This is a genomic window from Nonomuraea sp. PA05 (genome assembly GCF_008086045.1).
Taxonomy (GTDB): domain Bacteria; phylum Actinomycetota; class Actinomycetes; order Streptosporangiales; family Streptosporangiaceae; genus Nonomuraea; species Nonomuraea monospora.
This window is the reverse complement of record NZ_VSEY01000027.1, coordinates 54793-112336: the sequence shown is the minus strand read 5'-3', so window position 1 is coordinate 112336 and position 57544 is coordinate 54793. Positions and strand designations below refer to the sequence as shown.

Sequence of the window (57544 nt, the reverse complement as noted above, 5' to 3'; positions counted from 1 at the left end):
GGCCTGACGCGCGACCTGGCTCAGCAGTGGACCGGCCGGCGCGGCATCCGGGTCAACTGCCTGGAGCCCGGCTTCTTCGCCTCGGAGATGACCGAGCAGTACAAGCCGGGCTACCTGGAGCAGATGATGGAGTCGCGGGTGGTCATGAAGCGGGCGGGCGATCCGGCCGAGCTGGTCGCGGCGGCGGTGTTCCTGGCGAGCGACGCGGCCTCGTACATCACCGGGGTGGCGCTGCCGGTGGACGGCGGGATCCTGATCACGTAGGCCGCCGGCCACCTCACTTGGGCAGCAGGTCGTTGTGGGCGGCCAGGAAGCCGGCGTGGAAGCGGGTCCTGGCGCCGAGCTGCTCGCACAGCACCTGCACCCGCCGCTGCACCGTGCGCGGGCTGAGCCCGAGCTGCCGCGCGATGGCGTCGTCCTTCATGCCGGCCGCGAGCAGCGCCAGCACCTCCTCGTCCGGCCCGTGCCGCTCCTGTTCCAGCCCGTCGGGGGTCAGGCGGAGCGGGACGGCGGCCCGCCACAGCGTCTCGAACAGCCCCACCAGGGCGTCCAGGAGCGCCGACGGGTGGACGACGAGGGCGCTCTCCACGGCGCTCTCCACGGCGCGGTCCTCGTCGGAGACCAGGGGGAGGATGGCGGTGCGGGCGTCGGCGATGGCGAGTTTGACGGGGACGGGGCCGAGCCTGGCGTGCTCGCCGTCGGCGATGGCGCGGCGGGTGTGGGCCAGCATGCCCGGTTGTTCGAAGGCGAGCGGGCTGTAGATGCCGCGGGTGACGAGGGCGCCCTGGCGGGCGGCGCGGCGGCGGTTCTCGCGGTCGTCGCTGATGTCCACCGCGTACGGCGGATGCACCAGCACCAGCATCTCCCGGGTGGCGTTGCGTTCGAGCTGGAGGTAGCGCCTGGCCACGGCGTCGCGGCCGGTCACCACTTCCAGGACCTCCTCCGGGTGTGGCCCGCCGCGGTCGGCGACCTCGGTGGCCAGGAGTGCGGCGGCGGCGCGGCTGTGGGTGAGCTCCTCCTGGCGGCGCGCGACGAGGATGTCGATGGCGATGTTCGGCGGTGTGGAGACGAGGCGGAGGGGGCGGCCGGCCACGCGGGAGATCAGCCCGAGGTCCTCCAGCCTGGGCAGCATGCGGCGGATGGCGGCGGCGGACGAGCCGGTCTCGGCGGCCAGCTCGCTCAGCGTCGCGGGGCCGTGCCTGAGCAGGGCACGGTAAGCGGTCTCCTCGGCGACGGTGACGCCGAGGCCTTCGAGTAAGCGCCGCTGTTGCGCCATGTGTCCCTTTCCCACGCCAGCTCAGCGTACTGGTACGTTGTCGCGAATGATCTCCCCTTATGTGCGTTCGTACCAGTCCCCGGATCTGGACGCCGTCTACGACATCTGCGTGCGCACCGCTGACGCAGGAGGCGACGCCCGCGGCCACTACGCCTCCGACCGGCTGATGGGCGACCTGTTCGCAGCCCCGTACGTGATCCTCGAGCCCGAGCACGCGCACGTGGTGGACGACGGTGAGGGCAACGCCGTCGGCTACATCGTAGGCACGGCCGACACGCAGCGGTTCGTACGGCGTTACCGGGAGGAGTGGATCCCGCGCGCGGCGCTGCCGGTGCCCGCCGACCCGCCTGTCACGCCCGACGACGACATGCTGGCCCTGCACTACCGGCCCGAGCGGATGATCCTGCCCGAGCTGGCCGGGCATCCGGCGCACCTGCACATCGACCTGCTGCCGGAGTGGCAGGGCAAGGGATGGGGGCGCAGGCTGATGGGCGCGTTCGTGGACGGGTTGCGCGAGGCCGGGGTCACGGGGCTGCATCTGAGCATGCTGACCAGCAACGTGGCGGCGCGGGCCTTCTACGACCGGCTGGGGTTCGAGGAACTGGCGGTGCCGGACGCGGGTGTGGTCACGTATCTCGTACGGGACACCTCGCCGGTGCGGTAGCTCTTGTTCCGGCGGGATCTGGAATCTATGGTCGTTGCGTAGTCCGGTGTGTGTTGCGCATTAAGGAACAACCGGAGGCGCCATGAGCCGACCCCGTCTGGTGATCGTGGGAGCCGGGATCGTGGGCTGTGCCCTCGCCGACGAGCTCACCGAGCGGGGGTGGACGGACGTCACGGTCGTGGACCAGGGCCCGCTCTTCGCCGCCGGAGGATCCAGCTCTCACGCCCCCGGCCTGGTCTTCCAGACCAACCCGTCCAGGACCATGACCGAGTTCGCCGCCTACACCGTGGCCAAGTACACGGCGCTGGGCGGCGACTGCTTCAGGCAGGTCGGCGGGCTGGAGGTGGCCACCACCCCGCAGCGCTGGGCCGACCTGCACCGCAAGCTCGGCTGGGCCGAGTCGTGGGGCGTCGAGGCGCGGCTGCTCGACGCCGGCGAGTGCGCCGGGTTGTGGCCGATGCTCGACAGGGGCCGGGTGCTCGGCGGGTTCCACGTGCCGAGTGACGGGCTGGCGGCGGCGGTGGCGTGCGGCCGGGCGCAGGCGGAGCGGGCCATCGAGCGCGGGGCCAGGTTCCTGCCGGGGCACACCGTGGTCGGCGTCGAGCAGAGCGGCGGGCGGGTCACGGGCGTCTCGGTGGTGGTGTCGGGGGAGTACCGGACGATTCCGGCGGACGTGGTGGTGTGCGCGGCCGGGTTCTGGGGGCCGTCGATCGGGAAGCTGGCCGGGCTGACGGTGCCGCTGCTGCCCCTGGCCCACCAGTACGCCAAGTCCGGGCCGCTGGGTGAGCTGAGGCCTGGCCCGATCCTCCGCCACCAGGACCGCGACCTGTACTTCAGACAGCACGGCGACCGCATCGGCATCGGCTCCTACTCCCACCGCCCCATGCCGGTCGCCCAGGACGAGATCGGCCCCAGGTCCACCACGATGCCGTCGGTGCAGGCGTTCACCGAGGACGACTTCGACCCCGCCTGGCGCGACGCGGTCGAGCTGCTGCCCGCCCTGGCCGAGTCCAAGTACGAGGACGGCATCAACGGGATCTTCTCCTTCACCCCCGACGGCTTCCCGCTGATCGGCGAGGCCCCGCACCTGGACGGGTTCTGGCTGGCGGAGGCCGTGTGGGTGACGCATTCGGCCGGGGTGGCTCGGGCGCTGGCCGAGGTGCTGGTGGACGGGCGTTCGACGATCGACCTGCACGAGTGCGAGCTGAACCGCTTCGAGCGCACGCAGCTCTCGCCCGCCTTCGTCGAGGAGCGCGGCAAGCAGAACTTCGTCGAGGTCTACGACGTCATCCACCCGCTGCAGCCGATGGAGTCGCCGCGGCCGTTGCGCACCAGCCCGTTCCACCCCCGGCAGCGGGAGCTGGGCGCGTTCTTCCTGGAGGCGGCGGGGTGGGAGCGGCCGCACTGGTTCGAGGCGAACGCGCCGCTGCTGGAGGAGCTGCCACGGGACGCGGCGGGCGCGGAGCGGCGGGACGAGTGGGCGAGCCGCTACTGGTCGCCGATCGCCGCCGCCGAGTCGCACGCCGCCAGGGAGGGGGTGGCGCTGTTCGACATGACCCCGTTGAAGCGGATCGAGGTCAGCGGGCCGGGCGCGGCGGCGTTCCTGCAGCGGATGACCACCAACAACGTGGACAAGAAGCCGGGCTCCGTGACGTACACGCTGCTGCTGGACGTCAGGGGCGGCATCCGCTCGGATCTCACCGTGGCGCGGCTGGACGAGGAGACCTTCCAGGTCGGCGCGAACGGCAACCTCGACCTCGACTGGCTTGCCCGGCACGCCCCCGGCGGGGTGCGAGTGCGCGACCTGACGCCGGGGACGTGCTGCGTCGGCGTGTGGGGCCCGCGGGCCAGGGAGCTGGTGCAGGGGCTGACCGACCTGGACCTGTCGCACGAGAACTTCCGCTACTTCGGCTGCAAGTCCGGATATGTCGGGCACGTGCCGGTGCTCGCGATGCGGGTCTCGTACGTGGGCGAGCTGGGCTGGGAGCTGTACACCACGGCCGACCTGGGACTCAAGCTCTGGGACACGCTGTGGGCGCCGGGGCTGGCGGTCGCCGGGGGCCGGGCCGCCTTCAACAGCCTGCGGCTGGAGAAGGGCTACCGGCTCTGGGGCGTGGACATGACGACCGAGCACACCCCGTACGAGGCGGGGCTGGGCTTCGCCGTCAGGGACGACAAGGACTTCATCGGCCGTGACGCGCTCACCAAGGACGTCACGCGCAAGCTGGTGCCGCTGCTCAGCGCCGAGGTCGTGATGGGCAAGGAGCCGGTCGGGCACGACGGCCGGACGGTCGGGTACGTCACCAGCGCCGCCTACGGGCACACCATCGGCGCCCCCATCGCCTACGCCTGGCTCCCGGCCGAGCTGACCGAGCCCGGAACGAAAGTCGATATTTCCTACTTTGGCCGCCGGGTGCCCGCGGAGGTCGCCGCCGAGCCGCTGTTCGACCCAGGGATGGAGAAGATCAGGCGTTGACCCACCCCGGCTTCCTCTGGCGCAACCCCGACCCCAGGCCCGCCTACGACGTCGTCATCGTGGGCGGCGGCGGGCACGGCCTGGCCACCGCCTACTACCTGGCGAAGAATCACGGCATCACGAACGTGGCCGTCCTGGAGCGCGGCTGGCTGGCCGGCGGCAACATGGCCCGCAACACCACGGTCATCCGCTCCAACTACCTGTGGGACGAGAGCGCCGCGATCTACGAGCACTCGCTCAAGCTGTGGGAGGGGCTCAGCGCGGAGCTGGACTACGACCTGCAGTTCAGCCAGCGCGGGGTGCTCAACCTGGCGCACAACCTGGGCGACGTGCGCGAGGGCAGGCGCCGGGTCAACGCCAACCGGCTCAACGGCGTGGACGCCGAGTGGCTCGACCTGGACGAGGTCGGCAAGTTCTGCCCGATCATCAACGTGTCGGGCCGGGCCCGCTATCCGGTGATGGGCGCCACGCTGCAGCGGCGCGGCGGCATCGCCAAGCACGACCACGTGGCGTGGGCGCTGGCGCGCGGGGCCGACGCGTACGGGGTGGACCTGATCCAGGGGTGCGAGGTCACGGGGTTCGAGATCACGAACAACCGGGTCGTCGCCGTGGAGACCTCGCGCGGCCGGATCGCCGCCGGGAAGGTGGCGCTCGCGGCGGCCGGGCACACCTCGGTGCTGGCGGCGCAGGCCGGGATCCGGCTGCCGTTGCAGTCGCACCCGCTCCAGGCGCTGGTGTCGGAGCTGCTGGAGCCGGTGCTCGGCTGCGTGGTCATGTCGAACGCCGTGCACGTGTACGTCAGCCAGGCCCACAAGGGCGAGCTGGTCATGGGGGCGGGCATCGACGCGTACAACTCCTACGGCCAGCGGGGCGGCGTCCAGGTGATCGAGGCGCAGATGGCGGCGGCGCTGGAGCTGTTCCCGATCTTCAGCCGGGTCCGTGTGGTGCGGACGTGGGCGGGCATCGTGGACGTCTCGCCCGACGCCTCGCCGATCATCGGCCGCACGCCGGTGGACGGTTTGTACATCAACGCCGGCTGGGGCACCGGCGGCTTCAAGGCCACCCCCGGCTCCGGCTGGGTGTACGCCGACACGATCGCCCACGGTCGGCCGCACCCGCTGGCAGAGCCGTTCGCGCTGGAGAGGTTCAGCACGGGGGCGCTCATCGACGAGCACGGCGCGGCGGCGGTGGCGCACTGATGATGCTGCTCGACTGCCCGCACTGCGGCCCCCGCGACGAGAACGAGTTCCACTACGGCGGCCAGGCCGGGATCTCCTACCCGGACGGCGAGACCACCGACGCCCAGTGGGCCGCCTACGTCTTCCTGCGCGACAACCCCAAGGGCTGGTTCCACGAGCGCTGGTTCCACGTGCACGGCTGCCGGGCCTGGTTCACCGTCGAGCGGCACACGGTCACCCACGAGGTCAGGAAACCCGGATGAGATTCACGTTCGACGGCCGTGAGCTGCGCGGCGAGCCGGGTGACACGCTGGCCGCCGCGCTGCTGCGCAACGGCGTCATGGTGGTGGGCCGCAGCGTGGAGCTGGGCCGGCCGCGCGGCGTCTTCACCGCCGGGCCCGAGGAGCCGAACGCGCTGGTCAGGGTGGGCGCGGACCCGATGCTGGCGGCCACTGTGGTGGAGCTGTACGACGGGCTGGAGGCGTGGAGCCTGCGCGGCAAGGGGCGGGTGGACCTCGACGCCGCCGACGAGCGCCGCTGCGACAAGGGGTACCTGCACTGCGACGTGCTGGTGGTCGGCGGCGGGCCCGCCGGGCTGGCCGCCGCGGTGGCCGCGGGCCGCGCGGGCGCGCGGGTGATCCTCGTGGACGAGCAGCCCCGGCTGGGCGGCGACCTGCTGAACTCGCGGCTGCTGCTCGACGGCGCGCCCGCGCTCGACTGGGTGGCGGGCCTCGACCTGCCGGGACGGGTGCTCACCCGGACCACCGCCGTCGGCTACTACGACCACAACTACGTGGTGGCCGTGCAGCGGCGGGCGCGCGGGGAGCGGCTGTGGCACATCAGGGCGCGCGAGGTGGTGCTGGCGACGGGGGCGCACGAGCGCTCGCTCGCCTTCCCCGGCAACGACCGGCCCGGCGTGATGCTGGCCTCCGCCGCCCGCGCCTACGCCAACCGGTACGGGGTCGCGCCGTGGCGGCGGGCCGTCGTCCTCGCCTGCGCCGACTCCGGGTACGAGGCGGCCAGGGACCTGGCGGCGGCCGGCGTGGAGATCGCCGCCGTGGTGGACCCGCGCGTCGCGGGCGAGGTCGTCACCGGCACGACGGGCGACGCGGACGGGGTGCTGAACGGCGTCCAGGTGGGCGCGCGGCACGTCGAGGCCGGCCTGCTGGCCGTCGCGGGCGGCTGGAACCCGGCCGTGCACCTGTTCAGCCAGTCGCAGGGCCGGGTGCGCTTCGACGACACGTCGCAGGCGTTCGTCCCGGGGGCCTCGGCCCAGGCCGAGCGGTCGGCCGGGGCCTGCCGGGGCCTGTACGGCACCCGCGAGGCCATCGCCGACGGCTACACGGCCGGAGCGGAGGCCGCCGGGGGCAGCGCGTACGGGCTGCGCGTCCCTGAGTGCGACGAGCAGCCCCTGCGCCCGCCCGCCGCCCTGTGGCTGGTCGAGGGGGAGCACGCGTTCGCGGACCTGCACCGGGACGTGACCGTGGCCGACCTGGCCAGGGCCACGGGCACCGGAATGCGCTCGGTCGAGCACGTCAAGCGCTACACCACCGCCGGGACCGGCGCCGACCAGGGCAAGACCTCGGGCGCCTTGGTCGCCGGCGTCATGTCCGCCCTGCTCGGCGCGGCCCCGGGCCAGGTCGGCACGACCACGTTCCGGCCACCGTACGTGCCGGTGTCGTTCGCCACGATGGCCGGGCGCGACAGGGGCGAGCTGTCCGACCCCGTCAGAACCACCGCCATGCACGACGCCCACGTGGCCGGAGGCGCGGTGTTCGAGGACGTCGGCCAGTGGAAACGCCCCTGGTACTTCCCGCGGGACGGCGAGCCGATGGAGGAGGCCGTGCTGCGCGAGTGCCGCGCGGCCCGTACCGGCGTGGCCGCCATGGACGCCTCCACCCTCGGCAAGCTCGACATCAGGGGCGCGGACGCCGGCGCGTTCCTCGACCGCGTCTGCACGAACCTGTACTCCACGCTCGCCGTCGGCGCCTGCCGCTACGGCCTGATGTGCGGCGCCGACGGGATGGTGCTCGACGACGGGACCACGGCCAGGCTCGCCGAGGACCACTTCCTGATGACCACGACCACGGGCAACGCCGCCAAGGTGCTCGACTGGCTGGAGGAGTGGCACCAGACGGAGTGGCCCGGCCTGGACGTGTCGTTCACGTCGGTCACCGACCACTGGGCGACCGTGGTGGTCGCGGGGCCGCACGCCAGGCGGGTTCTCGCGGCCGTCGCGCCCGGGGCGCTCGATCTGCCGTTCATGCGGTACGCCGCCACTGACGTGATGGGCGTGGCCGGAAGGGTGTTCAGGATCAGCTTCTCCGGCGAGCTGGCCTACGAGGTGAACGTCCCATGGGCGTACGGGCGGGCGCTGTGGGAGGCGGTGCTGGAGCTGGGGGCGGTGCCGTACGGGACGGAGACCATGCACGTGCTGCGGGCCGAGAAGGGGTTCGCGATCGTCGGCCAGGAGACCGACGGGACCGTCACCCCGCAGGACCTGGGCATGTCGTGGATCGTCTCCCGGCGCAAGCCCGACTACGTCGGCAAGCGCTCGCACGCCAGGCCCGACACCGCCAGGAGCGATCGCAAGCGCCTGGTCGGGCTGCTGCCGGACGATCCGGCGGCGCTGGTGGAGGAGGGGGCGCAGCTCGTTGCCCCGGACGGTGCCGCGCCGATGCTGGGTCACGTGACCTCCAGCTATCGCAGCGCCGCGCTCGGCCGCACGTTCTGCCTGGCTCTGGCCAAGGAAGTCGGGCCCGGTGACCGGCTGAGCGCCGTGTCCGGGGGCGTGACGCGGCCGGTGACCGTCGTGGAGCCCGTCTTCTACGACCCGGACAACGCCCGGCGCGACGGCGAGCCGCTGACCGGAGCGCCTGTCACCCCGGTCTGCGAGGCGTACGCCGAGAGCCCCGCCGCCGCGTTCGCGGGCCGGTTCGCGGCGGTGAGCGGTGGGCGGGTGCGGCTGCGTGAGGTGCCGTTCGAGCCGATGTGGGAGGTGCGGGGCGCGGATCCGGGCGCGGGGCTGCGGCTGGGCCCGTCCTGGTGGCTTGTATCCGGAAATATCGGGACAGTGCCGCCGGGTTGGGTGGACGTCTCGGGGCAGCGGACGATCCTGGAGCTGTCCGGCCCGGGAGCCGAGGACGTACTGATCACCGGCTGCCCCCTCGACCTGCACCCGGACGTTTTCCCAGGCCACGCCCAGACGCTGCTCGGCAAGACCGGGGTCATCATGGAACGCCGCGCCCCCGACCTGTACCGCATCTATGTACGCTCATCTTTCACCCGATACCTCGCCGAGTGGTTGATCGACGCAATATAGATCCATATTTGGGCATTACTTAGACTTTACGAACCTACGGAAGTCTGAGGAGCGGGCGTGCGGGTGCGGGCGTTCATAGCGGGTCTGGCCACGGCGACGATGCTGACCGGCTGCGGCGGGCTCGACGCCGTGCAGTCGTCGGACGGCGGTGGCAAGGCCGCCAAGGCCGACCCGGCGTCGGTCTCCGACGCCAAGAAGAAGCTGGCGAAGCTGGCGGTCAAGGGCCGCGCCCCGCGCACCGGCTTCGAGCGCGAGAAGTTCGGCCCGGCGTGGGCGGACGTGGACCGCAACGGCTGCGACACCCGCAACGACATACTCAAGCGCGACCTGGAGGACGAGACGTTCAAGTCCGGCACGCACGACTGCATCGTCCTCACCGGCACCCTGCACGACCCGTACAGCGGCAAGACCATCAAGTTCAGGCGCGGCCAGGACACCAGCACCGAGGTGCAGATCGACCACGTCATCCCGCTCTCGGACGCCTGGCAGAAGGGCGCCCAGCAGTGGCCGGCCACCAAGCGCAAGGAGTTCGCCAACGACCCGATGAACCTCATGGCCGTGGACGGGCCGCTGAACGGCCAGAAGAGCGACTCCGACGCCGCCACCTGGCTGCCGCCCCGCAAGTCCTACCGCTGCACCTACATCGCCAAGCAGGTGGACGTGAAGGCCAAGTACGAGCTCTGGGTCACCTCGGCGGAGAAGGACGCCATGAAGGGCATCCTGGACAACTGCTGACGATCACAGGTTCATAACGTAAGATCACGAGTCATGCGTTGTCATGTGATTGCGGGCTGCGTCCTGTTAACCGTCATGGCGGCACCCGCGGCGAACGCCGCGGCGGCCAACGTCGTCGTGCTCGACTGGAACATTCACGGCGAAGACGCCGACATCAAGGCCATGGCCAAGGTGATCCGCGACAGCGGCGCCAACGTGGTCACGCTGCAGGAGATCCACCGCCGTCCGGACGCTGACCAGGTCCGCCTGCTCGCCGACGAGCTGGGCTGGGACATCACGGACAACGCGCACTTCGGCGCGGGCGACGACGTGGGGCCCTGCGACGATCCGCAGCCCGGCAAGGCAGGCAACGCGATCCTGTCCTCCTACAAGATCGTCGAGCGGGTGACGATCAAGCTCAGCGACTTCGCGACCTGCCCCGTCAACCGGTCCATGGCCGGGGTCAGGCTCGACCTCGGCGGCGGCGCGCAGATCCGGGTGTTCACCACGCACCTGTCGCCCGGCCTGTCGGCGACCTCGGTCAGCCGCCGCGAGGCGCAGGCCGCCAAGGTGCTCGGCTACTTCGGCACCAGGACGGGGATCGTCCTCACCGGCGACTTCAACGCGCCGCCGACGGACGCGCTGTCCAAGCGGTTCGTCAGCGCGGGCTGGATGGACACCGGCGCCCGCTACGCCAACAAGCCCACCCACGGCGACGCCCGCATCGACTACGTCTACACCCGTGGCATCACCACGACCAGCGGGTCCGTGCTCACCAGCACGCTGTCCGACCACCGGCCGCTCGTCATGAGGATGGTGCGCTGACGGCGCCGGCCCGCGGGCCGGCGCCGTCATGGGAGATCAGTCGTCGTCACCGTCGTCGTTCTGGTCGTCGTCGTCCTGGTCGGCCTGCTGCTTGGTGACCTTGCCCGAGGCGGCGTCCACGTCCACCTCGTGGCGCTCGGCGCCCTTGGTCAGCTCCAGCTCCCAGACGTCGGCCTGCTGGCCGCGGGCGTCGAAGTCCAGCTCGCTCACCCAGGAGCCCGGCACCTGCTTGAGGGCGATCCCGATGGCCTGCTCGGCCGTGACCTTGGGGGCGACGGCGGGAGCGGCGGCCTCGGAGGCGTAGGCAGCGGTGGCGTAGACCGCACCGCCGGTGGCGGCGATGGAGACGATTCCGGCAACAAGGAGCTTCTTCGTGATTCGCATGGCCCTACGTAATCGCGATCTGCGGTAACCGGGCGCTAAAGGCCGGTTAAGGCGACGAGAAGGTGAGCTCCACCCGGGCCCCGCCCTCCGCCGACCTGGAGACGGCCAGCCCGCCGCCCGAGGACTCGGCGGTCCGCCGGGCGATGTCGAGCCCGAGCCCCGTCGAGCCGCCGCCGCTGTTCCCGCGCTCCAGCAGGGCGGGCTCGAACCCTGGCCCCGCGTCCTCCACGGTCAGCAGGGCTCCCTTGGGGCGGGGCCGGAGCCGTACCGTCATGGACACCCCCTCGGGGGTGTGCGCGAAGACGTTGCCGAGCAGCGCGTCCACGCACGCCGCCAGCTCCTGCGCCCCCACCGCGACCGGCAGCTCCTCCTCCGGCACCGAGACCGACACCTCCCGCCCCTGGTCCTCGGCCAGCACCGACCAGAACCGCACCCGCTCGCGCACCACGGCCGCCGCGTCGCACGAGTCGCGCCCGGCCGAGCGCCGCCGCGCCTCGGTGATGACCGCGCTCACGGCCCGCTCCAGCGCGTCCACCCTGGCCTGCACGCGGGCCGCCTCCTCTGGGTCGCGCAGCGACTCCACGTCCAGCCGCAGGCCCGTCAGGGGCGTGCGCAGCCGGTGCGAGAGGTCGGCCACCGACTCCCGCTCGGCCGCCAGCAGCTCGTCGATCCGCCCGGCCAGGTGGTTGAGCGCCAGCGCCACGGAACGCACCTCGGGCGGCCCGCCAGGCTCGGCCCTGGCCGTCAGGTCGCCTCCGGCCAGCCGGTGCGAGACCCGGGCCAGCCCGTCCACCGGCCGCGTCACGGCCAGCGCCAGCCGGTCGGCCAGCACGATGCCCAGCGCCACCAGCCCGAACCCGAGCAGCGCCAGCGCCAGCCACGCCTCCCGCACGCCGCGCATCAGCTCGGCGTCCGGCACGAACACCCTGATCACGGCCGTCCCGCCGGCCGACTGCGCCGAGACGAGCACCTCCCTGCCGCCGGGCGTCTCGGCGGTGACGCTGCGCCCGGTCGCCGACAGGCGCACGGCGTCGGAGCGGGCGGCTCGCGTGCCCACCGTGGAGCCGTCCGGCAGGAACACCGTCACGGGCCGCGACACCTGCTCCACCGCCAGCGCCAGGTCAGGCGTGCCGACCGTGACCGCGACCGACTCGGCGGCGGCCGTGGCCCGGCTCATCGCCCCGTTCTCGGCCACCGCGCGGATCAGCAGCGCCATCGGCACCAGCAACGCGATCAGCACCAGCGACGTCGTGGCCGCGACGAGCAGCGCCAGCCACCGCCTCACGACGGCTCCACCAGTTTCACCCCGACCCCGCGCACCGTGTGCAGGTAACGCGGCTCGGCGGCCGTCTCGCCCAGCTTCCTGCGCAGCCACGACAGGTGCACGTCCACGGTCTTGTCGGCGCCGCCGTAGGGAAGCTGCCACACCTCGGTCAGCAGCTCCCGCTTGGTGACGACCTCGCCCGGCCGCGCCGCCAGATAGTTCAGCACGTCGAACTCGCGCGGCGTCAGGTCCAGCGCCGCCCCGTCCAGCGTCGCCGTCCGCGCACGCGGATCCACCCGCAGCGCCCCCACCCGCAGCGGCTCCTCGGGCGCCGCCCCGCCGGCCCGCCGCAGCACGGCCCGCACCCGCGCGTCGAGCTGCGCCGCGCTGTACGGCTTGACCACGTAGTCGTCGGCCCCGGCGTCCAGCACGGGCACCATCTCGGCGTCCCCGTCGCGGGCCGTGGCCACGATGACCGGCACCCGGCTGACCGCCCGCAACATCCGCAGCAGCTCCACCCCGTCCAGATCCGGCAGCCCCAGGTCGAGCACGATCAGGTCGGGCCGGTCCTGCACGGCCAGTCGCAGGCCCTCCAGCGCCGTGGGGGAGGAGGAGACGGCGTGGCCCAGGTCCCACAGCCCCCGGCTGAGCGCCGTACGGATCGCCACGTCGTCCTCGATGAGCAGGATGTCCGCCATATACAAGAACGTAGACGGTCATCGGCGATGCCCCGGGCAGCCTTAGCGTCGCCTTAACCTGGCCTTAGCCGTACGTGGGGAAACCTGAGTGGCATGAAGAAGCTCGTCGTCGCGTGGGTGGTCACCGCGCTCGCCGCCACCGGCGCCGCCGTGGCGGTGCTCGGCCTGCTCGGCAACGGCCTGACGGGCACCGACAGCCACGTGCTCAGCCGCGAGGACGTCCGTGAGGCCCTCGCCACCGCCACCACCCGCGCCGCCGTCACGGCCGGCGCCACCCCGTCGCAGACGGCGCAGCAGGGCAAGCTGATCCGCAGCGCGGGCGGCACGGTGATCGCCTCCTGCGACGGCGACCTGGTCACGCTGCGCTCGTGGAGCCCCGCCCAGGGGTACTCGGTGGACGAGGTCGGGCGGGGGCCGGCGCGGGAGGCGAAGGTCGAGTTCGAGCCCGAGGAGGGCGAGGAACTCGAACTCAAGATCACTTGTGTTGGCGGCGCGCCGGTCTCCCGCGTCGGCGGTTAGGGCCGCAGGTCCAGCAGCAGCGCCCGGTGGTCGGAGACCTCCGGCGTCGCCACGATCTCGAAGTGCTTGACGGCGGCGGGGTCGGAGACGAGCAGGTAGCTCGCGTGCCGGACTGGCTTGGGGTAGCGGGACGTCCTGGTGTCGGCGTCCAGCACCAGGTCGGTCAGCCCGAGCCCGGCGAGGACCCGGAACGTCTCGCTGCCGGGCAGCACGTTGAAGTCGCCGCACACCACGGTCAGGTCGCCCTCCTCGCGCACGCTCGCGACGAGCTCCGCGAGCCGTTCCGCCTGCGCGAGGCGATCGGGAGTGTCGGCCTTCCCCGCCGGGTCCCGCAGGCCGTGCAGGTTGACGACGGTGACGAACCGCCGTGCCGCCGGGTCGAAGACCCGCACGGCCAGCGCGGCGCGCGGCCGGCCGCCGCTCGGGTAGCGGTCGTGCTCGACGTACGCGCCGTGCACGAACGCCGACCGCACGCCGACGAGCGGCAGCGCCGTGGCGGCGAACGTGGCGAGCCCGAAGTCCTCCCGATGGGTACGCCCCTCCTGATCCTGGACCGGGCCGGAGTCGCTCACCGCGAACAGGCCGTGGTGGTGGAGGAGCAGGGAACGCACGTCGCCCAGGAGGTCGGCCCGCTGCGGCAGCGACCGCTCGTCGTCCTCGAACCGGGTCCAGCCCGTGACCGCCGGGGTGTGGGTCACCTCCTGAAGGCACAGGACGTCGGCGTCACAGGTGTCGAGCCAGCGGGCGAGGTCGTCGAACATCGCGCCGCCCCACGCGTTGAGAGAGATGATCCGCACGCCTACGAAAATAGAGCGTGGGATCCAGTGGCGCTCACGACATCTCGGCCCCCAGCGCGGCCTTCGTCAGCTCCGCCTGCCGCCGGATCTGACCCAGGATGATGTCGTTGACCCCCTTGGCCTCGAACGTGGCGACCATCTGGTCCATGACCGCGTTGGCCCGCACCATGTCGCCCTGCCGCGCCTCCGCCCTGGCCAGCCGCCGCATCGCCAGGTTCAGCGTGATGTTGTCGATGCTCGCGTCCCGCGCCACGGCCGTCAGGTGCTCGATGCTCTGCTTCGGGTCCGGCGGGCGGATGCGCAGCCGGTTGCCCGGCGTCAGCTCCTTGAACTCCCGCTCGGCGTTGAGCCCCTTGACCAGGCGGGCGTGGACGGCCAGCGGGTGGTCGCCGTACCGGCTGATGACCTCGTCCAGCGCCTCGTTGCCCGAGCGCAGCGCAGGCGAGTCGGAGCCCATCAGCGAGAACAGCTTGCCCTGGTCCTCGCCCAGCATCAGCTCGGCCACCAGGTGGTCGTCGCGGCTGACGGGCAGGCGCACCCTGATCGGGCAGGCGGGGGAGACGATGCGGGAGCCGTCGGCGGCGATGTACTGGGCGCGGAGCTGGTACTCGCCGGGAAGCTGGAAGTAGTGGCCGTCCCGGCCGTGCCCGATGTACGCGCTGCGGTAGATGGCCGGGTTGCCCGGGTCGAGGCGGATCTCTGGGGAGGTGTCCACGCAGTGCCGCATCATCGGCCGGTACAGCACGGTCCTGCCGCCCGGCTGGGTGATCGAGACCTGGGTGAACTCGGTGTCGGGGTGCAGGTGGCCGTGCGTGGTGCGCGGCTCGGCCGTGTAGGCCAGCTTGAGCTCCACGACGACGGGCTCGCCCAGCTCGTACGACTCCTTGGCGCGCAGCTCCAGCCGCAGCCCTGAGCGGTCCTCGACGGGCTGCTCGAAGGCGTCGATCTCGGCGGCGCCGGTGCCGAAGGCGTTCGCGCCCATGGCGACGTCGCGGTAGAAGCCGTGACGCAGGTGGATCAGCTCGGCGTCGGTGAACTGGAAGGGGAAGGCGGCCCAGTAGCCCTGCTCGCCGCCGGGGCGGTAGTTCTGCACGTAGTTCATCCAGGACAGGTCGCCGAAGCCGCCGCTGGGGCCGAGAGGCTGGGGCGGGGTGGCCAGGTTCTTCTGCCAGGAGTGCAGCAGGTTGAAGGCGTGGCCGAGCTCGTGCACGTACGTGCGGAGCTGCGCCCGCTGCGCCTGCGGCGTGTCACCCTTGATCGCGTCGTAGAAGACGGCGGCCCCCTGCCGCTGGTGGGCGTCGTTGTAGTCGAACATGATGCCCCGGTAGCCGCCCACGTGCTTGCTGGCCACCAGCAGCCACAGCCGCCACGCCACGGCGTCGCCGAACGCGCTGAAGTGCCGCGTCATCGCGTGGTGCAGCTCGGCGTCGTCCCAGGCCAGGTCCATGCCCGAGCCCTCGACAGGGATCACGCCCGGCTCGGCCATGGTCAGCTCGATGCCCGCCTCCGCGTACGCCGACACCACCGTCAGCTCCCTGGCCGGCGACCCGCCGGGCCCCGGCAGCGACCCGGTGGGGTAGGCCGCGAACGGCACCGTCCCGACCACGGAGTCCACCTCCAGCAGCGCGCTGCGGAAGCGCGGCGAGACGAACGAGACCTGGTAGGTGCGCCCCGCGACGGCGGCCGTCGCGGACTCCTCGGTGATCGTGACGCTCACGTCGTGCACCGGCGTGCCGAACGTGAACTCCCCGGCCCCCTGGATCCGCCCGTCGCGCACGACGGCGTTGTGGACCACGAACGAGCCGACGTAGGAGGTGGTCGCCCCGGCCACGGTGAACAGGTCGCCGCTGACCCGCCCCATGGGCCTGGCGCCGTCGACGTCGACGCGCAGCGCCAGCCGGGAGTCGCCGTCCTGTCCCTGGTACAACCCGCTGATCATGACAGCTCCCTGGGGGCTCGCTGGGGGTTACACCGGGGAGACTTCTCCGACGGGCAGGCCCTGTCAACGACTCCCGCGAACTTGGAGCGCCCCCAGCAACTCCTCCGAGGCCTTGGTGATCGCCTCGACGGCCTTGTCGAACGCCTCGGCGTTGTGCGACGCGGGCGCGCGGAAGCCGGAGATCTTCCTGACGTACTGGAGGGCCGCTGCCCGCACGTCCTCCTCGGTCACGTCCTCGGTGTACGGCGGGCGGAGGGTCTTGATGCTTCTACACATGGCATCAACCGTAATATCCGATGCGCTGGCTTATCTCCTGTGCGCCGGAGATCAGCACGGCGCCGACCTCCGCCAGCCGGTCGGGCGTCAGCCGGTAGGACGGCCCCGAGGCGCTGACGGCGGCCACCACCGACCCGTCGGCGCCCCTGATGGGCGCCGCCACCGCGTTCAGCCCGACCTCCAGCTCCTCCACCGTGGCGGCCCAGCCGCGCTCCCTGATCTCCTCCAGGCGCAGCGCCTCCGGCGCGGTGATCGTGTGCGGTGTGTAACCCTCCAGCTCGGGGGCGAGCCGCAGCGCCCCGTAGGCGAGCAGCACCTTGCCGCTGGAGGTGGCGTGCGAGGGGGTGCGCTGGCCGACCCAGTTGTGGCCGCTGATCGCGGCGGGGCCGCGCACCTGGCTGACGTTGACCGCGTCGCCGCCCCGCCCCACCGCGATGTTGACGGTCTCGCCGATCTCCTCGGCCAGCCGCAGGCACACGGGACGGCTCTCGCGCGACAGGTCGAGCTGCGCGGTGGCGGCCCCGGCCAGCCGTACGACGCCGAACCCGAGCCGGTAGCGCCCGCGGTCACCGGTCTGCTCCACCAGCCCGCCCTGCTCCAGCGCCGCCAGCAGCCGGAACGCCGTGGACTTGTGCACGTCGAGCGCGGCGGCCAGGTCCGTCACCCGGGTGGCCCCGTCGCGGGCCAGGATCTCCAGGATCGCGATGGCACGATCGACCGACTGCACCGACGTGCTGTTGCCCATGGCGCAACTCTAGCCTCGTGGCCGAAATCCCGGGCTCTATCCGGGCGCTAGCTCGTGGCCGAAGTCCGTCGCGATCTTCCGCATGCGCTCGGCCAGGTGGTCGCGGTTCAGCGCGTCGATCCGCTCGGCGGGCCCCGACACCGACATCGCGGCGACCACGCGGTCGCCGTCCTGCACCGGCACGGCCAGGCAGTGCACGCCCAGCTCCTCCTCGCCCAGGTCCATGGCGTAGCCGCGGCTCCTGACCGCGCCCAGCTCGGTGAGCATGGCGGGCATGTCGGTGATCGTGTTGGGGGTGCGGCGGGGCATGCCGGTGCGCTCGAACACCGCGACCGCCTCCGAGGCGGGCCGCCCCGCCAGCAGCACCTTGCCCACCGCCGTGCTGTGCGGCAGCACCCGCCGCCCGACCTCGGCGAACATCCGCAGCCTGCGCGGCGAGGGCACCTGCGCCACGTAGACGACGAAGTCGCCTTCGAGCACCGCCAGGTTCGCGGTCTCGCCGGACAGCTCGACCATCCTGGTCAGGTACGGCTGCGCCCACACGCCGACCATGCTCTCCGCGATGCCGCCCAGCCGCACCAGGCCGCCGCCCAGGGCGTAGCGCCGGTCGGACTCCTGGCGTACGTAACCGCGCGCGAGCAGCGTCCGCAGCAGCCGGTGGATGGTCCCGTACGGCAGCCCGGTCCTGGCGGCGATCTCCGACAGCCCGGCCTCGCCGCCGTGCTCGGCCAGCGCTTCGAGCACGTCCAGGGCCCGCTCGACGGACTGGACGCTCACCGGCTCACCTCCGCCGCTCCGGCCGGCGGCCCCGTCACAGCAGCACCCCGCGCAGGGAGGCGTCCAGCACCTCGGCCGTGTGCGCGACCCTGATCGCGGCGCCGGCGCGCCGCATGGCGGCGGCGATCTGCATGGTGCAGCCGGGGTTGGCCGAGACCAGCAGCTCGGCGCCGGTCGTGCCGACCGCCTTGGCCTTCCTGTCGCCCAGGTCGCGCGCGGCGTCGGGCCGCAGCAGGTTGTACGTCCCCGCCGACCCGCAGCAGATCGCCGACTCGGGGATCTCGCGCAGCTCCAGCTCGGGGATCGCGCCCAGCAGCTCGCGCGGCTGCGCCCGCACCCCCTGGGCGTGCGCCAGGTGGCAGGCGTCGTGGTAGGCGACGGTGACCGGCAGCGGATGCCGCTTGGCGACGGGGCCCAGCTCGGCCAGGTACTCCGACAGGTCCACGACGCGGAACGCGGGCTCGTGCCCCAGCAGCTCGGCGTACTCCTTCATGGAGGAGCCGCATCCGGCGGCGTTCACCACGACGGTGTCCACCCCGGCCCGCTCGAACGCCCTGACCGTCCGGCTCGCCAGCCGCCTGGCCTGCTCGTCGCGCCCGGAGTGCACGCTGAGCGCCCCGCAGCAGCCCTGCTCGGGCGGGACGACCACGTCGCAGCCCTCCAGCGCGAGCACCCGCGCCGTGGCCGCGTTGACCTGCGGGAAGAACTCCCGCTGCACGCAGCCGGTGAGCATGCCGACCGTGGCCCGCCGCTCGCCCCTGGCCCTGACCAGGCGCGGCAGGCGCTGACGGCGCTCCACGCGCGGAGCGAGCGCGGCCATGGCGCCCAGGCTCGGGTTCACGCGGGTGAGGAACGGCGCCATCCGCTCCGCCAGCCACATCGTCGGGCGCAGCAGCCGCAGCCGCCGTGGGTAGGGGAACAGGCTGAACACGATGCCGCGCACGGCCCTGTCCTCGGGCTCGCGCACGTGCTGCCGCTCCACCTCCACCCTGGTCAGCTCGATCAGGCGGTCGTACTTCACGCCCGACGGGCAGGCCGTCACGCACGCCATGCAGCCCAGGCAGGCGTCGAAGTGCCCGGCCATCTCGGGTGTGATGGGGGTGCCCTCGACGTGCTGCTTCATCAGGTGGATGCGGCCGCGCGGGGAGTCCATCTCCTCGCCCCACAGCGCGTACGTGGGGCAGGTCGGCAGGCAGAACCCGCAGTGCACGCAGTCGTTGATCAGCTTCGGGTCCATCAGATGCCTCCCACGAACCGTCCGGGAGACATCCTGCGCCCGGGGTCGAACCGTTCCTTGACCCGCCGCATCAGCGGCAGCCCGCTCACCTGCCCCCACCGGTCGAGCCCGTTGCCGGGGGCGGCGAGCACGCTCACCCGCGCCCGTTCGCGCAGCCGCGCCACGGCGGCGGCCAGCTCGTCCCCTGCCATCTCACGCCACGCCGCCAGGAGCACCCGCCCCGAGGCGAGCGAGCCGCGCAGCGCCAGCCCGGTCGTCGCCACCGCGTCGAGCACGGCAGCGGTGTCCTCCGGCAGGAACCGCGCCTCGACCAGCACCTCGTCGTTGTCGATCAGCCCCCACCAGGACGGCCGCTCCCAGGTGACGGCGCCTCCGGCCAGCTCGCGCAGCGCCTCGGCCCTGGCCTCGGCCGCCGCGCCCTCCACCAGCACCGCCAGCGTGAGCGGGCTTTCGGGGCCCGGCCAGTCGGCCTCGACGGCGCTCGGCTCGGCCTGCGAGGCCGCCAGCGCCGCCGTGAGCCGCGCCGCCTCGGCGGGATCGAGCTCCGCGACCACCCAGCGGCGGTCGGCGGGCAGGGGGTGCAGGCGGAACGTGGCCTCCGCGATGACGCCGAGCGTGCCGTACGAGCCGGTGAAGAGCTTGCCCAGGTCGTAACCCGCGACGTTCTTGACCACCTTGCCGCCGGAACGGGCGATCGTCCCGTCGGGGAGCACCACGGTGATGCCGATGAGCAGGTCGCGCGCGGCGCCGTACCGGAAGGCGCGCGGGCCCGGCAGCGCGGTGGCCAGCGTGCCGCCGACCGTCGTGCCCTCGCTGAACGGCACGTCCAGCGCCAGCTCCTGCCCCTTGTCCGCGAGCGTGCCCGCCAGCGCGTCCATGGTCACCCCGGCCTGCGCGCGCACCACCAGGTCGCCCGCGGCGTGCTCCAGGATCTCGTTCATGCAGCACAGGTCGAGCAGCACGTCGCAGCGCTCGGGCGGCGGGCCCCAGTGCAGCTTCGTGCCGCCGCCCACGGGCACCACCGCCAGGTCCCGCTCGGCGCAGGCCCGCAGCACGGCCGCGATCTCCTCGACGGTCTCCGGCAGCGCCACCCAGCGGGGCGGCACGCCGAGGACGGCGTCGTCCTCGCCCGCCTGCCTGACCGTCACCCCCTCGATCAAAACTGCTCCGCCTTCCCCGACTCCACCAGCGGGTGCACGCCCTTGCGCACGCCCGGCACCTCGCCGCACAGCCGCGGCGTGGGGAACACCTTGCCCGGGTTCGCCAGCCCCCGGGGGTCGAACGCGCACCGGACGAGCTGCATGGTGTCCAGGTCGTCCGCGCTGAACATCTTCGGCATGTATCGGGACTTGTCCACGCCGACCCCGTGCTCGCCCGTGATCGAGCCGCCGTGCTCGATGCACAGGTCGAGGATCGCGCCCGACACCACCTCGGCCCGCTCGCCCGCCCCCGGCTCCTCGTCGTCGAACAGCACCAGCGGATGCAGGTTGCCGTCACCGGCGTGGAAGACGTTGGCCACCCTGATGTCGTGCTCCGCAGACAGCCGGTCGATGGCGGCCAGCACGGCGGGCAGCGACGTGCGCGGGACCACGCCGTCCTGCACGATGTAGGCCGGGCTGATGCGCCCGACCGCCGCGAACGCCGACTTGCGGCCCTTCCAGATCGCCGCCCGCTCGGCCGCGTCGGCCGCCACGCGCAGCTCGAACGCGTTCGCGCAGAGCTCCTGGAGCTGGGCGAACTGGAGGTCCACCTCGGCGGCGGGCCCGTCCAGCTCCACGATCAGCACCGCGCCCGCGCCCGCCGGGTAGGAGCAGGCCACCGCCGCCTCGGCCGCCTCGATGGCCAGCGCGTCCATCATCTCGATCGCGGCCGGCACGATGCCCGCCCCGATGATCGCCGAGACGGCCAGCCCGCCCTGCTCGATGCTCTCGAACGCCGCCAGCACCGTGGTCACCGCCTCCGGCGCGCGGCTCAGCCGTACCGTGACCTTGGTGGCGATGCCCAGCGTGCCCTCCGAGCCGATGAACGCGCCCAGCAGGTCGTAGCCCGCGTCCAGGCGGTCGAGCGTGACCAGGTCGCCGTCCGGGGTGACGATCTCGCAGGCCTCCACGTGGTTGACGGTGAAGCCGTACTTCAGGCAGTGCGCGCCGCCGGAGTTCTCAGCGACGTTGCCGCCGATCGAGCAGACCTGCTGGCTAGACGGGTCGGGCGCGTAGTAGTAGCCGCGGTCGCGCACGGCCTCGGTGATGGCCAGGTTCGTCACGCCGGGCTCCACGACCGCGCGGCGGTTGGGCAGGTCGATCTCCAGGATCGCGCGCATCTTCGACGTGACGATCAGCACGCCGTCCTCGCGCGGGAGCGCGCCCCCCGACAGGCCGGTGCCCGACCCCCTGGCCACGAAGGGCACGCCGTGCTCGTCGCACAGCCGTACCACCTGGGCGACCTGCTCGGCCGTGGCGGGCAGCACGACCACGCCGGGGGTCGCCCGGTGGTAGGTGAGGCCGTCGCACTCGTACGTGCGCAACCGCACCGGATCGGTGATCACCGAGTCGCCGGGCAGAAGCGAACGCAGAGCCGCTACGAGCTTGTCCATCATCATCAGATTTTCTACGGCATCTGGGCGTACGCGGGAAGAGTCAGGAACTCGGCGAAGTCGTCGTCCAGCGCCACTTCCTTGAACAGCGCCGTCGCCTGCCCGAACAACTTCTCGTCGTAGCCGGGCTCCATCGCGATCTTCGCCACCTCCTCGGTGATGATCCGCTCCACCAGCTCCTTGGTCACCTGCTGGGCGGTGTCGGCCAGGGTGATGTCGTTGTGGATCCACTGCCAGATCTGCGAGCGGGAGATCTCCGCGGTGGCCGCGTCCTCCATGAGGTTGTGGATGGCGACCGCGCCCAGCCCGCCCATCCAGGCGGCCAGGTAACGCAGCGCCACGTCCACGTTGTTGCGCAGGCCCGCCTCGGTGATGTCGCCCGGCGTCTCGGAGACGGCCAGCAGCTCGGCGGCCGTCACGCTGACGTCCTCGCGCAGCCGGTCGAGCTGGTTCGGCCGCGAGCCGAGCACGCCGTCGAAGACCTCGCGGCAGATCGGCACCAGGTCGGGGTGCGCCACCCACGACCCGTCGAAACCGTCGCCCGACTCACGCGTCTTGTCCGCCCGCACCTTCTCCAGCGCCACCGCGTTGACCTCGGCGTCCCTGCGGGAGGGGATGAACGCGGCCATCCCGCCGATGGCGTGCGCGCCGCGCTTGTGGCAGGTGCGCACCAGCAGCTCCGTGTACGCGCGCATGAACGGCGCCGTCATCGTGACCGCGTTCCGCTCGGGCAGCAGGAACTCGCGGCCCCGCGTCCGGAACTTCTTGATCACGCTGAACAGGTAGTCCCAGCGGCCCGCGTTCAGCCCGGCCGAGTGGTCGCGCAGCTCGTAGAGGATCTCCTCCATCTCGAACGCCGCCGGGTACGTCTCGATCAGCACGGTCGCCCTGATCGTGCCGTGCGGGACGCCGAGGAGCTGCTGCGCCCTGGTGAACACGTCGTTCCAGAGCCGCGCCTCCAGGTACGACTCGATCTTGGGCAGGTAGAAGTACGGGCCCTTGCCCTTGTCGATCTGCCGCTGGGCGCAGTGGAAGAAGTAGAGGCCGAAGTCGAACAGCGACCCCGCGACCGGCCGCCCGTCGACCAGGGCGTGCTTCTCGTCCAGGTGCCAGCCGCGCGGGCGCACCACGACGGTGGCCAGTTCGCTGTCGGGCTTGAGCGCGTACGCCTTGCCGCCCGTCTCGAAGTCGATCGTGCGGTCGAGCGCGTCACGCAGGTTGAGGTGACCGGACACGCAGTTCTCCCACAGCGGCGAGTTGGCGTCCTCGAAGTCGGCCAGCCACACCTTGGCGCCGGAGTTGAGCGCGTTGATCGTCATCTTCTTGTCGACCGGGCCGGTGATCTCGACGCGCCTGTCCTCCAGGCCGGGCGCCGGGGGCGCGACCTGCCAGTCGCTCTCCCTGATCTCCTTCGTCTCCGGCAGGAAGTCGAGCATGCCGCCCGCCGACAGCTCCGCCTGGCGCGCCTGGCGGGCCTCCAGCAGCTCCAGCCGCCTGGCGCCGAACTCCCGCTGGAGAGCGGCCACGAAATCGCGCGCCTCCGGCGTGAGGATCTCGTCGAACCGGTCGTGCATCGGGCCGGTGATCTCCATGGGACCTCTTTCCATATTGTGGAAAACGAGTTCTGGATGGTGGAAGTGAAATTACTCCCCTGATGTTCGGGGGTCAAAGGCTGGGGTTCCCCTGGGGGCATCCCCGATGTCACCGGAGGGCATCCCACGACACGATTTCCGCATGAAGACGATTGCGATCGCGGGCGGACTGCTCGCCGCCGCGGCACTGCTGACGGGGTGCGGCCTCGGCGACATCGCGGGCCCCTCGAACGAGGACACGGTCTCGTACCAGGTGACGGACAAGGTCACCAAGCTCCAGCTCAAGAGCGACGCCGGTGAGGCCGTGATCACCGAGACCGACGGGACCGCCGTGCGCGTCGTCGAGACCCTGCACTGGCGCGGCGACTCCCACAAGCCCAAGCCGGAGCACAAGGTCGAGGGCGACGCGCTGTTCCTCACCTACGCGTGCCCCGCCAACTGGGGCAGCTGCAGCGTCGACTACAAGATCGAGATCCCCAAGGGGCTCCCGGTCGACCTGGAGGCCGGCTCCGGCAACCTCACCCTGCGCAACCTCACCGGCCAGATCGACCTGACCGCCGGATCCGGCGACGTGGACGCGGCCGGGCTGGCGGGCAAGAAGGTCTACGCCGACCTCGGCTCGGGCAACATCCAGCTGACCTACACCGCCGCGCCGGAGACCGCCGAGCTGAAGACCGGATCGGGGGACATCACGCTGAACGTCCCCGACGGCGCCTACGACGTCAAGACGGACGTGGGCTCCGGCGACGCCACCGTGACGGTCAAGAAGGACACCGCGTCGGCCCACAAGATCTCGCTGACCGCGGGCTCCGGCGACATCACGGTCAAGCCTGCTTGATTAACCAGGTGATTGCGAAACGGATGTCGTGCCACCATCGTGGGAAGACACCGAGGTGTCCAGACGTTCCCTAATAGAGATGACACGTATGCACGAATACTCCGAGCTCGACGCGTTCGAGACCGGCGACATGGACCTCGAGGATCGCCAGGCGCTCCGCCGCGTGGCGGGCCTCTCCACCGAACTCCAGGATGTCTCCGAGGTCGAGTACCGGCAGCTGCGGCTCGAACGGGTCGTTCTCGTCGGCGTCTGGACCTCCGGCACCGCGGAGGAGGCCGACAACTCCCTGCTCGAGCTCAAGCTCCTGGCCGAGACGGCCGGGTCCGAGGTGCTCGACGGGCTCATCCAGCGCCGCCAGAAGCCCGACCCGGCCACCTACATCGGCTCGGGCAAGGCTCTGGAGCTGCGCGACATCGTCGAGTCCAGCGGCGCCGACACCGTGATCTGCGACGGCGAGCTGACCCCCGGCCAGCTCCGCCAGCTCGAGGACATCGTCAAGGTCAAGGTCATCGACCGGACCGCGCTGATCCTCGACATCTTCGCCCAGCACGCCAAGAGCCGCGAGGGCAAGGCCCAGGTCGAGCTGGCGCAGCTGTCGTACCTGCTGCCGCGCCTGCGCGGCTGGGGCGGCAACCTGTCCCGGCAGGTCGGCGGTCGCGCCGCCGGCGGTGTCGGCATCGGTGGCCGCGGCCCCGGTGAGACGAAGATCGAGCTGGACCGTCGGCGCATCCGCGAGCGCATGTCGAAGCTGCGCCGCCAGATCAGCGGCATGTCCACCTCGCGCGAGACCATGCGCCACCGGCGCCAGCGCCGCGAGGTGCCCGCCGTGGCCATCGCCGGCTACACCAACGCGGGCAAGTCCTCGCTGCTCAACCGCGTCACCGGCGCGGGCGTGCTGGTCGAGGACGCGCTGTTCGCCACCCTCGACCCGACCGTGCGCCGCGCGCGCACGCCGGAGGGCAGGCTGTTCACGATCGCCGACACCGTCGGGTTCGTCCGGCACCTGCCGCACCAGCTCGTCGAGGCGTTCAGGTCCACGCTGGAGGAGGTCGCCGACGCCGACCTGATCCTGCACGTGGTCGACGGCTCGCACCCGGACCCCGAGGGGCAGCTCGCGGCGGTGCGGGAGGTGTTCGCCGACATCGACGGCGCCGCCGACATCCCCGAGATCGTCGTGATCAACAAGGCCGACGCGGCCGACCAGGAGGTGCTGGACCGCATCGCCAGGCGCGAGCGCGACAGCATCGTGGTGTCCGCCCGCACCGGCAAGGGAATCCCGGCGCTGATGGACCTGATCGAGGAGCGGCTGCCGCGGCTGGATCACGAGGTTCATCTGCTGGTGCCGTACGAGCGGGGCGACCTCATCTCGCGGGCGCACAAGGAGGGCGAGGTGCTCTCGGTGGACCACGTGGGTGACGGGACGATCCTGCACGCCAGGGTGCTGCCCAGCCTGTCGCAGGAGCTGCTGCGGGTGGGCAAGCCGGTGGAGCGCGTAGCCTGACCTCTTTTCGGGATGGCCTGGTTTTCTAACCGGGCCATCCCGTCATCTTGTGGTACAAGCCCGCAAAGTGCACCACACTTGCCCAAAAGCGGCAGTGGTCCGCGAACCCTGGGATTGCTAGGATTGGCCAGACGTTGGTCTCGTTTTGGGTTTGGGTTCTGGGTTCGATGATGACTGTGAGTGTCGATGTCGTCAGCGGGAGCCGTGGGGACAAGGCAGGGCTGCGTGATGTTTGGGATGAATGGTCTTTCTTCCGAATAACCCTGTACAGCGGCCCAACATGTGAAATAACGTAACTGAACTGAAATCGCCGGATCATGGGTCCGGCGGTACGGTCACCGCACAACTCGATGCGGAAGAGCAGGAGACCCCCCATGTCGTCCGGACCCGGAGCGGACTCAGTGGGCGCGGCACAGGCCGTGCGCTGGGCTGCGCGCTCGTGCGGGGGGTCATGCTGGGTGGTGATGCGGTGACCGTCCGACTCCTGACCAACATCGGCCGCCTCTGGACCGGCAACGAGGTCCTCAGCAACGCCGCCATCCTCGTGCACAACGACCGCATCGCCTGGGTCGGCCGCGCGCCGGACCTGCCGCAGAGCGTGCCAGGCGTGGTCGATGACATCGTCGACGTCGACCACGTCGAGAACCTCGGCGGCGCCCTCGTCACGCCCGGTCTCATCGACGCCCACACCCACCCCGTCTACGCCGGCAACCGCTACGCCGAGCTGGCCATCCGCACCGGCGGCTCCACCTCCGCCTCGATCACCGCGGCGGGCGGCGGCGTGGGCTCCACCGTCACCGTGACGCGCGGCACCGACCCGTGGACCTTGTGCAACGGCGTGCGCGAGCGGCTGCGCAGCTGGCTGCTCAGCGGCACCACCACCGTCGAGGCCAAGACCGGCTACCACCTCACCCGCGACGGCGAGCTCGCCGACGTGCGGCTCCTGCGCGAGCTGGAGAAGGAGCCGATGATGCCGCGGGTGCACGTCACGTTCCTGGCCGCGCACGTGGTGCCGCCGGAGTACTTCGGCAGGCAGCGCGAGTACGTCGAGGCCGTGGGCGCCTGGTGCGCCGACGCGGCCGCCGCCGGCGCCGACAGCGTGGACGTCTACTGCGACGAGGGCTACTTCACCACCGAGGAGTCCCGCTGGGTCCTCGCCTCCGGTCGCAACGTGGGCCTGCTGCCGCGCATCCACGCCGGCATCTTCAGCCGGCGCGGCGCCGTCCAGCTCGCCGCCGAGCTCGGCTGCGCCTCCGCCGACGGCCTGCACCACATGTCCGACGAGGACATCGCCATCATGTCCCGCTACGGCGTCCCCGCCGTCGTCTGCCCGGCCACCGCCCTCCAGCGTGGCCACCTGCCGCCGGTCCGCCAGATGATCAAGCACGGCGTGCAGATCGCCCTCGGCAGCGACCACAACCCCGGCTACTGCGGCATCACCTCGATGTCCCTGGTCGTGGCCATGGCGGTGTCGGCGTTCGGCATGAGCGTCAACGACGCCCTGCGCGCGGCCACCCTCGGCGGCGCCACCGTCCTCGGCGCTCCCGACCGTGGGGTGCTGGCACCCGGACGGCTCGCGGACATCGTGCAGTGGGACGCCGACCACGAAGGCGCCTTCGCCTGGTCGTTCGGGTTGAAGCCGCGGCGGGTGTGGCGGGGTGGAACGCCCGTTCAGTAGTTAGTCTCGGGGTATGGCGGCCTTGGTTGCGGTTGTTACGGATTCGACTGCTTATTTGGGGGCTGTGGCTGGGGTGGCTGTGGTGCCCGTACAGGTGGTCGGGCACGACCTCACCTCCGGCGCCGAGGAGACCCGTCGCGGCGACTTCACCTCCGGCACCAGGGAATCTTCCCGCGGCGACTTCACCTCCGGCACCGAGGGGTCTTCCCGTGGCTCCTCCACCTCCGGCATCGAGGGGTCTTCCCGTGGCTCCTCCACCTCCGGCGGGCGCATCTCGCCCAGGGACCGCCTCTCGCGCTTCGGGCGCACACCACCTGGCAACCGCACCTCCCACCACCCCCCAGGCTCCTTCAGCAGCGACCTCGCCTTCGACGAAGACTCCTTCACCGGCGACCTCGCCTCCGCCACCACCTCCCGCCCCGCTCCCGCCCGCTTCGCCGCCTGCTACTCCGCCCTCGCCGCCGGCGGTGCCACCGCCATCGTCTCCATCCACGTCTCAGGCGAGCTGTCAGGCACCATCGAATCCGCCCTGACCGCCGCCCGGGACGCCCCCGTACCGGTGGAAGTCATCGACAGCCGCTCGATCGCGATGGGCCTGGGCTACCCCGTCCTCGCCGCCGCCCGAGCCGCCGCCACCGGAGCCTCCCTCGACGAGGTCGTGACCGCCGCCCGCGCCAGCATGCGCACCACCCGGACGTTCTTCTACGTCGACACCCTCGACTACCTCCACCGCAGCGGCCGCATCGGCACAGCCGCCTCCCTCCTCGGCTCCGCCCTCATGATCAAGCCTCTCCTCCACCTCGCCGACGGCCGCATCTGCCTCCTGGAGAAGGTCCGTACGTCGTCTCGCGCCATCGCCCGCCTGGAGGACCTGGCGGTGCAAGCGGCGGGGAAGGGGGCTGTGGAGGTGGCGGTGCAGCACCTGGCGGCAAGGGAGCGCGCCGAGGCGCTGGCGGAGCGGCTGCACAAGCGGGTGCCCGATCTGAGAGATCTGCGGGTGGTCGAGGTGGGGGCCGTGATCGGCGTACACGTGGGGCCCGGCATGCTCGGCCTGACGATCACCTCATCCGACGCCTGATCCCGCCTCTCAAGCACTTCACCTCCATACGCCACCCGCCCACCGCCCCGCCTTCCTCCATCCACAGCCGTCCCACCGCCCCGCCTTCCTCCATCCACAGCCGTCCCGCCGCCTCTTCCTCCATCCACAGCCGTCCCGCCGCCTCTTCCTCCATCCACAGCCATTCCGCCGCCTTTTCCTCCATCCACAGCCAGCCCGCCGGCGCTCCTCCTCCATCCACAGCAACCACGGCCCCCTCGCGCGCCCAAAGACAGGCCCGCACACCATCCCTCTGCTCCGCGCCTGCCAACCTCCACCCCATCCACAGAACCCCGCTCGGTCCCTTCGCCGCCCCCACTCAACCCGTACGTTCTTGGCCGTGCGAACCCCCGACCCCACGGCAGAACGCGCCATAGCCGAATCCCGGCTACGGTCGATCACCGCTCCTGCCCGCCGCCCCCGCCGCCTCCCCTGGGGCACGGGAACGGCCACATGGCGGAAAGCGCACCGCCACCTGCCCACACAGGAGCCGTCAGCCGAGCTGTCGCTGACCGGGGAAACCACGGACGGCTGGCCGCGAGCCGAGGTGGCAACGGTCGGGCGGTCAGCGGGCAAGCGGCCGTACGACCGGCAGTCGGTGGCCGGGCGGCCGGCGGATGACCGACCCGTGGATGAGCCGCGGTTGGACCCGCCGCAGCTGAACGAACCCCCGCCAACCCAGCAGCGTCCACCCGAACCCTGGCCCCCCGAGCACCTTCCACCCGAATCACGGCCCCCCGAGCACCTTTCACCCGAATCACGGCCACCTGAACAGCTTCCACTCGAACAGCGCCCATCCGGATCGTGGCCACCCGAACTGCGCTCACCCATGCCGTTTCCGCTCGAGCAGCGCCCGCTCGAGCAGCGCCCGTCCGAGCAGCGCCCATTCGAACCGTGGCCTCCCGAACCGTGGCCTCCAGATCTTCCCCCCAGGCCCGAACAACCTGCCCCTGCACTCCGAGCCCTCCAAGCCCTACGCGCCGCCGTCACCTCCCAGGGCCCGGCCACCCTCGACCCAGGCAAGCCAGGCCTACGCGTGCTCCTCGCCGTGGCACTACTCGCGACAGCCGTAGCGATCTTCTTCGTCTGGCAGTCGACCCCCTCCCCGCAACCCCTCCCACCCCCCACCCCGGCAACCCCGATCACACCCTCACCCTCACCGACGAGCACAGCCAAGGTCACCGTCCACATCACCGGCAAGATCCGCAAACCGGGCGTATACCTCCTCCCATCGGGCGCCCGGGTAACCGACGCGGTGGCAGCCGCAGGAGGAGTGTCCCGCAGCGCCTCCACAGGCTCACTCAACCTGGCCAGGCGCCTGATAGACGGCGAGCAGATAGTGGTGGGCTCCGGCAAAGGCCTGCCGATCTCTCCTGCCACGGACCCCAACGGCGCGATCTTGGACCCCAATGCCACCATCCTGGACCTCAACACCGCCACTCCCGACCAACTGGAGCAACTCCCGGGCGTGGGGGAGGTCTTGGCAGCACGCATAGCGGAGTTCCGTACCAGCCGCGGCGGCTTCACCAGCATCGACCAACTCCGCGAGGTCTCAGGCATAGGCCCAAGAAAGTTCGAGGAGATCAAGCCGAAGGTCCGGGTCTGACGATGCCCACCGAACGCCATCAAGCCTGGACCGACCTCGACCCCGACCAGCGCAGCAAGAGGGCTGACCCTGTTCAGGAAGACAACAGATGGGCTGGTGCTGCGGAGGGAAGCCGGAAGCGAGTCGGCGCCTACCAGGACAAGGCCTCAAGTATCGCCGCCACTCAAGCGGATCCAGATACCAACAACCGCGTGCACGCATGGCCCCTCGCCCTCCCCGCCCTCGCGGCCTGGGCCAGCGCCCTCGTTTTCCTGGCCTGCCCACCCCTCGCCGGGACGATCGTCGCCGCCTTCGCAACCCTGGGCGCCGCAGTCACGGCCTGGCTGACCCGCTCGACCTCATCCCCAGCACCACCCAGAGACACCAGCACCGCACCCAAGAATCAGCGAGAGCCCGGACAAGCCGGATGGCGCAACGTTCTCCTGGCCACCCTCATCTGCACGGCAGCGGCCTCAGCCTCAGCCGCCCTCCGCGTCCACACCCTGACCACAAGCCCAGCAGCAGAACTCGCCGGCCAGAACGCCTTCATCACCGCCGAGATCACCCTGACCAACGACCCAGAACGCAGATCAACCCGAACCGCACGCTTCGCCCAGGAGAGCTATGTAGTGTCCGCCGACCTCAAGGTCATCCGAACATCCATCACCAGACAAGCCGTCAACATCCCCATCACCGTCTTCGCCACCGGCCAAGCCTGGAGTTCGCTCCTGCCCACTCAAACCGTGGAAGTCGCAGGCCGCCTGGCGAGTCCAACCCCCGGCACCCTCGTAGCGGCCACTCTGCTGGCCCGAACGCCGCCGCGGGTCCTCACACCCCCGTCCACTGTCCAGACGGCAGCAGGCGCCCTCAGAGCAGGTCTCCGCGCCGCCGCCGACGTGCTGCCACCCGACCAACGTGGCCTCCTCCCGGGCCTGGTCGTCGGCGACGTCTCTCGCATGGACCCCCAGGTGACCGCAGACCTCAGAGAAGCCGGTCTGAGCCACCTGAACGCCGTCTCAGGCGCCAACCTGGCGATCGTCGCAGGCGCGACCCTCGCACTCTCCCGCCTGATCGGCCTCTCCCTCCCCATGAGGGCGCTCTTCGCCGCCGTGGCGATGCTCGCGTTCACGGTGGTCGCCCGCCCGTCCCCAAGCGTGCTGCGCGCCCTCCTCATGGGCCTGGCAGCGGCCATCGCGATGGGTACGGGCCGTTCCAAGGACGGCCTCGCAGCGCTGTCCGCCACGGTCCTCTTCCTGGTGCTGTTCACCCCGGAACTGGCCCGCTCCTACGGCTTCGCCCTCTCTGTCACGGCGACCGCCGGCATCCTCGTCCTCGCCCCACGCTGGCGAGACAAGCTGTCGGGCACAAAGGAGGAGAACACACCACCGGACGAGCCGAACCGCGCGCCCGGCGAGAAGAGGTACACATCGCCGGACGAGCCAGATCGCCCACCCGGCAGAAAGGAGTTCACATCGCCGGACGAGCCAGATGGCACTCCTGGCAGAGACGAGAGCACATCGCCGGATGAGCCGGATCGCCCTCCCCACAGAGACGAGAGCACACCCTCGAAAGAGTCAAACCGTATTCCCGACCCCATATCTCCCCGCGCCAATCTCAGAAAACCGCCGTATCGGCTTCCCCGCTTCCTGGCTGAGGCGGTGGCGGTGCCAGCGGCGGCTCAGTTGGCCGTGACACCCGTACTGGTGCTGATGTCGGGCCAGCTGACGCCCATCGCCGTGATTGCCAATATCTTCGTCGCACCAGCGGTGGCACCCGCGACCTTGCTCGGTTTCGGAGCCGCCTTGGTGGCCCCCGTCTGGCCCGATGGCGCGCGGCTCCTGGTGATTCCGGCGGGGTACGCGGTCGGCTGGATCGTCACGGTCGCCCGCTGGGCGGTGAACCTTCCCTTCGCGACCCTGCCATGGCCCGCAGGTCTCCCAGGGCTGGGCCTGCTCCTTCTCGCAGCCATCGCGTCGATCCCCGTCCTGAGACGCCGCGCCTGGCGCACCATCGCACTGACGGCGGCCGTCGCCGCCCTGGTGGCAGTCCTGGTGATCCGGCCCATCACCGCCCCGTGGCCGCCCAAGGGGTGGCTGATGGTGATGTGCGACGTGGGTCAGGGCGACGGACTCGTACTCGCGGCAGGGCAGGGGAGGGGAGTCGTGGTCGACACAGGACCAGACCCGGTCACCATGGACCGATGCCTACGCAGACTCGGCATCGACGACGTGCTCTTGATCGTTCTCACCCACCCGCACGCCGACCACACCGACGGCCTGCCGGGCGTACTCAGAAACCGGCGGGTAGGCGCCGTGCTCGTCAGCCCCCAGCGGACAGGCGCACACTCCAGCGCACGGATCTCCGCCCTCCTGGCCCGCGGCCGAATACCCGAATGGACGACCCCACCAGGGACACGCTGGCGCTTCGGCCCCTCCGAAGTGACCGTACTGGCTCCAGACCCATCTCACGCTGAGATGAGCGGGGCCGGCGAAGGCAGCGCGATCAACAACGCCAGCGTGGTCCTCCACGTACGCTGGCGCGCCGGCTCGATCCTGCTCAGCGGCGACCTGGAAACCGAAGCCCAGGAAGAGCTCCTGCACCGGCTCTCCATACGGGCTGACCTCCTCAAAACCCCGCACCATGGATCGAATCGGCAGTCGCCGGCCTTCCTGGCTTCGCTCGGCGCACGAGCGGCACTGATCAGCGTGGGAGCCCACAACGACTACGGCCATCCCGCCATGTCCACGCTGGGCCTGCTTCACCGTCTCGGACTCGCCGTGTACCGGACGGACCAGTCAGGGGATCTGGCAGTGGTCGAAGGAGAGGACGGAAGAGGACTGGCTGTGGTCCCACGCGGCCCCTGACCAGAGGGTGGGGAACCCTGCGAGAGAAGGACCGCACGGAGGAACTGGGCAGTACGAGCAGATGGCGACTGGCCCGGCTCCAGAGCACTCTTCGGCCGAGGTCGTCGAGATGGCCGTCGGCGACCAGCCAGCCTGGGACTGGTGGCCGGCGTCAGCGAGACGGCGCACCTGCTGAATGCCGTACTGCCGTACTGCCGTACTGCCGTACTGCCGTACGTCGATGACCGCGCCGATCAAGCCGCCGGTATGGGTCGCGCTGTAGGCGGCGGCGAACAGCTCCAGGTGGTGACGCCGGTCGATGGGCGTGGGGTAGCACAGCCAGCGCCCGCGTCCGGCGTCGTCGCGGAACGGCGTGACGTACTCCAGCGCGGAGGCGATGTCTTTCGGTGGGCTGAGCGACCGGTCATGGCTTGTAGAGCTGGGCCAGCGTAGCGACCTCGTCGCCGTCGGCGGGAGTGGCGAGGGCGGTCCTGAAGGTACGGAAGTAGGGGCCGAGCCCGCCACCCTCCGGACTCGCGCTGGGCTTGGCACGCAGCAGCGCCACGAACGCGTCGGCGCTGTAGCTCACGGGACGGGGGCCGTCGCTCATGTCGATCAGGACGACTGTGGCTCGCGGGGCCAGCCGGTAGGTTCTGGCGGGGCCGGAGGCAGGCACGTGATAGCCGTCGTTGGCCACCTGCGGGGCCGCAGACCAGAACGGACGGCCTGGCACTCAGCACCGGACGATCGCCGTCGAGACGGATGCGGCTGGTGCTCAGTGCTTCGGGCTGGGGGACCTGATGCTCGCCAGGCCGGGCGCGGGCCGCGGGACGGGGCGGGAGTTCGACCGCGGTGGTCTCCGTAGGCCGGGGAAAGGGTGATGGCGGGGAGGCCGACAGCGGCGCAACTGACGGCTGCGAGGCCGACACGGGCGCGGGGTGTGTGGTGGTGGGCTGCTGCGGCGGGGCGGGGTGTGCGGTGGTGGGCTGCGGCGGCGATGCGGACTGTGCGGAACAGCCGACGGCCGCAAGTGCGGTGGCCGACGTTACGATCATGCGCAGCGCACGCATGGTGCCCCGTTTTCGATGGTGCTGGTGCTGCCTGTTCGATGCTCGACGCCGATCGAAGTTCGTGCCGGATCAGAGTGAGGAGGGTCGGGGGAGAAGGTCCAGCGTGACGGGACGACGTGAGGGGAGCCACGTGTGGAGGTCCAGCACGGAAGTCCGGTGCGCGGGTCCGGTGCGCAAGTCCAGCGCGGAGGTCCAGCGCGGAGGTCCAGCGCGGAGGTCCAGCACGGAGGTCCAGCACGGAGGTCCAGCACGGAAGTCCGGTGCGCGGGTCCGGTGCGCAAGTCCAGCGCGGAGGTCCGTGGTGCACGTTGCAATGGCGCCGTTCGTCGTTCGCAGTCGCGGCAGTTCCAGGAGAAGAGGGCATCGAGTACCGGGTTGTCGGCGGCGCATGGCATGCTGCCTGACATGGCGGGAACCGATCCAGCACCTGTGACCTTGGTTGTCGGCGACGAGGAGTTGCTGGCTGAGCGGGCGGTGAGCGGCATCGTCGCGGCGGCGCGGGCGGCCGGCTCCGGCGCTGAGGTGCATGACCTGCTCGGCGGCAAGGTCACCACTGGTGAGCTGACGCAGCTGACCTCGCCCTCGCTGTTCGGGGATCGCTCGGTGGTGGTGATCAGGTCCGCTCAGGATCTGGCGAAAGAGGTCATCGCCGAGATCGTCGCTTACACCAAGCACCCTTCGGAAGACACCGTGATGGTCCTGTCGCATCCGGGCGGGGTCAAAGGCAAGGCGCTGGTCGATGGGGTGAAGAAGGCCGGCGCCAAGGTGATCACGGTCAACAAGGTCACCAAGGCGGGGGAGCGGCTGGAGTTCATCAAGGGAGAGTTCAAGCGGGCCGGGCGGAACGTCGCCGGCGACGCGGCGCAGGCGTTGCTCGACGCGGTGGGGAACGATCTGCGGGAGCTGGCCGCCGCCTGCAGCCAATTGGCCTTCGACACCGAGGACAAGACGATCGGCGCAGCCGCGGTGGCTCGGTATCACAAGGGGCGGGCGGAGGTCACCGGGTTCAACGTCGCTGACTCGGCCGTGGAGGGGCGGCTGGCGGAGGCGCTGGAGCAGCTGCGGTGGGCGCTCGGCACCGGGGTCGCGCCCGTGTTGCTGGTGAGTGCGCTGGCCGGTGGGTTGCGGTCGCTCGCCAAGGTCGGCAGTGCGCCTCGTAATTTGCGGGGTGGGCAACTGGCCAGCCATGTGGGCATGCCGCCGTGGAAGGTGGATCGGGTGAAGCGGCAGCTCAACGGGTGGGGGCCGGAAGGGTTGTCGCGGGCGATCCAGGCTGTGGCCAGTGCGGATGAGCAGGTCAAGGGCGGGGGAGCGGACCCGGCTTACGCGCTTGAGCACACGGTGCAGGTCATCGTGGCCAGCCGTACCGGGCGGTAGGGCGCGCCTTTCCATCGCACATGTGATCCTGGCGTGAGGGTGGCCAAGAGGTGAGCCTGGTACGGGCGTAGGGGCGGCCAAGAGGCGGGCCTGGCACGGGCGTGACGGCGGGCCTGGCACGGGCCGTGGGGTGGGCCTGGATGTGGGGTGGGCGTGTGCGGAGGGCGCTAGCGGGTGGTTTCCGCGTTCAGGAGGAGTTGCTTGAGCAGGGTGTCCAGTACGGCTTGCTCCGCCGGCGCCAGAGCGCTGACCATGGCCGCCTCCACCTCGGCGCGGACCGTCATCGCCTCCGTCCACAGTTCCTTGCCCTTGGCGCTGAGCTCCACGTCCACCCGTCGCCGGTCCTCGGCGCTGCGTACGCGGCGCACCAGCCCCGCGCGTTCGAGAGTGTCCAGCCGGCCGGTCATCCCCGCGGGTGAGAGCAGCAGGTCGGCGGCCAGTTCGGACGGCGTCGCCGAGCCGCCGCGGGCGACCAGGCGGTGCAGCGTCTCGAACTCGTAGTCCTGCATCCCCACCTCCGACAAGGCCGCTTCCTTGGTGTGGGACAGGTGTTTCACGAGGGACTGCATGCGCGTCACGATCGCCTCCACCCGCTCGTCGAAGGGCGCTTTGCCGCGCCAGCGGGCCAGGTGGCGATCGACTGAGTCCTCCATGGCAGGGATCATACGTCAGCGAGTATTTTGTTGACGAAACATTCGCTGGCGAAATATCGTCCCGGCCATGACATCTCGGCTCTTGATCGGGCGTTGCCTGTCCGCCCTGGCGACGGCGCTCATTCCGACGACGATCACCCTGGCGGTGTTGCGCGTCGGCGATGGCGGCGAGGCGCTGGGGATCGTGCTGGCGAGTGAGTTGGTGCCCTTGCTGGTGCTGCTGCCTGTGGGCGGGGTGGTGGCTGATCGGGTCAGGCCGGAACGGCTCGCGCTGGCCGCCGACCTGGTCCGTTGTCTGTCGCAGGCAGCCATCGCCGCGGAACTGCTGCTCGGGTTGTACCGGCTGGTCGACCTGGCCTTGCTGTCCGCGCTGGCGGGAGCGGCCATCGCATTCGGCAGCCCGGCCGTGCCCAGGCTGGTGATCGCGGTGGTGCCGGGGGCGGACAGGCTGCGGATGAACGCACGGATCGGCGTGGTGACGAGCCTGTCCGGTGTGGCGGCTCCGGCGCTGGTCGGGACGGTCACCGTGGCGGCCGGGCCGGGGTGGGCGGCGGCGCTTACGGCGGTGTTGTTCGCCTGCTCGGCGCTGACCCTCGGCGGGATCCGATCGGCGGCCGGTACTCGGTCGTTGGTCGCGGCCTCGGCGTCCCCTGGCGGAAGACGAACGTCCGGCGGTGGTGTGGAGCCGGTGCCGGGTGGTTCGGCAGGAGGACGCGCCCAGAGTCGCGATCGCAAGGTTCTGGCGGTTCGGTTGCGGCCTGGCCCTGGCCGAGCGTCGTTCAGGGACGATCTTGTGCATGGGTGGCGAGAGGTCAGGAAGCGTCCCTGGTTCCTGGCCTGTGTCCTCGGTCACGGTGTGTGGCATTTCGTAGCCGGATTGTTCCTTACGCTCGGGCCCGTGACCGTCGTGCACCAGCTGGGCGGCGAGACGGGCTGGATGGTGATCGTGCAGAGCGGGACCGTGGGGATGGTGCTGGGCGTGTTCGCCGCTCCCCGGCTGCCGGTCCGGCGGCCGCTGGTCATGGTGCAGGTGGGGGCGGCGGCCTACCTGTTGCCCATGCTGGCCCTGGCCGCTCCGGCGCCGCTCCCGGTGCTCGCGGGGGCGTACTTCGTGGCGATGTTCGGGTTGGGGCTGCTCAGCCCGTTGTGGGAGACGGTGGTGGCGGAGGAGGTTCCGGAAAGGGCGCTGGGGCGGGTGCGGTCGTTCGATCAGCTGATCTCGTTCGCGTCGCGGCCGTTCGGGCTGGCGGTGGCCGCGCCGCTGGCAGGGGTGACCGGGGCGGCGGCGCTGGCGGTGGTGGGCGGTGTGCTGGTCGCCGCCGCCAATCTTGTCGCGATCGCCTGGCGGCCCCGTGATCGGTGACCGGGCTTGGGGTCGGTGGCCGGCGCTCTGGTGGTGGTCGCGCAGGACGCTGCTGGGGTCGGGCCTGTGCAAGTACTCATGGACCGGCGGTGATCGCGCCGTCGAGGAACGGGTCTAGCGTGAGCGAACGGGTCCAGCGTGAGCGAACGGGTCCAGCCTGAGCGAACGCGTCCAACCTGAGCGAACGGGTCCAGCCCGAGCAGATCACGCAGCGAGGCCCCGAACCGCGCGGCGGGAACGCGCCGCACGCCGGTCGCGCCGCACGCCGGTCGCGCCGTACGCCGGTCGCGCCGCGCGCCGGTCGTGCCGTACGCCGGTCGTGCCGTACGCCGCCCTCAGGCGCGCGCCCCCTCCCGCACCACCCCATCGCTGATCTCCAGCACCCGATCCGCCAGCGTGATCAGGCTCGGATCGTGCGTGGCCACCAGCGCCGTGACCCCCTCACTCCGCACGACCGCCCGCAGCAACTCCATGATCTGCCGCCCCGTCTGCGAATCGAGCTGCCCCGTAGGCTCATCCGCCACCAGCAACCGAGGCCGGTTGGCCAGCGACCTGGCGATCGCCACCCGCTGCCGCTGCCCCCCGGACAACTCGTACGGCCGCTGGTTGACGTGCTGCTCCAGCCCCACGAGAGCGAGCAGCATCCGCACCCGCGCGTCGCGCTCCTCGACAGGCGTGCGCAGCAGCCGCATGGGGACGCCCACGTTCTCGGCCGCCGACAGCACGGGGATGAGCCCGAACGACTGGAACACGAACCCGACGACGTCCCTGCGCACGGCGAGCAGCTCGTCCTCGGACATGGACGTGATCTCGCGCCCGTCCACCACCACCCGCCCGGCGTCCGGTTTGTCCAGGCCGCCGATCTGGTTGAGCAGAGTCGTCTTCCCGGAGCCGGACCGGCCGCGGATCGCGACGAGTTCACCGGGCAGCACGGAGAAGGACACGTCCCGCAGGGCGACGACCTCCTTCGGCCCCGTCCGGTAGACCTTGCGCAGGCCCTCCACGATGACCAGCGGCGAGTCAGTCATTCGAGGGTTCCTCTCGGGCGGGCCACACGCCGATGTGGTCGGATTCGAGTTCGAGCCGCACCCGGCGTTCCATGTCGAGGGCGTTCATGAAGTCGCGGGGGAGCTGCAGGCGGCCGACCCGGTCGAGCACGGCGTACTCCTCGGCGATGATCTGCCCCTCGGCGCCCTCACGGCGCAGCGTCTCGCTGCTGGTGCGTCCGTCGCGGATGCCGACGGTCCGGTCCACCTGCTCCGACACGAGCGGGTCGTGCGTGACGATGACGACGGTGACGCCCAGCTCCCTGTTGGCCTTGCGCAGCGCGTCGAAGACCTGCTCGGACGTCTCGCTGTCGAGCTCGCCGGTCGGCTCGTCGGCCAGGATGAGCTGCGGGGAGTTGGCGAGGGCGACGGCGATGGCCACGCGCTGCTGCTCGCCGCCGGACATCTCGGGCGTCCTGCGATGGGCGCAGGAGGCGACGCCGAGCAACTCCAGCAGCTCCAGCGCCCGTTCCCCGCGCGACAAGCCTGCCTGGCCCCTGCGCGACAAACCTGCCCGGTCCCCGCGCGACAAGCCTGCCTGGCTCCCGCGTGAGGAGCCTGCCTGGCTCCGGCGCGAGGTGCCCGCCAGTTTCATCGGCAGCTCGACGTTCTCCCGCGCCGTCAGGTACGGCAGCAGGTTCCGCGCCGTCTGCTGCCAGATGAACCCCACCACCGACCGCCGGTACCGCAGCCGGTCCTTGGCGCTCATGGACAGCAGGTCCATCCCGGCGACCCTGGCCACCCCGGCCGTCGGCACGTCCAGCCCGGACAGCACGTTGAGCAGCGTCGACTTGCCGGACCCTGACGCCCCGACGATGGCCACCAGCTCACCCTTGTCGATCACCAGGTCCAGGCCCTGCAGCGCGACGACCTCGACGCCCTCGGTCTTGTAGATGCGCACGAGGTTGTCGCACACGATGTGCGCGTCGCCGCCGAACGCGGCGGCGGGCCGCCTGGCCTTGGCTTCCAGCTCTGACAGGGTCGGGTTCATGAGAGGTCCCCCACTCGGAGTACGGCGCCGAGGCTGCGGCGCCGGCTGATGGCGGTGTGGGCGTACGCGCCGAGCAGGGCGACGGCGGCCAGCCCGGCCGTCAGCGCGCTGGGCAGGAACAGGTCGAGCGAGTAGTCGCCGACGGGCAGGTCGCCGGCGTAGGAGGACAGGTCGACGCCGGGCCCGAGCGCGGCGGGCAGGGCGAGGCCCAGGCCGAGCCCGACCAGCGCGGTGACGAGGATCATGGGCAGGATCTCCAGCACGGTCAGTCGCTGCGCCTGCCGCTCCGACAGGCCGAGGGTGCGCAGGAACGACACCGCCCGCGCCCGTTCCGCGGCCCCGATGACCAGCGACAGGACGACGGCGATGAGCGCGTACGAGGCCAGCGCGACCGTCACGATCACCAGCGTCCAGCGCACCGTGCTCGTCAGCGGATCGTCCTGGATGGCTCGCAGAGCGCTCTCCTGGGAGGTGACGACGGCGGCCGGGACCATCCGCGCCAGCTCGGGCAGCGGGACGTCGCCGGCGATCAGCAGCGTGTTCACGGCGGGCCTGATCTGCACCCCGATGGGCACGACCATGAACTTGCCCTCGGTGAAGAAACCGGGCACCGATTCGACCACGCCGCGCGTGGCGAGCTTCACCCGCGACTGCCAGCCGATCTCGAACGTGCCCCGCCCGCGCAGCTCGGGCGAGACGAGCGCGCCGTCGGACAGCGGGGGCAGCGCGACGGGGGCGCTGTCGAGGAGCCGCCGCCACTGGGCCACGTCCACGGCGATGGCCTGAGCCTGCTCGGCGCCGTACCCGACCTGCACCCGTCCGGTCTGGGCGAGGACGACCCGCTCGACGCCGGGCAGGCGGCGCACCCGCTCGATCGCCTCGGCCGGGATCTCGCTCTCCGCGGTCACCCTGATCGGCGCGCCCACCTGCTGCCAGGACGCGGTGCGCTGCGTGGTGGCGATCCCGTCGGAGACGACGGCGGCGAACACGGACACGCCCAGCGCGGGCAGCAGGATCAGCACCGGCAGCAGGCTGCCGGAACGGGCCCTGGCCGCCCTGGTCAGCCCCAGGAACGGCACCGCGGCCCGGCCGCGCGAGGCCAGCCGGACGAGCAGCCGCAACGGGTACGGGTAGCACCGCAGCGTGATCAGCGCCGCCGCCACAGTCAGCGCGATCGGCACCACGAGCAGGAACGGGTCCTGCCCGCCCGACGCGTTCAGCCCGCGGGCCCGCAGCAGGTACGCCCCCGCCAGCGCGAGCCCCACGACCAGCACCTCCAGCGTGATCCGCCTGGCGGAGGGCCGGGCGGTGGCCACGTCGTCGCGCGAGCCGTGCAGCGGCGTACGGTGCGCGAGCGCCGTACGGACGGCGGCGAACCCGACGGCCACCACGACCACGATCGCCGGGCCGGCGTGCACGATCGGCAGCGCGGGCCCGGGCACCAGGAAGGACAGCGCGTACCCGATCAGCGCCGCGGGCAGCACGGCCAGCGCGGCGAGGGCCGCGGCCGTGCCCGCCACCTGCGGCAGCGATCCGCCGCGCGCCCGCGCGAGGGTCAGCGGGTGGTCCAGCTTGTCGGCCAGGAGCTGCACGGCCAGCACGATCACGCCGAGCGCGACGGCAAGCAGCCCGCCGAGCACCAGGTACATCACGGTCTGCGCGGTGGACAGCGCGGCCAGGAAGTCGCCGAGCAGCTTGGGCAGCGCGGTCTCGACGTGGTACGGGCTGCCGGTGGTCTGCAGTCCCACGACCCGGGCGAACTCGGCGACCGCCGCCCGCAGGCCGGGCACGTCCAGCGCGCCGGCCGCCCGCGGGTCCAGGGGCAGGATCCACCGGTAGGACAGGTTCCGTCCCTCGCCGCTGAGGGCCGTCAGCCCGGCGTCGGAGATGAGCGTGGTGATGTGGTTGACGTGATCCTTGCCGCCGGGCGGCTTCTGCTGGATGACGTGCAGGAGGTCGGAGTCGTGCGACCAGGCGCGGTCGCCGGGATCCCTGGCCCGGAAGACGCCGACGATCTTCACGGCGGCGTAGTCGTTCTCGCCGAGCATGATCGTCTGGCCGAGCCGCAGGCCCATCTCGGGCAGGGCCTCCCCGACGATCCCGACCTCGAAGACGGGGATCGTGTCGCCCTCGTAGCGCGTCGTGGCGGGCGCGCCGGGAGCGCGTCCCTCGACCCAGTCCACGCGCCGGTCGGCGTCGGAGAGCCAGCCCAGATTGACGTACATGCCGCCGCCCGTGCCGGTGACGGGCGTGAGCGAGGTCTTGGCGCTCATGTGCCCGGCGCCGGTGGTCAGCGGGCGCAACCCGGCGGGCGTGATCTCGCGCCAGAGGCGCTCGCGGGAGTCGAACTGGGCGCGTTCGCGCAGGTCCTCGCCCTGCCCGTGGGACTCCACCGTCACGGTCAGGTCGGTCTGCGCGGCGGGCGCGGCGTTCAGCGCGCGGCGCAGAGCCTCGTCGTACGAGCCCTGCGTCGTCCTCGGCAGGCCCGCGACCAGCAGACACGCGCTCAGCGTGAGCACGAACAGCACGGCCATCGTGCCCAGGTGCACCCGGGCGAGCAGCCGGATCCTCACTGTTCCTCCCGGAGGCCGTGACCCTGGCGGCGCAGGTTGCGCGCCAGCCCGGCGACGATCGCGAACAGCACCGCCGTCACCAGCGCCAGCATCAGCCCGGTGGCCGCCCACGGGATGTCGAGCAGCACGCCCGGCGTGACGGCCGCCGCCTGCCCGGTCAGCACCACGTGCGGCACCACCAGCACGCCGACGACGACCGCCAGCCCGGTGCCGGCGGCCAGCGACAGCCCCACGACGAACGTCTGCTCCACGGCCAGCATCCCGAGCATCTGCCGGGGGGCGACCCCGAGCGCCCGCAGGATCGCGAACTCGGCCAGCCGCTCCCGCGCCGCGACCGTCGCGTTGACCAGGAACCCGAGCACGGCGAACACCAGCGCCGCCGCGAACCCGAGCATCAGCGCCCCCTGCAGCCCGCTGGCCAGCGGGTCGTCGCGCAGGGTGGCGGCCAGCGCGCGCTGGTCGAGCGCGGTGACGTCCCACTCCGGACGGCCCGCGAGGGCGGCCACGGCGGCGGTGGTGTCGCCTGCGGCCAGCCACCACTCCGTGGCGGGGCGGGGGAGCCGCGCGGCGGCCAGCTCGCGCGCCTGCATCGTCGCCCAGTCGACGAGCACGGCCTGCTGCCCGGCCGCGGTCGTCGGCATCGTCTCCACCACGCCCACGACCTTGACCGGCATGACCCGGCGGTCGATGGAGGCGGGCCCGCTCTGCCCGATGCTCAGCTTGAGCGAGGCGGCCAGGTCGGCGGTGAGCACCACGGGCAGCGGTCCTGGCTCCGGCTGCTGGACGAAGGGGACCGTCGTGTCGCCGCCGACGCTCATCGTGAGCGGGCGCGCAGGGACTGGCTGCCCGTCGGCGGTGAGCGCCTGGAGCGTGAGGTTCGCGGGTGTGTCCTGCGCGCTCGCGACCAGGCCGAGCAGTGTGATCGGGTACGTGATCGCCCCGCTCCTGCCGGCCAGCGCACGCAGGTCCACCTCGACCTGGTTCGTGCCCTGTTTGAGCATGCCGAGCGACACGTCCCGCCAGACGCCGAGGCCGTCGGACAGCACCAGCCGCAGCGGGAGGTCCGCGCTCGCCTCGGCGGTCATGACCAGCTTGGCCGGCCGTCCGGGCAGGTCCAGGCCCTTCGCCCGGTCGCCGGCCAGCGCCCGTGACAGCTCGCCGACGCTCTGCGCCGACAGGTCGGGCCGCAGGTGGAACAGCTCGCTGAGCTTGCCCGCGTCGAGCGCGAGCAGCAGCGCGTTCTCGCCGCTCACGTCGCTCTGCCCGCGGAAGCCGGGCGAGGCCGCGGTGACGCCGGGCAACGCGGTGAACGCCGTGCCGCGCCCGAGCGCCCCCAGCTCGGGGCCGTCCGCGGGCCCGGACAGCCGCAGGTCGGCGCCCGCCTGGTGGCGGGCCTGGTCGAGCTGCGAGGAACGCCAGGTGGAGGCGGTCGCCAGGGAGACGATGCCGATCGCGATCGCCATGGTGAGCAGCAGCGCGGGCCCGGCGTACTTGAGCGGCCGCCTGCTCACCTGCCACGCGCCGAGCGCGGGAGCGAGCGTGGGCCGCCTGGAGGTCACCCGCTCGGCCAGCCGCGACAGGCGCGGCACCAGCCGCAGCCCCAGCATGCCGCCCGTGAGCAGGGCCAGCGCGGGGCCGGAGATGATCAGCGGGTCGATGCCCAGCCCGCCCGCCGCCGTCGTGGTCACGGGGGCGCCGTAACGCTGGAGCTGCCAGATCGCCAGCCCGGCCACGACCAGCAGCGCCAGGTCCGCGCCCGCCCGCTCGATGAGCCCGCGCCCGCCGCCGCGCCCGCGCGCCGACTGCTCCTCCACGTACGTGCGCCGCGCGCCCGCCAGCGCGGGCAGCACCAGCAGGACGGCCGCGGCCAGCGCCACCCCGAACGACACGAGGAACGTGCCCGCGTCCGCCACCGGCGCCAGCCGCACCCCCGAGGCCCTGATCCACGGGAGCCGGTTGACCAGCGCGAGCAGCGGCGGCCCGAGGAACGGCGCCACGACCGCGCACGGCAGCGCCACCAGCAGCGCCTCGCCGCCCGCCAGCGCTGCCAGCCGCACCGTGCCCGCGCCGCGCGAGCGCAGCAGCGCCACCTCCATGCGGCGGTGGTCGGCCAGCAGCCGCGCGGTCAGCATCAGCGCGTACGCGGCCAGCAGCAGCAACTGCAGCACCGGGATCAGCATGGTCGAGCGCGCCACCAGGGACGCGGTGTCGAGCTGGGTGAGCATCTCGGGCAGGTGGCTGGTGGCCACGCAGCTCGCGCAGCCGTTCGCCTTCAGCCGCTCCTCCACCCGCGCGATCGCGCCGGCCAGCGGGCGGAGCTGCTCGGGGGTGAGCGTGCGAAGGTCGGGAACGGCGGTCCAGGTGGCGTTGACGTTCGTGGCGAAGCGGGCCAGGAAGGTCTCGCGGGTCACCATGAGCGGCCCGTACGTGGTGAAGTCGCCGCGCTCCACGCCCCTGCTGAGGAGCTGCTCGCCGGCCCAGCGTTCGCCGAAGGGGTCGTTGAGCTGGAAGACGCCGGCCACGCGCACCCTGATGGGGCGGGGGTCGAGCCGCCCTCTCGCGGTGAACTCCTGCCCCGCCTCGAACCCGCTCGCGGAGGCCGCCGACAGCGAGATCGCCACCTCGACCGGATCGTCACCGGGTTTCGGCCAGGCCCCGGAGACGAGTTTGGCGTGCCGGTCGAGGCCGTCGTAGCTGCCGAACCTGAGCAGTTCCGGCCGCTTCTGCGCCTCCTGGCCGGGCATGGCGTAGGAGTCGGAGCGGAAGCTGGTGGTGAGGGCGGGCTCGGCGGCGTAGGCGCGGGACAGCTCGGCGCGTACGGCCCGGTCGAACGCCGGGAACGTCTCGCCCGTCACGGGGGCGCTGATGGTGGCAGCGGTCTGCGCGTACGAGGCCGTCTCCATCGTCCGGCGGACCCCGGCCTCGGCGATGGAGGAGGCGTACATGGTCAGCGCCACCAGCGTGGTGGTCGCCAGCAGGATCGAGCCCAGGGCGGCCAGGAGGAGCAGCGGCTCGCTGAACGCCCTCTTGACGACCAACGGCCCCCGCATGTGTCCCCCTTCACCCCGTTTAGTGCACCTTCGGGCAGGTGGACGAGCGGGAGCAAGGGATCTTTACAACGGTGACGGACCCGATACGGGCGTGTGATATCGAAACCGTGACAAAACTCGGCAAAAAACAACGCCGCACCCCATGAGGAGGTGCGGCGTTTCGGAAAGCCGAAATGCCAGGCTTACTTGGCGCCCGCGAGTGCCGCGGCCTGCTTGGCGATCGCGGACTTGCGGTTGGCGGCCTGGTTCTTGTGGATGACGCCCTTGCTGACGGCCTTGTCGAGCTGACGGGCGGCGACGCGCTGCAGAGCCGCGGCCTGCTCGACGTCGCCCTGCTCGGCAGCCTCACGGAACTTGCGGACAGCCGTCTTCAGCGAGGACTTGACTGCCTTGTTGCGCAGACGAGCCTTCTCGTTCTGCTTGTTGCGCTTGATCTGGGACTTGATGTTCGCCACGAAGAAGCCTCGGTGAAAGTCTGAAGTGATGGACGGGGCGCGCGGGCTCGAGAGAGGGCGCGCCACACGCAGTTGCCCAGGTTACCAATAACTCAGGCGGCTGCTCAAATCAACGCCACCGCAACATGTACTCGCGCCAATCCTCCTCGGTAGCGGCGAAGTCGACGTAGAGCGCCAGCCCGAACCGCTCGCGGCGGCCGTGGTCCGACAGCGCCAGCCTGGCGCCCTCGGCGGCCATCGCGACACTCTCCGCCTGGTCCAGCCATGGTACGCCGTGGTCGTGGTAGGCCGGTGCGCCGATGTACAGGGCCTTGGAGTCCGGGACCAGGTCCAGGGCGAGGCGGGCCTGCCGGGCCACGTAGCCGCCGTAGAGGGACTGCGAGGGGGTGAAGGAGTCGTACGTCATGATCGCCACCTGGTCCACGCGATCGACGACCTGGCGGAAGTAGCCCTCGGACCAGTACTTGTCGTGGCCCAGGACGGCCCTGGCGGTCAGGCGCATCCCGAAGAAGGGCTCGATCTGCGGGGTTGAGGTGGACAGCAGCCTGGTGTGCTGCCGCGTCCTGTCCAGGAGGTCGAGGAACTCGGCGTCGTCGTCGCCGATGGGCTCGAAGTTGTAGTGGATGCCGTCGTAGCCCTGCTTCATGATGGCGGCGACGCCGGCCAGGACGTTGGCGCGGGACGCGGCGTCGTCCAGGTCGAGGCCGTTCTTGACGGCCTGGCCGAGCCAGGCGGAGATGCGGATCCCGGGAAGATGCTTACGCATCCATTGGACGAAATTTCCGGCGTTGGGGTATTTGGCGGGATCTAGGCGGCCGTCCCACTCGAAGGGGCCGGAGTGGACGTACACGTCCTTGATGCCTGTGGTGCGCAGCCGTACGGCGAGCTTCTGCACGTCCTGCTCCGTACGGCGGCCGTCCACCCAGGCGTGGCCCAGCCATAAGGCATCGTTGCCGGTGCTCTTCGCCCAGGCTGCCGGGGCACCGGTAAACTGGATACGGAGCGCCGCGGCGAGGAGGCCGCCCAGCGCGAGCACGACGGCCAAGGCAAGCGCGAGCAGGCGCAGGCCGCGGCGGATGACGGTTCGGGCAATCACCCGGGCATGTCACCATGGAAGACTGCTTGTCCTCAACCCTGTCGAAACGGACTTCGGTGCGCACTCAGCCTGGCCAGACCGACCCCGCGTTGATCCGCAACTTCTGCATCATCGCGCACATCGACCATGGCAAGTCGACCCTTGCCGACCGGATGCTGCAGATCACCGGCGTGGTCGACGACCGCTCCATGCGCGCTCAGTACCTCGACAGGATGGACATCGAGCGGGAGCGGGGCATCACGATCAAGTCCCAGGCCGTGCGGCTGCCGTGGGACGGCCACGTGCTCAACATGATCGACACCCCCGGGCACGTCGACTTCACCTACGAGGTGTCCCGGTCGCTGCAGGCGTGTGAGGGCGCGATCCTGCTGGTCGACGCGGCCCAGGGCATCGAGGCGCAGACGCTGGCCAACCTCTACCTGGCCATGAACGCCGACCTGCACATCATCCCCGTGCTCAACAAGATCGACCTGCCGGCGGCGCAGCCGGAGAAGTTCGCCGAGGAGCTGGCGGGCCTGATCGGCTGCGACCCCTCCGACGTGCTCAAGGTGTCCGGCAAGACCGGCGAGGGCGTGCGCGAGCTGCTCGACCACGTCGTGCAGACGATCCCGGGCCCCGTGGGCCAGGCCGACGCCGCCGCCCGCGCGCTGATCTTCGACTCCGTCTACGACACCTACCGCGGCGTGGTCACCTACGTCCGGGTCGTCGACGGCCACCTCGGCAAGCGTGAGCGCATCCTCATGATGTCCACCAACGCCACCCACGAGACGCTGGAGATCGGCGTCATCTCGCCCGAGCCGAAGACTTCCGACCTGGGCCTCGGCGTCGGCGAGGTGGGCTACCTCATCACCGGCGTGAAGGACGTGCGCCAGTCGCGGGTGGGTGACACGGTCACCTCGGCGGCCAAGGGCGCGCGGGAGATGCTGGCCGGTTATGAGCACCCGAAGCCCATGGTGTTCTCGGGGCTCTACCCGATCGACGGCGACGAGTACCCCGAGCTGCGCGAGGCGCTCGACAAGCTGCAGCTCAACGACGCCGCGCTGGTCTACGAGCCGGAGACGTCGGCGGCGCTCGGGTTCGGCTTCCGCGTCGGCTTCCTCGGCCTGCTGCACATGGAGATCGTGCGCGAGCGGCTGGAGCGCGAGTTCGGGCTGTCGCTGATCTCCACCGCGCCGAACGTGGTCTACCGCGTGATCATGGAGGACGGCAAGGAGCTGACCGTCACCAACCCGTCCGAGTTCCCCACCGGCGGCAAGATCGCGCAGGTCTTCGAGCCGGTCACCAAGTCCACGATCCTGGCGCCCGCCGAGTTCATCGGCGCCATCATGGAGATCTGCCAGGGGCGGCGCGGCCAGCTCCTCGGCATGGACTACCTGTCGGAGGACCGCGTCGAGATCCGCTACACGCTGCCGCTCGGCGAGATCATCTTCGACTTCTTCGACCAGCTCAAGTCGCGCACCCGCGGCTACGCCTCGCTCGACTACGAGCCGGCGGGCGAGCAGGAGGCCGACCTGGTCAAGGTCGACATCCTGCTGCAGGGCGAGGCGGTCGACGCCTTCAGCGCCATCGTGCACAAGGACAAGGCCTACGGCTACGGCGTCGACATGGCCAAGAAGCTGCGCGAGCTGATCCCCAGGCAGCAGTTCGAGGTGCCGATCCAGGCCGCCATCGGCGCCAGGGTCATCGCCCGCGAGAACATCCGCGCCATCCGCAAGGACGTCCTGGCCAAGTGCTACGGCGGTGACATCTCCCGTAAGCGGAAGCTGCTGGAGAAGCAGAAGGAAGGCAAGAAGCGGATGAAGATGGTCGGCCGGGTCGAGGTGCCGCAGGAGGCCTTCGTCGCCGCGCTGTCCACCGACTCCAGCGCCGCCGACAAGACCAAGAAGTAGCGCTTTTCGCGGCGGGGGCGCCTGAATACCCTGAAAGCATGGAAGTGGTACAGACGGCGCGCCTCGTGCTATCTCGTGTGACTTCGGACGATCTGGACGCCGTCCACGAGATCCACTCCGACCCGCGCACCAGCGTCCACCACCCCGGCGGGCCCGTCACCGAGCTGGAGTCCAGCCGCGCCATGCTCGACCTCTGGCTGGCCGACTGGGACGAGCGGGGGCTCGGCTACTGGGCCGCCCGCCTGCCGCAGGATCCGCGCGTCCTCGGCTTCGGCGGGCTGCGGCACGCCGTCGTGGACGGGGCCGAGGTGCTGAACCTGTACTACCGCTTCCGGCCGTCGGCGTGGGGGCACGGCTACGCCGTCGAGCTCGCCCGGGCCGCGCTGCGGGTGGGCAAGGGGCTGGGCACCGTGGTGGCCGTGATCAGGGACGTGAATCTGCCGTCGCACCGGGTGGCGGAACGGGCGGGCATGCACAAGGACCGGACCATTCCGTACGGAGGCGTGCCGAGCGACGTGTACGTGGCCTGACCCCTGTCACTTCCTCATCCCGCCGGAACGCGCCCGCCACACGAACCCCGTCAGCACCACCGCGCTCACCACCCCCTGTGCCACCAGGAACGGGGCCAGGGCCGTCGGCTGGAAGACCAGCGCGGCGGCGGCCGGGAGGCAGCCGACCAGGGCCAGATCTGGTCCGGTGGCCGCCCAGAAGAGCGGACCGGTGGGGATCGCGCCCTGCGGCGTGTCGATGACCGGCATGGAGTGGTCCACGGGGGCGCGCCTGGCCATCCGCAGGGCCGCGGCGGCGAGCGCGGGCGCGGCCAGCGGCCCGAACGACCACCACGCCCCACCGCCGAGGGCCGGCCCCAAGGCGAGGCCCGGCCCCAAGGCGAGGCCCGGCCCCAAGGTGAGGCCCGGACCCAAGGCGAGGCCGGTGAGTGCCAGCGCCGCCCACGTCCCCGCCAGGAGCCCGGGCAGCACCGCGCGGGCCGCCAGCGCCTGCCGGTGGCCGACCCCGATCAGCCGGGCCAGGGCCGGGTTGTCGGCGTCCCGGCGCGCCCCGGACGTGCCGATCGACGCCACCGCCAGCGCGCCCCCGAGCACGGCCACCCCCAGGGCCACCGGAGACCCTCCGGCCTGCGCCAGCACCGCGGGCAGCGCGGCAGTCGCCGCCACCCCAACCAGCCGTCCCCGCCTGCGGACCAGCCGCCGCCAGTCCTGCCAGGCCAGCGCGAACGGCGCGGGCAGCGACGGCCAGCGCCGGGAGGCGAGCTTCCTGGCCCGCCAGTGGTTGTCCTCGGCGATCCAGGTGAGCGCGCCGGGATCGAGCGACACGGCCGCCCCCGCCACGTGCCCGGCCCTGGTCGAGGAGGCCACGAGCGTACGGGTGGGGATGCGTTCGAGCGACACCCACGCCTGCCGTACCAGCAGGCCGGACACCACAGCGGCGCCGGACACGGCGGCGGCGAGAGCGCTCAGCGGGGCAGCCGCCGCGATGGCCAGCACCGTGCGGAGCTGACCGGTCACCGCCACCACCGCCAGCACCAGCAACACGGCGATCGCGCCGCTCAGCCACAGCCGCCACGACGAGGACGCCTGCCCCAGCACGGCCAGCGCCATCCCGCCCACCGCCGCCGACACACCCACGACCAGCGCGCCCAGTACCCGCCACACGAGCTGGTCCGGCGCGCCCAGCACGGCCAGCAGGCCCACCCCGAGCACCACGCCGGCCACCGCCGCGATGCCGAACAGCAGCCGCGCCGTACGGCCCAGCACGTGCCGCCTGTTCAGCGGGGAGAGCAGCAGCCAGGAGGCGTCGGCCCCGGACAGCAGCACCGGCCCCGCGTTGCGGGCCGCGGCCAGCGACCCGGCGAGGGCGAGTGCGAGCAACGCCACCCCGGCTCCCATGCGCGCGGGCTCGCCGGGCACGGCCAGGCCGGCGAGCACGTCCGACAGGGGCTTGCCTGCTACGGCGATGAACAGGAGCAGGGAGAAGACGGAGACGTAGCGGTCCATCAGGCCGGCGGGGGCGCGGCCGCGCGACCGCAGATACGCCCGTACGGCCTGGACATCGGACCCCGGTGACCCGGTCATGCGATCACCCCGGACGGGGCGACCTGGCGGCCGATGGTGGCCAGGCCCTGGTCGTGGGTGGCCATCACGACGGTGCCGCCCTCGTCCGCGTACTCGTCCAGCAGGTCGGCCAGGTCGGCGCGGAAGTCCTTGTCCAGGCCGCGCTCCGGCTCGTCGAGCAGGAGCAGCGTGCTCGGCCGCAGCAGCGTGGCGGCCAGGGACAGCCGCTGCCGCTGCCCGGTGGACAGGTTCAGCGGCGGCGCGTCGGCCCGCTCCTCCAGCGCGAACAGCCCCAGCGCCGTGTCCACGGTCATCCGGGCCTGGGCGTGCACGGCGCCCATCAACTCCAGATGCTCGCGCGCCGTGAGCCCCGGATACCAGGCGGGCTCGTCGCCCAGCAACGCGACGCGACCCCAGAACCCGGTGTCGTCGGCCGGCGGCTCCCCGAACACGCGAACCTCGCCCGAGGTGGCGGCCTGCAGCCCGGCCAGGCATCGCAACAGGGTGGACTTGCCCGAGCCGTTCGGCCCAACCACGGCCACGATCTCACCCGGGGACACGGTCAGGTCCAGGTCGCGGAGCACGGGGTTGCCGCCGAGCTCCACGGTGAGGGCGTCAACGCTGACGATCGAGTCGTACACCGTTCGAGCGTATCCACCACCGCCCGGAACCGCGCACCCGCGGATTCGACCTCCGCGAAGCCGCAACCCCTACAGCGCAAGGGATTCTGTCGGTGCCACCGTCTACCTTCTATAACCGAACACCTGTGCGACTGGAGGGTGACGTGATTGCTTCTGAGCGATTCGAGCGTGCCGCGGTGCTGGGGGTGGCTGTGGCTGAGGAGACCCGGCGGTTGCTGAGCCGCCACTTGGAGGACCGGGAGGAGGGCGCCGACGGCACGGTCCTGGTGGACGTGCCCTACCCCGACGCGGCGGTCGTGGCGACGCTGCTCGACGTGGCGGCCGAGTGTTTCGGCGAGCGCGGGAGCTCCGTCGAGGAGATGCGGCAGGCGGCGTTGGAGACGTTGTTACAGCTTGCGGGCTTCGATGAGGAGTCGCAGCTCAACCGGGGCGTGCCCGGCCGTGAGGATGGGTGATGGTGACGGCCTGAGCTAGGTATTGGAGGTGTGCCCTGGCGAAGAGGTTGTCGATGCGGGGCGCTTGAACCGGGCGAGCGGCTGGGCTGTGAACGCGTGGGCCGGGCGAGCGGCTGGGTTGGGGAGCGCGTGGGCCAGGTCGATTGCCTGGGCCGGGCTGAGCGTGTGAGCCGGGTCGAGCCGTGAGCGCGGCGAGCGCCTAGGCGCGGCCTGAGCCGACGCCTGGTCCTGCGCTTGCGCCCGCCTGAGCGGCGCGTTCCGGCGGTTCATGCTCGCGCCTTGGGGCGGCCCCTGCGCCGGTACGTGGGCCTGCGCTGGGAGCTGGTCCTGCGCCGTCCCAGCGTGCGTCCTGGCGCCCCATCCCCCATGCCCGCGGTTGGGGCTCGGGGGAGCGCTTTGGGCGGTGGCCTGCGTTTGCACCAGGTTGCGCCTGGATGGGAGACGGCGGAGCGCGGGGGCCGGGCGAATATCGGTTCGCCTGGGACGGGACGCTTCGATTACCGTCCCCATCATGCGCATTCTCTCCGTGAACGTGGGCATGTCGAGCGACGCCGAATGGGCGGGCAGCCTCGGGCGGACGGCGATCGACAAGCGGGCGCTCCCGCGCCGGGTCGCGGTGCTGGAGAACGGGCTGGCCGGCGACGAGCGGGCCGACCAGAAGCACCACGGCTCGCCGGATCAGGCCGTCTACTCCTACGCCAGGGAGGACTACGACTGGTGGGAGCGGGAGATCGGGAGGGAGCTGCGCGACGGGCGGTTCGGCGAGAACCTGACCACTTCGGGCATCGACCTCAACGGCGCCCTGGTCGGGGAGCGGTGGCGGGTGGGCAGCGCGCTGCTGGAGGTGACGCGGCCGAGGACGCCATGTGTGGTGTTCCGCAACTGGATGGACGAACCGGGCTGGCTCAAGCGGTTCACGGAGGCGGGGCGGCCGGGGGCTTACCTGCGGGTGGTCGAGCTGGGTGAGCTCGGGGCGGGGGACGAGGTGGAGATCGTCTCGCGGCCGGATGCCGGGGTGAGTGTGCTGGACTGGTTCCTGGCCCGCCACGGGGACAGGGACGCGTTGCGGCGCATCCTGGACGTGCCTGGACATGACGCCCGATGGGATGAGATGGCCGAACGGGCCTTCGCCTGAGGGCACCGCGGCGGCAAGCGCCGACCACTCACACACCAGCGTCAGCGCCCTACCACTCATGCACCGGAATCACCGGCTACCACTCGAGCACGGGCGTCGCCGCCTACCACTCGAGCACCGGGGTCACCGCCTACTGACTCACACACCGACCTCGCCGCGAGCCGCCGCACACCACCGCGGCCTCCACGGCCAGCCCGCACATCATCAGGCGCTCCGCATGGAGGTGGATGGCCGGGCGGGCGGGTAGGAAGCGCCGCGCCCGGCCGGTCCAATCAGCGCAACACCGAGTACAGCGCCGAAGTGAGCGAAGCCTTGGCATCATCCTGATCGATGGACCACATCATCGACCCGCCAAGCCCCTTGAGCCGGATATAGGCCGCCTTCTGCACCAGCACGGCCGGATCGTCGTACGACCAGAACTCGTTCCCGTCGTACAACCACATGGCCCCACTACGCAGATCCCGATACCGCTTCCCCGGCTTGGACACCAGGTCCTTGTAGTCCTCGTTACCGGGGGCCCACTTCCCGGGCGCGGGCCCGGTGGCGGGCTTGTAGAGGCCGTCCCCGCCGCCGGTCACACCGGTCCACCCCTGACCGTAGGCGGGCACGCCGACGACGATCTTGCGGGCGGGCGCGCCGCGGGAGAGGTAGTCGCGCACGGTCTGGTCCACGCTGTAGCGGACCGGGTTCGGGTCGCGGCGGTCGGTGAAGAGGTTGCCGTTGTGCCCGGTCTGCGGCTCCCAGGTGCCGTGCAGGTCGTACCCCTGGATGGTGGCGAAGTCGAGCTGGCGGAAGACGTCCCGTACCTCGAAGCCGGCGTCGATCTTGGCGGCGGCGGCCGGCAGGAAGGCGCTGAGCTGGGCGGAGGAGGAGTAGGCGCGCAGTTGGGAGCGGAGCTCGGCCACGAAGAGCGTGAAGTTGCGCTTGTCCTCGGGACGGATGACGTTGCCTTCGGCGCCGGCGGAGCCCGGCCACTCCCAGTCGAGGTCGATGCCGTCGAAGACGCCCGCGCCGGCGCCCGGCTCCAGGCCCGGCAGGTTGCCGCGCAGCCACAGGTCGATGCAGGAGCCGGCGAGCGCGGCGCGGGACTCGGGGGTGAGGACGGCGTCGGAGAAGTGCGCGGAGCCGGTCCAGCCGCCCAGCGAGATCATCACCTTCAGCCCAGGGTGCTTGGCCTTGAGCTTGCGGAGCTGGTTGAGGTTGCCGTTGAGGGCCTGTCCTGGCGCGTCCGCGACCCCGTCCACGCTCTGCTCGGCCGGTACGGGCCGCTGCCAGTCGGCCCACGGGTCGGAGGAGTAGCAGCCGCCCTGGGCGTTGACGAACCCGAACGCGTAGTTGAGGTGGGTGAGCTTGGCCGCGGCGCCCGTGACGTCGACGTCCTTGACGTGGTAATCGCGGCCGTAGACGCCCCACTGGATGAAGTACGCGACCCGCTTGAAGCCGGTGCGGGCCTCAGCCGGTACGGAGAACGCGGTGAGGCCGAGTAAGAGCGACAGTGCGATCAGGATCTTCTTCTTCACGAGCGGCTCCCGGGACGCGCACTTATATAGGAAACTTTCCTATAAGTTAGACGCGATCGTAGAGCGGCCGCCCGTCCCCGTCAACGATCCGCGCCACCGCCTCCGGGCTCGACAGCAGCGACCACGCGTACACGGGATCGGCGAACAGCCCCACCATCACGTCGGCGACGTCCTGCCTGGTCCCGGCCGCCAGCATCAGCCGCATGACGTGCTCGGCCGGTGGCTGCAGGAACATGTTCGTCCAGTGCGTGACCGGCCCGCCCACCTCCCACATGCGCGCCGCCGCGGTCCGGCAGAAGGCGGCGTCGTACGGCCCGCCGCCGGCGATCGCCTCGGCCACGATCCAGGCGCACCGGGAGCCCAGGTTCGCGCCCTGGCCGGTGAGCGGGTCGTTGGTGACGTAGGCGTCGCCGACGGCCAGCGCCATCCGCCCGCTCGGCAGCTCCGCCACCGGCCGCCGCACCGTGGGCGTGATCGCCCCCTGCAACAGATCCGTCGGCCCCAGCAGCTCGAACGCCTCCGGCTCCACTTGCTCGGCCAGCCGCGGCGTGTGCTCGCGGAGCAGCGGAAGCAGCGCGGCCGCCACCTCGTCCCAGGGCAGCCGGGTGATCGGCTCCAACGGGCCCCCGGGGACCGCCTCGACGATGATGCCGGAGACCACCCCCTCGCGCGAGACGATCGGCGCGCGGAAGATCTCACCCACGCCGCCGGCGATGTTGAAGGAGAAGACGTCGCTGGGGCGGAAGCCGTGGAAGAGCCCGGCGGCCAGCAGGCGCTGCGGCCTGTCGTACGGGGACAGCCCGGGATCGCGCGGGAACAGCTCGGCCACCGAGCGCCGCCCCGCCGCCACCACCATCAGCTCGTGCCGCCGCGACCAGCGGTCCACCTGCTCGGCGTCCGGGGCGGTGCCGGAGACGACGATCGTGCCGCCGCGCTCGGCGAAGTCGTCCATGAACGCGGGGATCAGCAGCCGGAAGTCGGCCGCGTTGTACGCCTTCCCGAAGGTCCCCGTGAACTCCAGCGGCGGGTCACCCTTGAGCGAGAGCATGGCATTGAGCATCATTGCGCCCGGATCGCGGTAGTGCGCGGAGCCCAGCGCCCGCTCCCTGTCCAGGGTGTGACCTGACCGGCCCACTGTGTTGGGCAGCCGCCCCTTGCGTAAGGTCTCCGCGTCGCCCTCGCAGTACAGCGTCGCCTCGACGCCGAGCTGCTGCAGCCGCAGCGCGAGGGTGAGCCCCGAGATGCCCGCTCCGACGATCCCGATACCTGCCATGCGTTTCCCTCCTGGATTGGAGCACTCCTGGGAGGCGGGCAAACTGGAAGGCGTGCCATCCACCCTGCCTGACGGCGACCCCGCGCCCACCTCGGGCGAGCTGCCCGCCGGCGCCCTGCGCGGCCTCGGCGAGCGCCCGTTCGGCTTCTACGTGCACGTGCCGTTCTGCGTGACGCGCTGCGGTTACTGCGACTTCAACACCTACACCGCCGCCGAGCTGGGGCCCGGCGCCTCTCACCGAGATTACGCCGACACGGTCGTCGAGGAGGTGCGCCTCGCGCGCCGCGTCCTGGGCGAGACCGACCTGCCGGTGGAGACGGTGTTCTTCGGCGGCGGCACGCCCACCCTGCTGCCGCCGGAGGACCTGGCCAGGATCCTGGCCGCGATCGACTCCGAGTTCGGGCTGCGGCCGGGTGCCGAGGTCACCACGGAGGCCAACCCCGAGTCCGTCGACCCCTCCTACCTGGAGAAACTGCGTCACGGCGGGTTCAACAGGGTCAGCTTCGGCATGCAGAGCGCCCGCGAGCATGTGCTGCGGGTGCTCGACCGGCGGCACACGCCCGGCCGGGCCGCCGCGGCCGTCCGCGAGGCCAGGCAGGCGGGGTTCGAGCACGTCAACCTGGACCTGATCTACAGCACGCCGGGCGAGACCGACGACGACTGGCGAGCCTCCCTGGGCGCGGCGATCGAGGCCGGGCCCGACCACGTGTCGGCGTACTCGCTGATCGTCGAGGAGGGCACCAGGCTGGCGGCCAGGATCCGGCGCGGCGAGCTGCCCATGCCCGACGACGACGTGGCCGCCGACCGCTACCTGATCGCCGACGAGATGCTGGCGGAGGCCGGGTTCCGCTGGTACGAGGTGTCCAACTGGGCCGTCTCCGACGAGGCCCGCTGCCGCCACAACCTGCTCTACTGGACGGGCGGCGACTGGTGGGCGGCAGGCCCCGGCGCCCACAGCCACGTCGGCGGCACCCGCTGGTGGAACGTCAAGCACCCCGCCGCCTACGCCCAGCGGCTGGCCGCCGGAGCGTCGCCCGCCCACGCCCGCGAGGTGCTCGCCCAGGACGACCGCGACGCCGAGCGGCTGATGCTGGAGCTGCGGCTCGACTCCGGCTACCCGCTGGCCGACGTCGCGCCCGGCGCCCGCACCGCCGTCGCCGGCGCGCTGGCCCGGGGGCTGCTGGAGCCGGAGGCGTTCAAGCGCGGGCTGCTGGTGCTGACGCTGCAGGGGCGGTTGCTGGCGGACGCGCTCATCCGCGACCTGCTCGTCTAGGTGATCATCCGGATGGAGAGCGGGTACCGGTAGGGCTCGCCCTTCTGCGCGGCCATCGCCGCCTGGATGTGGAAGATCAGCGACAGGATCCAGATGATCGGCAGCAGCGCTATGCCGATGAACACGACCGTCAGGATGCCCGAGATGAGGTAGCCGATGAACATCGTGATCTGGAAGTTGAGCGCCTCCGCCGACTGGTCCCTGACATAGGGGGACTCGTCCTTCTTCATCAGGTAGATGATCAGCGGGCCGATCCAGGAGACCAGCAGGCCCAGGAGGTGGGACAGCATGGCCATCGTGGTGTCGTCGGTGCCGGGACGGGGGCCGAACCTGCCGGGGATGTACGGTTCGCCGCGGCCTTGGGCGTAACCGTAGCCGGGGGGCTGGTTCGGGGGTGGGTAGCCGCCGGGCGGGGGCGGAGGCGGCGGGTACGCGCCGGGCCGGCCGTAGCCGCCGGGTGGAGGGTAACCCCCGGGAGGCGGCGGCGGGTAGCTCCCGGGCTGGCCGTAGCTCGGCGCGGAGCCGGGCTGCTGCCCGTAGGGGGTCTGGGCGCCATGACTGGGTTGCTGGCCGTAGCCAGGCTGAGAGCCGGGTTGCTGGCCGTACCCCGGCTGAGAGCCGTACCCCGGCTGGGAGCCGTAGCCCGGCTGGGAGCCGGGTTGCCGGTCGTGATCCGGGTACTGCGGGCCGGAGCCCTGAGCCGGTGGGAGGTCCTCCGGGGTGACCCTGCGCGTGGCGTCGTCATCGGCCGGCGGCGGGGACGGGTCCTGGCTCATGGTGCCTCCGTAACGAAGT

Annotated in this window: 49 protein-coding genes (2 of these 49 running past the window's edge); 22 read left to right on the top strand and 27 right to left on the bottom strand. The window is 71.6% G+C overall.

Going from position 1 to position 57544, the window contains the following annotated elements; genetic code table 11:
• Positions 1-264, top strand: partial view of an SDR family NAD(P)-dependent oxidoreductase gene (locus FXF51_RS36660; protein ID WP_262380068.1) — the 3' end only. The gene continues 525 nt to the left of window position 1, outside the view; 264 of the gene's 789 nt are visible here — the last part of the coding sequence; its start codon lies beyond the left edge, outside the window; it ends in the stop codon at positions 262-264.
• 13 nt (positions 265-277) lie between these two features.
• Here the strand turns inward: FXF51_RS36660 and FXF51_RS36655 are convergent, their stop codons facing one another.
• Positions 278-1291, bottom strand: coding sequence for a helix-turn-helix transcriptional regulator (locus FXF51_RS36655; protein WP_262380067.1), 1014 nt, complete (start codon positions 1289-1291; stop codon positions 278-280).
• A gap of 31 nt (positions 1292-1322) precedes the next feature.
• Between FXF51_RS36655 and FXF51_RS36650 the strand changes: the two genes are divergently transcribed.
• The 7 genes from FXF51_RS36650 to FXF51_RS36620 all read left to right on the top strand — a co-directional run bounded on the left by FXF51_RS36650 (position 1323) and on the right by FXF51_RS36620 (position 10455).
• A complete protein-coding gene (locus FXF51_RS36650; RefSeq protein ID WP_148439299.1) occupies positions 1323-1940 on the top strand; it encodes a GNAT family N-acetyltransferase in 618 nt (205 codons plus the stop codon).
• A gap of 82 nt (positions 1941-2022) precedes the next feature.
• Positions 2023-4416 carry an FAD-dependent oxidoreductase gene (locus FXF51_RS36645; RefSeq protein ID WP_148439298.1) on the top strand — a complete coding sequence of 798 codons (2394 nt, stop codon included), beginning with the start codon at positions 2023-2025 and terminating at the stop codon, positions 4414-4416.
• Positions 4413-5615: a sarcosine oxidase subunit beta family protein gene (locus tag FXF51_RS36640; protein ID WP_148439297.1), complete on the top strand. Its 1203-nt coding sequence runs from the start codon at positions 4413-4415 to the stop codon at positions 5613-5615. Before FXF51_RS36645 ends, FXF51_RS36640 begins: the two co-directional genes overlap by 4 nt.
• Positions 5615-5857: a sarcosine oxidase subunit delta gene (locus FXF51_RS36635; RefSeq protein ID WP_148439296.1), complete on the top strand. Its 243-nt coding sequence runs from the start codon at positions 5615-5617 to the stop codon at positions 5855-5857. Before FXF51_RS36640 ends, FXF51_RS36635 begins: the two co-directional genes overlap by 1 nt.
• Complete coding sequence (locus FXF51_RS36630; RefSeq protein WP_148439295.1) at positions 5854-8916, top strand: 2Fe-2S iron-sulfur cluster-binding protein; 3063 nt, start codon at positions 5854-5856, stop codon at positions 8914-8916. Before FXF51_RS36635 ends, FXF51_RS36630 begins: the two co-directional genes overlap by 4 nt.
• 57 nt (positions 8917-8973) lie before the next feature.
• Positions 8974-9651: an HNH endonuclease family protein gene (locus FXF51_RS36625; protein ID WP_262380066.1), complete on the top strand. Its 678-nt coding sequence runs from the start codon at positions 8974-8976 to the stop codon at positions 9649-9651.
• Between the two features lie 75 nt (positions 9652-9726).
• Positions 9727-10455 carry an endonuclease/exonuclease/phosphatase family protein gene (locus FXF51_RS36620; RefSeq protein ID WP_187414769.1) on the top strand — a complete coding sequence of 243 codons (729 nt, stop codon included), beginning with the start codon at positions 9727-9729 and terminating at the stop codon, positions 10453-10455.
• Positions 10456-10491: 36 nt separating this feature from the next.
• On the opposite strand, the gene FXF51_RS36615 is transcribed toward FXF51_RS36620, so the two are convergent.
• From FXF51_RS36615 to FXF51_RS36605, 3 genes are read right to left on the bottom strand one after another with little or no spacing between them, the layout of a single operon-like run.
• Positions 10492-10839 (bottom strand): PepSY domain-containing protein, encoded by a 348-nt coding sequence (locus FXF51_RS36615; RefSeq protein ID WP_148439293.1) that lies wholly within the window; start codon positions 10837-10839, stop codon positions 10492-10494.
• A 46-nt stretch (positions 10840-10885) separates the two neighbouring features.
• The gene (locus tag FXF51_RS36610) at positions 10886-12124 is read right to left on the bottom strand and encodes a sensor histidine kinase (RefSeq protein WP_148439292.1); all 1239 of its coding nucleotides are present in this window, start codon (positions 12122-12124) and stop codon (positions 10886-10888) included.
• Complete coding sequence (locus tag FXF51_RS36605) at positions 12121-12801, bottom strand: response regulator transcription factor (RefSeq protein WP_148439291.1); 681 nt, start codon at positions 12799-12801, stop codon at positions 12121-12123. Before FXF51_RS36605 ends, FXF51_RS36610 begins: the two co-directional genes overlap by 4 nt.
• 93 nt (positions 12802-12894) lie before the next feature.
• On the opposite strand from FXF51_RS36605, the gene FXF51_RS36600 reads away from it, so the two are divergent.
• Positions 12895-13320: a septum formation initiator gene (locus FXF51_RS36600; protein WP_148439290.1), complete on the top strand. Its 426-nt coding sequence runs from the start codon at positions 12895-12897 to the stop codon at positions 13318-13320.
• Here the strand turns inward: FXF51_RS36600 and FXF51_RS36595 are convergent.
• The 9 genes from FXF51_RS36595 to aceB all read right to left on the bottom strand — a co-directional run bounded on the left by FXF51_RS36595 (position 13317) and on the right by aceB (position 23276).
• Positions 13317-14117, bottom strand: coding sequence for an endonuclease/exonuclease/phosphatase family protein (locus FXF51_RS36595; RefSeq protein ID WP_187414768.1), 801 nt, complete (start codon positions 14115-14117; stop codon positions 13317-13319). The two genes, FXF51_RS36600 and FXF51_RS36595, sit on opposite strands and share 4 nt — an antisense overlap.
• 34 nt (positions 14118-14151) lie before the next feature.
• Positions 14152-16056 (bottom strand): hypothetical protein, encoded by a 1905-nt coding sequence (locus FXF51_RS36590; protein ID WP_148439289.1) that lies wholly within the window; start codon positions 16054-16056, stop codon positions 14152-14154.
• Between the two features lie 63 nt (positions 16057-16119).
• A complete protein-coding gene (locus FXF51_RS36585; RefSeq protein ID WP_148439288.1) occupies positions 16120-16332 on the bottom strand; it encodes a DUF2277 domain-containing protein in 213 nt (70 codons plus the stop codon).
• A 4-nt stretch (positions 16333-16336) separates the two neighbouring features.
• On the bottom strand, positions 16337-17077 hold the full coding sequence (locus FXF51_RS36580; RefSeq protein ID WP_148439287.1) for an IclR family transcriptional regulator: 741 nt from the start codon (positions 17075-17077) through the stop codon (positions 16337-16339).
• 36 nt (positions 17078-17113) lie between these two features.
• A complete protein-coding gene (locus FXF51_RS36575; RefSeq protein WP_148439286.1) occupies positions 17114-17854 on the bottom strand; it encodes an IclR family transcriptional regulator in 741 nt (246 codons plus the stop codon).
• Between the two features lie 34 nt (positions 17855-17888).
• The gene (locus FXF51_RS36570) at positions 17889-19091 is read right to left on the bottom strand and encodes a (Fe-S)-binding protein (protein ID WP_148439285.1); all 1203 of its coding nucleotides are present in this window, start codon (positions 19089-19091) and stop codon (positions 17889-17891) included.
• The gene (locus FXF51_RS36565) at positions 19091-20251 is read right to left on the bottom strand and encodes an FAD-binding oxidoreductase (protein ID WP_148439284.1); all 1161 of its coding nucleotides are present in this window, start codon (positions 20249-20251) and stop codon (positions 19091-19093) included. Before FXF51_RS36565 ends, FXF51_RS36570 begins: the two co-directional genes overlap by 1 nt.
• Positions 20248-21684 carry an FAD-linked oxidase C-terminal domain-containing protein gene (locus FXF51_RS36560; protein ID WP_148439283.1) on the bottom strand — a complete coding sequence of 479 codons (1437 nt, stop codon included), beginning with the start codon at positions 21682-21684 and terminating at the stop codon, positions 20248-20250. The genes FXF51_RS36565 and FXF51_RS36560 overlap by 4 nt, the downstream gene beginning before the upstream one ends.
• 14 nt (positions 21685-21698) lie before the next feature.
• Positions 21699-23276, bottom strand: a complete 1578-nt coding sequence (gene aceB / locus FXF51_RS36555; RefSeq protein WP_187414767.1) for a malate synthase A — start codon at positions 23274-23276, stop codon at positions 21699-21701.
• Between the two features lie 142 nt (positions 23277-23418).
• Between aceB and FXF51_RS36550 the strand changes: the two genes are divergently transcribed.
• The 6 genes from FXF51_RS36550 to FXF51_RS61185 all read left to right on the top strand — a co-directional run bounded on the left by FXF51_RS36550 (position 23419) and on the right by FXF51_RS61185 (position 32838).
• The gene (locus FXF51_RS36550) at positions 23419-24114 is read left to right on the top strand and encodes a DUF4097 family beta strand repeat-containing protein (protein ID WP_148439281.1); all 696 of its coding nucleotides are present in this window, start codon (positions 23419-23421) and stop codon (positions 24112-24114) included.
• Positions 24115-24193: 79 nt separating this feature from the next.
• Positions 24194-25615 (top strand): GTPase HflX, encoded by a 1422-nt coding sequence (gene hflX / locus FXF51_RS36545; protein WP_411268415.1) that lies wholly within the window; start codon positions 24194-24196, stop codon positions 25613-25615.
• 469 nt (positions 25616-26084) lie between these two features.
• Positions 26085-27293: an imidazolonepropionase gene (hutI, locus tag FXF51_RS36540; protein WP_148439280.1), complete on the top strand. Its 1209-nt coding sequence runs from the start codon at positions 26085-26087 to the stop codon at positions 27291-27293.
• Positions 27294-27375: 82 nt separating this feature from the next.
• Positions 27376-28371, top strand: a complete 996-nt coding sequence (locus FXF51_RS36535; protein ID WP_262380065.1) for a DegV family protein — start codon at positions 27376-27378, stop codon at positions 28369-28371.
• A 1054-nt stretch (positions 28372-29425) separates the two neighbouring features.
• Positions 29426-29995 carry a ComEA family DNA-binding protein gene (locus FXF51_RS36530; protein ID WP_262380064.1) on the top strand — a complete coding sequence of 190 codons (570 nt, stop codon included), beginning with the start codon at positions 29426-29428 and terminating at the stop codon, positions 29993-29995.
• Between the two features lie 2 nt (positions 29996-29997).
• Positions 29998-32838 (top strand): ComEC/Rec2 family competence protein, encoded by a 2841-nt coding sequence (locus tag FXF51_RS61185; protein WP_187414766.1) that lies wholly within the window; start codon positions 29998-30000, stop codon positions 32836-32838.
• A 403-nt stretch (positions 32839-33241) separates the two neighbouring features.
• Here FXF51_RS61185 and FXF51_RS36515 read toward each other — a convergent pair whose 3' ends face one another.
• Positions 33242-33550 (bottom strand): hypothetical protein, encoded by a 309-nt coding sequence (locus FXF51_RS36515; RefSeq protein WP_148439277.1) that lies wholly within the window; start codon positions 33548-33550, stop codon positions 33242-33244.
• 742 nt (positions 33551-34292) lie between these two features.
• Between FXF51_RS36515 and holA the strand changes: the two genes are divergently transcribed.
• Complete coding sequence (holA, locus tag FXF51_RS36510) at positions 34293-35264, top strand: DNA polymerase III subunit delta (RefSeq protein WP_148439276.1); 972 nt, start codon at positions 34293-34295, stop codon at positions 35262-35264.
• 167 nt (positions 35265-35431) lie between these two features.
• On the opposite strand, the gene FXF51_RS36505 is transcribed toward holA, so the two are convergent.
• Positions 35432-35917: a MarR family winged helix-turn-helix transcriptional regulator gene (locus FXF51_RS36505; RefSeq protein ID WP_148439275.1), complete on the bottom strand. Its 486-nt coding sequence runs from the start codon at positions 35915-35917 to the stop codon at positions 35432-35434.
• A gap of 67 nt (positions 35918-35984) precedes the next feature.
• On the opposite strand from FXF51_RS36505, the gene FXF51_RS36500 reads away from it, so the two are divergent.
• The gene (locus tag FXF51_RS36500; RefSeq protein ID WP_148439274.1) at positions 35985-37280 is read left to right on the top strand and encodes an MFS transporter; all 1296 of its coding nucleotides are present in this window, start codon (positions 35985-35987) and stop codon (positions 37278-37280) included.
• 335 nt (positions 37281-37615) lie between these two features.
• Here FXF51_RS36500 and FXF51_RS36495 read toward each other — a convergent pair whose 3' ends face one another.
• The 6 genes from FXF51_RS36495 to FXF51_RS36470 form a co-directional block, all read right to left on the bottom strand.
• Positions 37616-38308, bottom strand: coding sequence for an ABC transporter ATP-binding protein (locus tag FXF51_RS36495; protein ID WP_148439273.1), 693 nt, complete (start codon positions 38306-38308; stop codon positions 37616-37618).
• The gene (locus tag FXF51_RS36490; RefSeq protein WP_148439272.1) at positions 38301-39317 is read right to left on the bottom strand and encodes an ABC transporter ATP-binding protein; all 1017 of its coding nucleotides are present in this window, start codon (positions 39315-39317) and stop codon (positions 38301-38303) included. Before FXF51_RS36490 ends, FXF51_RS36495 begins: the two co-directional genes overlap by 8 nt.
• Positions 39314-41890 carry an FtsX-like permease family protein gene (locus FXF51_RS36485; protein WP_148439271.1) on the bottom strand — a complete coding sequence of 859 codons (2577 nt, stop codon included), beginning with the start codon at positions 41888-41890 and terminating at the stop codon, positions 39314-39316. Before FXF51_RS36485 ends, FXF51_RS36490 begins: the two co-directional genes overlap by 4 nt.
• Positions 41887-44940, bottom strand: a complete 3054-nt coding sequence (locus tag FXF51_RS36480; RefSeq protein WP_148439270.1) for an ABC transporter permease — start codon at positions 44938-44940, stop codon at positions 41887-41889. Before FXF51_RS36480 ends, FXF51_RS36485 begins: the two co-directional genes overlap by 4 nt.
• 182 nt (positions 44941-45122) lie before the next feature.
• Positions 45123-45395 (bottom strand): 30S ribosomal protein S20, encoded by a 273-nt coding sequence (gene rpsT, locus FXF51_RS36475; protein ID WP_148439269.1) that lies wholly within the window; start codon positions 45393-45395, stop codon positions 45123-45125.
• 109 nt (positions 45396-45504) lie between these two features.
• Entirely contained in the window at positions 45505-46491 is a 987-nt protein-coding gene (locus tag FXF51_RS36470) for a glycoside hydrolase family 18 protein (RefSeq protein ID WP_148439268.1), read from the bottom strand.
• A 14-nt stretch (positions 46492-46505) separates the two neighbouring features.
• Here FXF51_RS36470 and lepA point away from each other — a divergent pair, with 14 nt between their 5' ends.
• Both lepA and FXF51_RS36460 read left to right on the top strand, forming a co-directional pair.
• On the top strand, positions 46506-48380 hold the full coding sequence (gene lepA, locus FXF51_RS36465; protein ID WP_222871615.1) for a translation elongation factor 4: 1875 nt from the start codon (positions 46506-46508) through the stop codon (positions 48378-48380).
• Positions 48381-48418: 38 nt separating this feature from the next.
• The gene (locus FXF51_RS36460; protein ID WP_148439266.1) at positions 48419-48910 is read left to right on the top strand and encodes a GNAT family N-acetyltransferase; all 492 of its coding nucleotides are present in this window, start codon (positions 48419-48421) and stop codon (positions 48908-48910) included.
• Between the two features lie 6 nt (positions 48911-48916).
• Here FXF51_RS36460 and FXF51_RS36455 read toward each other — a convergent pair whose 3' ends face one another.
• Complete coding sequence (locus tag FXF51_RS36455; protein ID WP_148439265.1) at positions 48917-50473, bottom strand: DUF6297 family protein; 1557 nt, start codon at positions 50471-50473, stop codon at positions 48917-48919.
• Positions 50470-51093, bottom strand: coding sequence for a heme ABC exporter ATP-binding protein CcmA (ccmA, locus tag FXF51_RS36450; protein WP_148439264.1), 624 nt, complete (start codon positions 51091-51093; stop codon positions 50470-50472). Before ccmA ends, FXF51_RS36455 begins: the two co-directional genes overlap by 4 nt.
• Before the next feature lie 143 nt (positions 51094-51236).
• On the opposite strand from ccmA, the gene FXF51_RS61180 reads away from it, so the two are divergent.
• Positions 51237-51548 (top strand): hypothetical protein, encoded by a 312-nt coding sequence (locus FXF51_RS61180; RefSeq protein ID WP_187414764.1) that lies wholly within the window; start codon positions 51237-51239, stop codon positions 51546-51548.
• A gap of 511 nt (positions 51549-52059) precedes the next feature.
• The gene (locus FXF51_RS36440; protein WP_148439263.1) at positions 52060-52683 is read left to right on the top strand and encodes an MOSC domain-containing protein; all 624 of its coding nucleotides are present in this window, start codon (positions 52060-52062) and stop codon (positions 52681-52683) included.
• A 272-nt stretch (positions 52684-52955) separates the two neighbouring features.
• On the opposite strand, the gene FXF51_RS36435 is transcribed toward FXF51_RS36440, so the two are convergent.
• Entirely contained in the window at positions 52956-54203 is a 1248-nt protein-coding gene (locus FXF51_RS36435; protein ID WP_148439262.1) for a glycoside hydrolase family 18 protein, read from the bottom strand.
• A gap of 46 nt (positions 54204-54249) precedes the next feature.
• Positions 54250-55476 carry a styrene monooxygenase/indole monooxygenase family protein gene (locus FXF51_RS36430; protein WP_148439261.1) on the bottom strand — a complete coding sequence of 409 codons (1227 nt, stop codon included), beginning with the start codon at positions 55474-55476 and terminating at the stop codon, positions 54250-54252.
• A gap of 52 nt (positions 55477-55528) precedes the next feature.
• Here FXF51_RS36430 and hemW point away from each other — a divergent pair, with 52 nt between their 5' ends.
• On the top strand, positions 55529-56749 hold the full coding sequence (gene hemW / locus FXF51_RS36425; protein ID WP_148439260.1) for a radical SAM family heme chaperone HemW: 1221 nt from the start codon (positions 55529-55531) through the stop codon (positions 56747-56749).
• Here the strand turns inward: hemW and FXF51_RS36420 are convergent.
• Together FXF51_RS36420 and FXF51_RS36415 are read right to left on the bottom strand one after the other, a co-directional pair.
• Positions 56746-57525, bottom strand: a complete 780-nt coding sequence (locus tag FXF51_RS36420) for a DUF4870 domain-containing protein (protein ID WP_222871614.1) — start codon at positions 57523-57525, stop codon at positions 56746-56748. The two genes, hemW and FXF51_RS36420, sit on opposite strands and share 4 nt — an antisense overlap.
• Positions 57522-57544, bottom strand: the final stretch of a protein-coding gene (locus FXF51_RS36415) for a DUF3097 domain-containing protein (RefSeq protein ID WP_148439259.1). The gene runs 787 nt beyond the window's last position; 23 of the gene's 810 nt are visible here — the last part of the coding sequence; its start codon lies beyond the right edge, outside the window — the gene reads right to left on this strand; it ends in the stop codon at positions 57522-57524. Before FXF51_RS36415 ends, FXF51_RS36420 begins: the two co-directional genes overlap by 4 nt.

What these genes read in the sequence shown, in the direction of transcription:
- FXF51_RS36650 (WP_148439299.1), top strand. Translation starts at nt 1,323, where the DNA reads ATGATCTCCCCTTATGTGCGTTCGTACCAGTCCCCGGATCTGGACGCC.
- holA (WP_148439276.1), top strand. Translation starts at nt 34,293, where the DNA reads ATGGCGGGAACCGATCCAGCACCTGTGACCTTGGTTGTCGGCGACGAG.
- FXF51_RS36430 (WP_148439261.1), bottom strand. Translation starts at nt 55,476, where the DNA reads ATGGCAGGTATCGGGATCGTCGGAGCGGGCATCTCGGGGCTCACCCTC.
- FXF51_RS36605 (WP_148439291.1), bottom strand. Translation starts at nt 12,801, where the DNA reads ATGGCGGACATCCTGCTCATCGAGGACGACGTGGCGATCCGTACGGCG.
- FXF51_RS36480 (WP_148439270.1), bottom strand. Translation starts at nt 44,940, where the DNA reads ATGCGGGGGCCGTTGGTCGTCAAGAGGGCGTTCAGCGAGCCGCTGCTC.
- FXF51_RS36645 (WP_148439298.1), top strand. Translation starts at nt 2,023, where the DNA reads ATGAGCCGACCCCGTCTGGTGATCGTGGGAGCCGGGATCGTGGGCTGT.
- FXF51_RS36495 (WP_148439273.1), bottom strand. Translation starts at nt 38,308, where the DNA reads ATGACTGACTCGCCGCTGGTCATCGTGGAGGGCCTGCGCAAGGTCTAC.
- FXF51_RS36590 (WP_148439289.1), bottom strand. Translation starts at nt 16,056, where the DNA reads ATGATCAGCGGGTTGTACCAGGGACAGGACGGCGACTCCCGGCTGGCG.
- FXF51_RS36455 (WP_148439265.1), bottom strand. Translation starts at nt 50,473, where the DNA reads ATGACCGGGTCACCGGGGTCCGATGTCCAGGCCGTACGGGCGTATCTG.
- FXF51_RS36620 (WP_187414769.1), top strand. Translation starts at nt 9,727, where the DNA reads ATGGCGGCACCCGCGGCGAACGCCGCGGCGGCCAACGTCGTCGTGCTC.
- lepA (WP_222871615.1), top strand. Translation starts at nt 46,506, where the DNA reads ATGGAAGACTGCTTGTCCTCAACCCTGTCGAAACGGACTTCGGTGCGC.
- FXF51_RS36505 (WP_148439275.1), bottom strand. Translation starts at nt 35,917, where the DNA reads ATGGAGGACTCAGTCGATCGCCACCTGGCCCGCTGGCGCGGCAAAGCG.
- FXF51_RS36585 (WP_148439288.1), bottom strand. Translation starts at nt 16,332, where the DNA reads ATGTGTAGAAGCATCAAGACCCTCCGCCCGCCGTACACCGAGGACGTG.
- FXF51_RS36600 (WP_148439290.1), top strand. Translation starts at nt 12,895, where the DNA reads ATGAAGAAGCTCGTCGTCGCGTGGGTGGTCACCGCGCTCGCCGCCACC.
- FXF51_RS36635 (WP_148439296.1), top strand. Translation starts at nt 5,615, where the DNA reads ATGATGCTGCTCGACTGCCCGCACTGCGGCCCCCGCGACGAGAACGAG.
- FXF51_RS36570 (WP_148439285.1), bottom strand. Translation starts at nt 19,091, where the DNA reads ATGGACCCGAAGCTGATCAACGACTGCGTGCACTGCGGGTTCTGCCTG.
- FXF51_RS36490 (WP_148439272.1), bottom strand. Translation starts at nt 39,317, where the DNA reads ATGAACCCGACCCTGTCAGAGCTGGAAGCCAAGGCCAGGCGGCCCGCC.
- FXF51_RS36460 (WP_148439266.1), top strand. Translation starts at nt 48,419, where the DNA reads ATGGAAGTGGTACAGACGGCGCGCCTCGTGCTATCTCGTGTGACTTCG.
- FXF51_RS36500 (WP_148439274.1), top strand. Translation starts at nt 35,985, where the DNA reads ATGACATCTCGGCTCTTGATCGGGCGTTGCCTGTCCGCCCTGGCGACG.
- FXF51_RS36630 (WP_148439295.1), top strand. Translation starts at nt 5,854, where the DNA reads ATGAGATTCACGTTCGACGGCCGTGAGCTGCGCGGCGAGCCGGGTGAC.
- FXF51_RS36550 (WP_148439281.1), top strand. Translation starts at nt 23,419, where the DNA reads ATGAAGACGATTGCGATCGCGGGCGGACTGCTCGCCGCCGCGGCACTG.
- FXF51_RS36615 (WP_148439293.1), bottom strand. Translation starts at nt 10,839, where the DNA reads ATGCGAATCACGAAGAAGCTCCTTGTTGCCGGAATCGTCTCCATCGCC.
- aceB (WP_187414767.1), bottom strand. Translation starts at nt 23,276, where the DNA reads ATGGAGATCACCGGCCCGATGCACGACCGGTTCGACGAGATCCTCACG.
- FXF51_RS36580 (WP_148439287.1), bottom strand. Translation starts at nt 17,077, where the DNA reads ATGGGCAACAGCACGTCGGTGCAGTCGGTCGATCGTGCCATCGCGATC.
- FXF51_RS36420 (WP_222871614.1), bottom strand. Translation starts at nt 57,525, where the DNA reads ATGAGCCAGGACCCGTCCCCGCCGCCGGCCGATGACGACGCCACGCGC.
- FXF51_RS36560 (WP_148439283.1), bottom strand. Translation starts at nt 21,684, where the DNA reads ATGGACAAGCTCGTAGCGGCTCTGCGTTCGCTTCTGCCCGGCGACTCG.
- FXF51_RS36440 (WP_148439263.1), top strand. Translation starts at nt 52,060, where the DNA reads ATGCGCATTCTCTCCGTGAACGTGGGCATGTCGAGCGACGCCGAATGG.
- FXF51_RS61185 (WP_187414766.1), top strand. Translation starts at nt 29,998, where the DNA reads ATGCCCACCGAACGCCATCAAGCCTGGACCGACCTCGACCCCGACCAG.
- hflX (WP_411268415.1), top strand. Translation starts at nt 24,194, where the DNA reads ATGACACGTATGCACGAATACTCCGAGCTCGACGCGTTCGAGACCGGC.